Source organism: Streptomyces sp. NPDC002566 (assembly GCF_042889585.1).
Lineage (GTDB): Bacteria > Actinomycetota > Actinomycetes > Streptomycetales > Streptomycetaceae > Streptomyces.
In genome coordinates this window covers 513701-568433 of sequence record NZ_JBIARD010000001.1, presented here as the reverse complement: position 1 = coordinate 568433, position 54733 = coordinate 513701, and the positions used below count along the sequence as shown (strand labels likewise).

At 71.8% G+C, this 54733-nt stretch carries 54 protein-coding genes and 2 pseudogenes (1 of these 56 only partly in view); 23 read left to right on the top strand and 33 right to left on the bottom strand.

The annotated features are described in order from the left end of the window. Positions 1–879: 879 nt before the first annotated feature. A complete protein-coding gene (locus tag ACFYXA_RS02410) occupies positions 880–1227 on the top strand; it encodes an ANTAR domain-containing protein (protein ID WP_389029010.1) in 348 nt (115 codons plus the stop codon). 397 nt (positions 1228–1624) lie between these two features. On the opposite strand, the gene ACFYXA_RS02405 is transcribed toward ACFYXA_RS02410, so the two are convergent. The 3 genes from ACFYXA_RS02405 to ACFYXA_RS02395 form a co-directional block, all read right to left on the bottom strand. Then, a complete protein-coding gene (locus tag ACFYXA_RS02405; RefSeq protein WP_158926425.1) occupies positions 1625–1846 on the bottom strand; it encodes a hypothetical protein in 222 nt (73 codons plus the stop codon). Positions 1847–1944: 98 nt separating this feature from the next. Further along, the gene (locus tag ACFYXA_RS02400; protein WP_389027566.1) at positions 1945–2982 is read right to left on the bottom strand and encodes a hypothetical protein; all 1038 of its coding nucleotides are present in this window, start codon (positions 2980–2982) and stop codon (positions 1945–1947) included. Continuing rightward, a complete protein-coding gene (locus ACFYXA_RS02395) occupies positions 2973–3548 on the bottom strand; it encodes an RNA polymerase sigma factor (RefSeq protein WP_389027564.1) in 576 nt (191 codons plus the stop codon). Before ACFYXA_RS02395 ends, ACFYXA_RS02400 begins: the two co-directional genes overlap by 10 nt. Before the next feature lie 153 nt (positions 3549–3701). Between ACFYXA_RS02395 and ACFYXA_RS02390 the strand changes: the two genes are divergently transcribed. From ACFYXA_RS02390 to ACFYXA_RS02360, 7 genes are all read left to right on the top strand, one after another. Further along, positions 3702–4199, top strand: a complete 498-nt coding sequence (locus ACFYXA_RS02390; protein WP_389027562.1) for an Asp23/Gls24 family envelope stress response protein — start codon at positions 3702–3704, stop codon at positions 4197–4199. Positions 4200–4283: 84 nt separating this feature from the next. Further along, positions 4284–4451, top strand: coding sequence for a hypothetical protein (locus ACFYXA_RS02385; RefSeq protein WP_030645371.1), 168 nt, complete (start codon positions 4284–4286; stop codon positions 4449–4451). Beyond that, positions 4448–4855 (top strand): Asp23/Gls24 family envelope stress response protein, encoded by a 408-nt coding sequence (locus ACFYXA_RS02380; protein ID WP_389027560.1) that lies wholly within the window; start codon positions 4448–4450, stop codon positions 4853–4855. The genes ACFYXA_RS02385 and ACFYXA_RS02380 overlap by 4 nt, the downstream gene beginning before the upstream one ends. A gap of 112 nt (positions 4856–4967) precedes the next feature. After that, the gene (locus ACFYXA_RS02375) at positions 4968–5594 is read left to right on the top strand and encodes a DUF6286 domain-containing protein (RefSeq protein ID WP_389027558.1); all 627 of its coding nucleotides are present in this window, start codon (positions 4968–4970) and stop codon (positions 5592–5594) included. 28 nt (positions 5595–5622) lie between these two features. Then, a complete protein-coding gene (locus ACFYXA_RS02370) occupies positions 5623–6231 on the top strand; it encodes an alkaline shock response membrane anchor protein AmaP (protein ID WP_389027556.1) in 609 nt (202 codons plus the stop codon). Positions 6232–6320: 89 nt separating this feature from the next. Then, positions 6321–6476 (top strand): DUF6131 family protein, encoded by a 156-nt coding sequence (locus ACFYXA_RS02365; protein WP_099054839.1) that lies wholly within the window; start codon positions 6321–6323, stop codon positions 6474–6476. A gap of 351 nt (positions 6477–6827) precedes the next feature. Then, on the top strand, positions 6828–8069 hold the full coding sequence (locus ACFYXA_RS02360; RefSeq protein ID WP_067246279.1) for a PP2C family protein-serine/threonine phosphatase: 1242 nt from the start codon (positions 6828–6830) through the stop codon (positions 8067–8069). Between the two features lie 62 nt (positions 8070–8131). On the opposite strand, the gene ACFYXA_RS02355 is transcribed toward ACFYXA_RS02360, so the two are convergent. Beyond that, the gene (locus ACFYXA_RS02355; RefSeq protein WP_067246282.1) at positions 8132–8737 is read right to left on the bottom strand and encodes a DUF5994 family protein; all 606 of its coding nucleotides are present in this window, start codon (positions 8735–8737) and stop codon (positions 8132–8134) included. Between the two features lie 453 nt (positions 8738–9190). Between ACFYXA_RS02355 and ACFYXA_RS02350 the strand changes: the two genes are divergently transcribed. The 3 genes from ACFYXA_RS02350 to ACFYXA_RS02340 all read left to right on the top strand — a co-directional run bounded on the left by ACFYXA_RS02350 (position 9191) and on the right by ACFYXA_RS02340 (position 12145). Further along, positions 9191–9775, top strand: coding sequence for a DUF5994 family protein (locus tag ACFYXA_RS02350; protein ID WP_234359980.1), 585 nt, complete (start codon positions 9191–9193; stop codon positions 9773–9775). Positions 9776–9898: 123 nt separating this feature from the next. Further along, positions 9899–10762, top strand: coding sequence for a slipin family protein (locus ACFYXA_RS02345; RefSeq protein WP_352089198.1), 864 nt, complete (start codon positions 9899–9901; stop codon positions 10760–10762). A gap of 114 nt (positions 10763–10876) precedes the next feature. Continuing rightward, positions 10877–12145, top strand: a complete 1269-nt coding sequence (locus ACFYXA_RS02340) for a bifunctional GNAT family N-acetyltransferase/ATP-binding protein (protein WP_352249457.1) — start codon at positions 10877–10879, stop codon at positions 12143–12145. A gap of 42 nt (positions 12146–12187) precedes the next feature. Here ACFYXA_RS02340 and ACFYXA_RS02335 read toward each other — a convergent pair whose 3' ends face one another. The 4 genes from ACFYXA_RS02335 to ACFYXA_RS02320 form a co-directional block, all read right to left on the bottom strand. Further along, a complete protein-coding gene (locus ACFYXA_RS02335; protein ID WP_351092548.1) occupies positions 12188–12676 on the bottom strand; it encodes a DUF5994 family protein in 489 nt (162 codons plus the stop codon). Between the two features lie 282 nt (positions 12677–12958). Continuing rightward, positions 12959–13483 carry a hypothetical protein gene (locus ACFYXA_RS02330; RefSeq protein ID WP_389027551.1) on the bottom strand — a complete coding sequence of 175 codons (525 nt, stop codon included), beginning with the start codon at positions 13481–13483 and terminating at the stop codon, positions 12959–12961. A gap of 6 nt (positions 13484–13489) precedes the next feature. Next, positions 13490–14026: a DUF5994 family protein gene (locus ACFYXA_RS02325; protein ID WP_351335994.1), complete on the bottom strand. Its 537-nt coding sequence runs from the start codon at positions 14024–14026 to the stop codon at positions 13490–13492. A gap of 190 nt (positions 14027–14216) precedes the next feature. Beyond that, complete coding sequence (locus ACFYXA_RS02320; protein ID WP_351092544.1) at positions 14217–15194, bottom strand: magnesium transporter CorA family protein; 978 nt, start codon at positions 15192–15194, stop codon at positions 14217–14219. 255 nt (positions 15195–15449) lie between these two features. Between ACFYXA_RS02320 and ACFYXA_RS02315 the strand changes: the two genes are divergently transcribed. Next, on the top strand, positions 15450–16502 hold the full coding sequence (locus tag ACFYXA_RS02315; protein ID WP_389027548.1) for a fatty acid desaturase family protein: 1053 nt from the start codon (positions 15450–15452) through the stop codon (positions 16500–16502). Between the two features lie 631 nt (positions 16503–17133). Here the strand turns inward: ACFYXA_RS02315 and ACFYXA_RS02310 are convergent. From ACFYXA_RS02310 to ACFYXA_RS02300, 3 genes are all read right to left on the bottom strand, one after another. Next, positions 17134–18024, bottom strand: a complete 891-nt coding sequence (locus tag ACFYXA_RS02310; protein ID WP_389027546.1) for an alpha/beta fold hydrolase — start codon at positions 18022–18024, stop codon at positions 17134–17136. Positions 18025–18116: 92 nt separating this feature from the next. After that, positions 18117–19121: an NADP-dependent oxidoreductase gene (locus tag ACFYXA_RS02305; RefSeq protein ID WP_030645400.1), complete on the bottom strand. Its 1005-nt coding sequence runs from the start codon at positions 19119–19121 to the stop codon at positions 18117–18119. Positions 19122–19248: 127 nt separating this feature from the next. Further along, positions 19249–19935 (bottom strand): SDR family oxidoreductase, encoded by a 687-nt coding sequence (locus ACFYXA_RS02300; protein ID WP_030645402.1) that lies wholly within the window; start codon positions 19933–19935, stop codon positions 19249–19251. 110 nt (positions 19936–20045) lie between these two features. On the opposite strand from ACFYXA_RS02300, the gene ACFYXA_RS02295 reads away from it, so the two are divergent. The 4 genes and pseudogenes from ACFYXA_RS02295 (at position 20046) to ACFYXA_RS02280 (ending at position 23776) form a co-directional block, all read left to right on the top strand. Further along, the gene (locus ACFYXA_RS02295) at positions 20046–20606 is read left to right on the top strand and encodes a TetR/AcrR family transcriptional regulator (protein ID WP_352249449.1); all 561 of its coding nucleotides are present in this window, start codon (positions 20046–20048) and stop codon (positions 20604–20606) included. 154 nt (positions 20607–20760) lie between these two features. Then, positions 20761–21063 (top strand): annotated as a pseudogene (locus tag ACFYXA_RS02290) (helix-turn-helix domain-containing protein); the annotation flags it as partial. A 280-nt stretch (positions 21064–21343) separates the two neighbouring features. After that, positions 21344–21769, top strand: a complete 426-nt coding sequence (locus tag ACFYXA_RS02285; protein ID WP_389027544.1) for a transposase — start codon at positions 21344–21346, stop codon at positions 21767–21769. 288 nt (positions 21770–22057) lie between these two features. Next, complete coding sequence (locus ACFYXA_RS02280; protein WP_389027542.1) at positions 22058–23776, top strand: SpoIIE family protein phosphatase; 1719 nt, start codon at positions 22058–22060, stop codon at positions 23774–23776. A gap of 616 nt (positions 23777–24392) precedes the next feature. Here ACFYXA_RS02280 and ACFYXA_RS02275 read toward each other — a convergent pair. Further along, positions 24393–24491: pseudogene (locus ACFYXA_RS02275) on the bottom strand (3-oxoadipate enol-lactone hydrolase); the annotation flags it as partial. Between the two features lie 149 nt (positions 24492–24640). Here ACFYXA_RS02275 and ACFYXA_RS02270 point away from each other — a divergent pair. Further along, positions 24641–25552, top strand: a complete 912-nt coding sequence (locus ACFYXA_RS02270) for a polysaccharide pyruvyl transferase family protein (RefSeq protein ID WP_389027540.1) — start codon at positions 24641–24643, stop codon at positions 25550–25552. Positions 25553–25637: 85 nt separating this feature from the next. On the opposite strand, the gene ACFYXA_RS02265 is transcribed toward ACFYXA_RS02270, so the two are convergent. From ACFYXA_RS02265 to ACFYXA_RS02245, 5 genes are all read right to left on the bottom strand, one after another. Then, entirely contained in the window at positions 25638–26534 is an 897-nt protein-coding gene (locus ACFYXA_RS02265; protein ID WP_389027538.1) for a glycosyltransferase family 2 protein, read from the bottom strand. Further along, on the bottom strand, positions 26531–27415 hold the full coding sequence (locus ACFYXA_RS02260; protein ID WP_389027536.1) for a glycosyltransferase family 2 protein: 885 nt from the start codon (positions 27413–27415) through the stop codon (positions 26531–26533). The genes ACFYXA_RS02265 and ACFYXA_RS02260 overlap by 4 nt, the downstream gene beginning before the upstream one ends. Continuing rightward, positions 27412–28386: a glycosyltransferase family 9 protein gene (locus ACFYXA_RS02255; RefSeq protein WP_389027534.1), complete on the bottom strand. Its 975-nt coding sequence runs from the start codon at positions 28384–28386 to the stop codon at positions 27412–27414. The genes ACFYXA_RS02260 and ACFYXA_RS02255 overlap by 4 nt, the downstream gene beginning before the upstream one ends. Continuing rightward, a complete protein-coding gene (locus tag ACFYXA_RS02250; RefSeq protein WP_389029125.1) occupies positions 28362–28505 on the bottom strand; it encodes a hypothetical protein in 144 nt (47 codons plus the stop codon). The genes ACFYXA_RS02255 and ACFYXA_RS02250 overlap by 25 nt, the downstream gene beginning before the upstream one ends. Positions 28506–28751: 246 nt before the next feature. After that, positions 28752–28943: a hypothetical protein gene (locus ACFYXA_RS02245; RefSeq protein ID WP_352249437.1), complete on the bottom strand. Its 192-nt coding sequence runs from the start codon at positions 28941–28943 to the stop codon at positions 28752–28754. A gap of 136 nt (positions 28944–29079) precedes the next feature. On the opposite strand from ACFYXA_RS02245, the gene ACFYXA_RS02240 reads away from it, so the two are divergent. Continuing rightward, entirely contained in the window at positions 29080–30765 is a 1686-nt protein-coding gene (locus ACFYXA_RS02240) for a ribonuclease J (protein ID WP_389027532.1), read from the top strand. 45 nt (positions 30766–30810) lie between these two features. Here the strand turns inward: ACFYXA_RS02240 and ACFYXA_RS02235 are convergent, their stop codons facing one another. From ACFYXA_RS02235 to ACFYXA_RS02205, 7 genes are all read right to left on the bottom strand, one after another. Continuing rightward, positions 30811–31149 (bottom strand): helix-turn-helix domain-containing protein, encoded by a 339-nt coding sequence (locus ACFYXA_RS02235; RefSeq protein ID WP_352249433.1) that lies wholly within the window; start codon positions 31147–31149, stop codon positions 30811–30813. A 683-nt stretch (positions 31150–31832) separates the two neighbouring features. Beyond that, a complete protein-coding gene (locus ACFYXA_RS02230) occupies positions 31833–32141 on the bottom strand; it encodes an SCO5918 family protein (RefSeq protein ID WP_389027530.1) in 309 nt (102 codons plus the stop codon). Between the two features lie 48 nt (positions 32142–32189). Continuing rightward, positions 32190–32468 carry a CBS domain-containing protein gene (locus ACFYXA_RS02225; RefSeq protein ID WP_389027528.1) on the bottom strand — a complete coding sequence of 93 codons (279 nt, stop codon included), beginning with the start codon at positions 32466–32468 and terminating at the stop codon, positions 32190–32192. Between the two features lie 46 nt (positions 32469–32514). Continuing rightward, positions 32515–33990: a DEAD/DEAH box helicase gene (locus ACFYXA_RS02220; RefSeq protein WP_389027526.1), complete on the bottom strand. Its 1476-nt coding sequence runs from the start codon at positions 33988–33990 to the stop codon at positions 32515–32517. Between the two features lie 163 nt (positions 33991–34153). After that, on the bottom strand, positions 34154–34357 hold the full coding sequence (locus ACFYXA_RS02215) for a cold-shock protein (protein ID WP_037861485.1): 204 nt from the start codon (positions 34355–34357) through the stop codon (positions 34154–34156). Between the two features lie 292 nt (positions 34358–34649). Next, a complete protein-coding gene (locus ACFYXA_RS02210; protein ID WP_352249425.1) occupies positions 34650–35138 on the bottom strand; it encodes a GNAT family N-acetyltransferase in 489 nt (162 codons plus the stop codon). Between the two features lie 95 nt (positions 35139–35233). Continuing rightward, entirely contained in the window at positions 35234–36439 is a 1206-nt protein-coding gene (locus ACFYXA_RS02205) for a serine hydrolase domain-containing protein (protein WP_389027524.1), read from the bottom strand. A 730-nt stretch (positions 36440–37169) separates the two neighbouring features. Between ACFYXA_RS02205 and ACFYXA_RS02200 the strand changes: the two genes are divergently transcribed. The 3 genes from ACFYXA_RS02200 to ACFYXA_RS02190 are packed head-to-tail and all read left to right on the top strand — an operon-like array spanning position 37170 to position 40731. Then, the gene (locus tag ACFYXA_RS02200; RefSeq protein ID WP_351092514.1) at positions 37170–37694 is read left to right on the top strand and encodes a PadR family transcriptional regulator; all 525 of its coding nucleotides are present in this window, start codon (positions 37170–37172) and stop codon (positions 37692–37694) included. Continuing rightward, positions 37691–38383 (top strand): ABC transporter ATP-binding protein, encoded by a 693-nt coding sequence (locus ACFYXA_RS02195; protein ID WP_352249420.1) that lies wholly within the window; start codon positions 37691–37693, stop codon positions 38381–38383. Before ACFYXA_RS02200 ends, ACFYXA_RS02195 begins: the two co-directional genes overlap by 4 nt. Further along, entirely contained in the window at positions 38380–40731 is a 2352-nt protein-coding gene (locus ACFYXA_RS02190) for an ABC transporter permease (protein ID WP_389027521.1), read from the top strand. Before ACFYXA_RS02195 ends, ACFYXA_RS02190 begins: the two co-directional genes overlap by 4 nt. Positions 40732–40807: 76 nt before the next feature. Here the strand turns inward: ACFYXA_RS02190 and ACFYXA_RS02185 are convergent, their stop codons facing one another. The 5 genes from ACFYXA_RS02185 to ACFYXA_RS02165 form a co-directional block, all read right to left on the bottom strand. After that, the gene (locus tag ACFYXA_RS02185; protein WP_389029005.1) at positions 40808–42610 is read right to left on the bottom strand and encodes an SWIM zinc finger family protein; all 1803 of its coding nucleotides are present in this window, start codon (positions 42608–42610) and stop codon (positions 40808–40810) included. A 950-nt stretch (positions 42611–43560) separates the two neighbouring features. Further along, positions 43561–46389, bottom strand: coding sequence for an SNF2-related protein (locus ACFYXA_RS02180; protein WP_389029002.1), 2829 nt, complete (start codon positions 46387–46389; stop codon positions 43561–43563). A 271-nt stretch (positions 46390–46660) separates the two neighbouring features. Beyond that, positions 46661–47263, bottom strand: a complete 603-nt coding sequence (locus tag ACFYXA_RS02175; RefSeq protein ID WP_352249416.1) for a sugar kinase — start codon at positions 47261–47263, stop codon at positions 46661–46663. Beyond that, the gene (locus ACFYXA_RS02170) at positions 47260–48411 is read right to left on the bottom strand and encodes an ROK family glucokinase (protein ID WP_352249414.1); all 1152 of its coding nucleotides are present in this window, start codon (positions 48409–48411) and stop codon (positions 47260–47262) included. The genes ACFYXA_RS02175 and ACFYXA_RS02170 overlap by 4 nt, the downstream gene beginning before the upstream one ends. 253 nt (positions 48412–48664) lie before the next feature. Then, the gene (locus ACFYXA_RS02165; protein WP_389028999.1) at positions 48665–49402 is read right to left on the bottom strand and encodes a GntR family transcriptional regulator; all 738 of its coding nucleotides are present in this window, start codon (positions 49400–49402) and stop codon (positions 48665–48667) included. 129 nt (positions 49403–49531) lie between these two features. Here ACFYXA_RS02165 and ACFYXA_RS02160 point away from each other — a divergent pair, with 129 nt between their 5' ends. Then, positions 49532–50644 carry a Gfo/Idh/MocA family oxidoreductase gene (locus ACFYXA_RS02160; RefSeq protein ID WP_389027518.1) on the top strand — a complete coding sequence of 371 codons (1113 nt, stop codon included), beginning with the start codon at positions 49532–49534 and terminating at the stop codon, positions 50642–50644. A 152-nt stretch (positions 50645–50796) separates the two neighbouring features. Here ACFYXA_RS02160 and ACFYXA_RS02155 read toward each other — a convergent pair whose 3' ends face one another. Together ACFYXA_RS02155 and ACFYXA_RS02150 are read right to left on the bottom strand one after the other, a co-directional pair. Further along, the gene (locus tag ACFYXA_RS02155; protein ID WP_352249412.1) at positions 50797–51459 is read right to left on the bottom strand and encodes a response regulator transcription factor; all 663 of its coding nucleotides are present in this window, start codon (positions 51457–51459) and stop codon (positions 50797–50799) included. Between the two features lie 13 nt (positions 51460–51472). After that, positions 51473–52867, bottom strand: coding sequence for a sensor histidine kinase (locus ACFYXA_RS02150; RefSeq protein ID WP_389027516.1), 1395 nt, complete (start codon positions 52865–52867; stop codon positions 51473–51475). A 222-nt stretch (positions 52868–53089) separates the two neighbouring features. Here ACFYXA_RS02150 and ACFYXA_RS02145 point away from each other — a divergent pair, with 222 nt between their 5' ends. Next, positions 53090–53290, top strand: coding sequence for a hypothetical protein (locus tag ACFYXA_RS02145; RefSeq protein WP_351340070.1), 201 nt, complete (start codon positions 53090–53092; stop codon positions 53288–53290). 114 nt (positions 53291–53404) lie between these two features. On the opposite strand, the gene alc is transcribed toward ACFYXA_RS02145, so the two are convergent. Both alc and allB read right to left on the bottom strand, forming a co-directional pair. Then, the gene (gene alc, locus ACFYXA_RS02140) at positions 53405–54520 is read right to left on the bottom strand and encodes an allantoicase (protein WP_389027513.1); all 1116 of its coding nucleotides are present in this window, start codon (positions 54518–54520) and stop codon (positions 53405–53407) included. Between the two features lie 53 nt (positions 54521–54573). Further along, positions 54574–54733: the 3' end of an allantoinase AllB gene (allB, locus tag ACFYXA_RS02135; protein ID WP_389028996.1), read on the bottom strand. It continues 1223 nt past the right edge of the window; 160 of the gene's 1383 nt are visible here — the last part of the coding sequence; its start codon lies off the right edge, out of view; the stop codon is at positions 54574–54576.

Below are 54733 nucleotides of genomic sequence, written 5' to 3'. Positions count from 1 at the left end.
GTCCACCTCCAGAGTCTGACCGAGCACGTCGGGACCAGCCGTCCGTCACCACGCAGGCACCTGTCGTCGTCCCCGCGTGCCGCACGCCTCTCGGCCAGCGCCCACAACAGCGGGCAGCGCTCCCGCGGGATGAGGGCACCTCCCGGGTCACGATGGCACAGATCGTGCGTGGAACTCCCCGTCGCCACCCGCCACACCAACGGCGGGGCCATGGGCGCCATCGCGGGGCGCCGTCACTGCGGTCACGTCAGCGGCTCCCCCGGCTCGTTGGCTGAACCGGAGGAGCCTGAGTCGAGCCGGCCCCATGGATGCGCTGCTGAACGCGGCCCACCTCCGGGTCCCCCTCCCGAGTCCCCCGCACCCGAATGCCTGCCGCGATGTCCGACAGGCGCTCAATCGGAGCCGCGACCGGTCGTGCGCAGAACCCCGGGAGGAGGGGATGCTCTGGGACGCCACGATCAGGACGTCTTTTTCCGGCTGCGGTTGATGCACTCCGAACGCACGGCCGTCCGCGTCGGCACCGGGGAGCCTCGAACCGACTCTGAAGACGGTCAGCCGAGCCAGGACGACACCACCCGGCCTCGTGATCCTGCCCCGGCGTCTGGTGGTCGAGCAGTCCTTCGCCCGATCAGGCGCGCCCGCAGGCACCGCGACCATGGACGGAACACCCCTCGATCCGAGCGGTACTGATCGTCGCAGGGCAGGGCCCACCGTCATGGCCGAGTTGAAACCTGAGTGAGCTCCGCTCCAACGGCCGCTGCGCGCCGTGGAACGGGATGCACGAAAACGGCAACCTGGGGTAATAGTCTAACTGTCGTCCTCGCAATTCCGTACGGCACCGGCGACCCGGACGGGAAACCCGAGGTCTGGGATGTGACCATGATGGAAGACTCTTCGAACGGCACCCCGATGCGGCTCGAGGGGCACTTGGTTCCGGCACGGACACCGCTCCTGAACAAGATCAGCGAGTTGCAGACGGAAATCGGTCAGCTGCAGGAGGCCGTCGTCTCCCACACCGTGGTGGACCAAGCGATCGGTGTGGTCATCACCCTCGGTGGCCTGCGTCCCGAGCAGGGCTTCCAACTGCTACGAGAGGTCTCACAGCACACCAATACAAAACTGCGGCAGGTCTCCGAACTGATCGTGGAGTGGGTACACAGCGAACAGCTGCCCGATGAGATCCGCACCTCCGTGGACAAGGCACTGGCCACCGCACGGTCCATCTGAACGCAGCACAGCTCTGCCGCCCGCGTTCCGAGCCGGACGGCAGGGCGGGCGGACGGTTGAATGCCAGCTCACTTCCGAACCCGCACGCGACGCGACCTCCGCTCAACGCGTCCCCGAACCCATCTGACCAAAACGTCGCACGCCAGACTTACCGGCGGTCGCTGATGACGCACGCTCCGGAGCACTCGCCGGCGTGCCCGCAAGGGCCCCACGATCACGGAGTCTCCCCCGAGTCGCGCGAACGGTTGCGTGGTTGCCGTGTGCAGCGGATCGGACGCCTCCTGCGCGGCCGGCAGCCGCCCGGCCGACAACAGGAGCGGGCCGGCGCCGCGAAGCACCCGGGACAGCGGGCCCGTCGCCGTCTCCGGCACCGGCGGCAACGGTCCCGTCAGGCCGGTCAGGGCCGCGTCGGGGTCAAACAGACCCGCTCGGCGGCGCCGTCCTCGTCCACCAGACCGGCCGCGGACCAGTCGGCCAGTCCCGGCACCAGCACGCGGCACACCCGTCTGAGCCCCTCGACCGCGTCCAGCGTGCTCGACAGCGCCGCCGCGCTCCGGGTGGCGAACGCCAGCTGGTCGAGCGCCGCTCGCAGCGCCGCGTCCGCGTCATCCTCGTCCATGGCGACCACCTGCCCGCCTGGTGGCCCCGCGGCCGCTTCCGCCCTGGGAAACCAGCTTGCCGAACGACGGTTCGTGGGGCCTGTGCCCGCGCCGCCGCTCATGCCGCGTCGCGCCAGGCGGCGATACCGGTCACCGTGACCACGACGGTGACCGGCTCCGCGGCACCGTGGGTGGCGAGGTGGGTGACGAGGGCGGCTGTCACCCGGTCGTGGACGATTCGGGCGATGTCCAGCGCCCGCCGACCCTCCGTCATGACGCAGCGCACCTCGATGTGCCATCCGGAACCGTCCGGCGCCCGGTCGGCGCGTACGCCGGCCTCGGGCGGCGTGGTGTCCGCCCGGGTGAGCGCGGCGGCTGCCGCGAGGCGCCGGGCGAGGCGGGGCTGCAGGGCGGCCACGCCAGGAACCGCGAGGGCTGCCTCGGCCGCGACGCCGGGGAGCGCGGTGGTCCCGGTGGCGGTCATCATGCGCCACCGCCCGTCGGGAGGCGGGGACCGAGGGTCGGTCCCGGGTTCCAGTACGTCGGCCACGGTGATGTCGACGGCTGTCACCGTGAGCCCCAGGTCCTGTCCGGCCGAGTGGAGGACCGATCGGCGTACCTGGTGGACCCGGTCGGGCAGCGGGCGGTCGAGGGCGGCGGCCAGGGTCATGGTCACCCGCACGTCGGTGCCGTTGCCCTCGGGTACGAGCCGGCAGGTCGCGGCCCTGGCACCGGGGACCGTGTCCGCGGCCCGCCTCAGCACCTTCGCCGCGGCGCTCTCGGCGATCCGCAGGTCCCGGTCGGGGTCGGCCAGGGGCAGCAGCCGCCCGAACCGGACCTCTGCCCTGACGACGTCCATGACCCGGTCGGCGAGTGCGTGCAGGCCCGGAGGGTCCTCGTCGCGCAGCGTCCGGGCGGCCGCGTTCACCGTGGCCAGTCCCTCGACCGCCTCTCGGCAGTATGGACAGGACACCGGGTGCGGGTCCGCGGCCGGTGGTGCGTCCCGCGCCTGTTCCCAGACCCGGCTGAGCAGGCGGCCGCAGGGCAGTACCTCATCGCCTGCGATCGGGGGCACGTCGGCGGCGGCCCAGCCGTTGCGGGGCCCGTCGGCTCCGGGCGGTTCGGGAGGCCGCGTGTGCGGGTCGTCTAGCGCCATGAGCCCATCGCCTCCTGCAGGGATCGGCGTGCCCTGAACAGTCTGCCGCGTACCGTCTGCTCGTCGGTACGCGTCACGTGCGCTATCTCCTTGTAGGGCAGGCCCTGCACCTCCCTCAGGATCCAGCAGACCCGCTGTCCGGTGTCCAGCTCGGCGAGCGCGCGGAACAGGGCGGCCATGGCCGCGTCCTGCTCGGCGGTCCGGGCGGGCTGGCTCCACGCGTCACCCGCCGCGGGTTCGGCGACGGTGTCCAGGGAAAGAGGCGGCGGCCGTCGGTGGCACATGGTCTGGCAGCGGTTGACGGTGATCCGGTACATCCAGGTGTGGAACTCCGCCCTGTGGCGGTATTCCGGCAGGTGGCGCCAGGCGCTGACGAAGGCGTCCTGAACGGCCTCCTCGGCGTCCTGGGGGTTGCCCAGAATGCAACGGGCCAGGGTCAGCAGGGACCGGCTGTGCCGCTGGACGAGGACGGCGTAGGAGTCCTCGTCTCCCTCGGCCGCCCGTACCGCCAGCAGGCGGTCGGGCAGGTCGCACCCCAGTCGTGGGCAAGCAGTGCGTTCGATCATGACGCTCCCACGCAGGCTCGGAACGTTCGTGTACCCCCGATACGAGTTGTGACGCACATCACATGCCAGACGCGTGAGGATTGTGCCGCCCGGTATGTCCAACGTTCGACGGACACCATTCCGGTGTCCGGCCGACCGATCGAGGCGACCGCCATGACGGACAACATCACCAGCGTCGGCGGGGGCAGCCGACCCGAAACAGGCACGAGCGCGCTCAGGGGCCGCACAGGGGCCGGGGCTCCGGCCGAGACACGGGGCAGGACCACCATCGCGGACGGTGTGGTGGCCAAGATCGCGGGCATGGCCGCCCGCGAGGTACCGGGCATCCACAGCCTGGGCGCCGGCATGGCCCGCGCCTTCGGAGCCATGCGGGAACGCGTCCCCGGCGCAGGCGGAGGCGGAGGCGGAGCGGTCACCCGCGGCGTCAAGGTCGAGGTCGGGGAACGGCAGGCCGCGGTGGACCTGGACGTCGTCGTCGAGTACGGCGTCTCCATCGTCGACGTCGCGGGCGGCGTACGCACCAATGTCATCAGCGCCGTGGAGCGGATGACGGGCCTGGAGGTCGTCGAGGTGAACATCGCCGTCGACGACGTCCACCTGCCCGACGACGAGGAGCAGCAGACCGAACCGGACGAGGGCCGCGTGAGATGACCGCTGCCGGGACCACCGCCGTGTCCTCGGGCCCGAGCGGATGATCACGGCGAGAGGGACGCTCGCGAGACGGGTGAGTGCGAGATGAACACAGCAACGACGGGACTCGCGGCCGGCATGGCCCTCGGCTTCGCCGGCTACTTCGGCGGCTTCTGGGCGTTTTTGCTGGTCCTGGTCCTGGGTGCGGCGGGGCTGATCGTCGGCCTCGTCGTACAGGGCGACCTGGACCTCCGGACACGGAGGCAGCGGTGAAGACCCAGCCCGGTTCCCCCGGTGAGGGGTCGGGCCCGCCGGCGCCGGCCGCCGGGCTGCCGCCCCCGGCCGAGCGGGGCGCAACCGTCATCCCGGACAGGGTGGTCGCCCGCATCGCCGCGCAGGCCGCGCGCGCGGCGCAGGCGCGGCGCGCCGCCGTACCGCCCGATCGGCGCGGACCCGCGGCACCCCACGCCTCCGCCGCCGTCCGTACCGGATCGGTGCGCCTGCATCTGACCATGGACCTGCCCTACCCCACCGACATCCCCCGTGTCTGCGAGCGGATCCAGCGGGACGTCGCCGAACGGGTCGCCCAGCTGACCGGGCTGCGAGTGGGAGAGGTCCTCCTCACCGTCCGGCGGCTGGTGACCGCCACCGACTCGAGCCGGGGGCGGGTCCGGTGAGCGGCCGGGCGGCCCGGGTCACCGGGCACGCCGTGCAGGAAGGGCGATCGTGATGACATCCGGTCCACGTCCCCCGGGCCGCGGCCCCGCGTCGTCCACGCACCGTGCCGCAGTGCCGCTGACGAAGGAGCCCGACCCTCCCGAACGCGACGTGTCCACCTCGGACCTCACAGCCGGTGAGCGCGAAGGAGGGCACCGAACCCGTCGCAAGTGGTCCGCGCGCCTCATCACGGCAGCGCTGGTCGCCACCGTGATCCTCGTGGCCGCGGTCGCGACGCTGGTCGACGTCATCGCCGTACGGGCGGGACATCCGGCGGCGGCCTGGCGACGGCATCTGGCCGACGAACTGGCGACCCGCCCGGTGGACGACGTGTGGATGCTGACGGGGGCCGCTGTGGCCGCCGCCGTCGGCGTCTGGCTGATCGTCCTGGCCCTCACCCCCGGTCAACGCCGCTGGCTGCCCCTGCGGTCACCCGCCGGCTGCCCGCGAGTGCGGGCCTTCGTGGACCGCGGCGGAGCCGCCGTCCTGCTGCGCGACGCCGCCATGCGGGTCCCCGGAGTCGGCGCGGCGCACGTCCTGGTGGGCCGCCACCGCATCAAAGCCCGCGCGGACGTCCGCTTCCGAGACCCCCGACAGGTGAAGGACGACCTCACCGCCGTCCTCGACGAGGAGCGCGACCGGCTCGCCCTCGCCCGTCCTCCCCGCATCGCCGTACGGGCGCGGCGACGCACCCGCTGACACAAGACCCGCAGCACCGGAGCCCGCCATGACGCCGCGATCCGCCCTCAACCGCACCCTGCTGGCCCTCGCCGGACTGGTCCTCCTCGGCGGCGGACTGCTCATCCTCTTCGCCGGGCTCGACCTCTACCGGCGACACGATCTGGCCCCACCCGCCGGCTGGCCCCTGACCACCCCGGCCGACGTCCTGCTCGGCTCCGCCGACCGGGCACGCTGGAGCAGCCAGGGCTGGTGGTGGTGGCCCGCGGTCATCGCCACCCTCGCCGTCGCCGCCCTGCTCGCCCTGTGGTGGCTGCTCGCCCAGCTGAGCCGACACCGCCCCGGCTCACTGCCCGTCGGCGGCACACCCCCGCAGGAAGGCGTCGAACTACGCGACCGCGCACTCAGCGAAGCGATCGCGAACGAAGCCGGTGCCCTGCCAGGGGTAGGCCATGCGGCCGTACTCATCACCGGCCGACCGGCCCGCCACCGCACCCGCATCGACCTCACCCTCACCCCCGAGGGCACGCCCGGCGCCACTCTCGGTGCGCTGTGCGAAGGCCCGCTCGGCACCGCGCGTCGGTCCACCGGCCTCATCGACATGCCCGCCGAGGTCCGCCTACAGGTCAGCCGCCACGGACCACACCGCGTGGAGTAAGGGGGAGAGAGATCGGCCGTTCCCGCCGACGCCCTTGCGGCCCACCGCGGTTCGCGGGCGCGCCGACACCACTCCCCGAAGGAGAGATCATGATCATCCTGGGCGTCATACTGCTCGTCGTCGGCTTCCTCACCGGCCTGTCCATCCTGTGGACCATCGGGATCATCCTGCTGGTCGTCGGAGCCATCCTGTGGATCCTCGGCGCGATGGGACACGCCGTCGCCGGTCGACGCCACTACTGGTAGGCGGGGTCGGTTGCCCTGCAGGGTAGTGATCCATGCTGCGGGCAGGCCGGCAGACGGCGCGGACCCCACCAAGATGTTCGCGGCGGCGGACGACGACGGCGGAGAGGTCGATCCGCCTGAGGCCGCCGCCGGTGCCGGCCAGCCGCCGCCGTTCGGACGCGGGCCGACCGGTGGCCGTTGTGTCGGTCCTCGCCGCACGAGCACACGGCCGACTCGTTGGGGAGTCGGTGGATCGGCCCCCACGGTCCGGGCGGAAGTTCCCCACCGCGTCGGCCCGTGAGTCTCCGTCGGGAGTTCGTATGCACAGCACCTTCGTGAGGATCCGCCCGAACGTCCCCCGGGGCCACGGCGATGACGGGCGGTGAGCGGCAAGGACCCGCGGAAGGCTCCACCCGGTCGGAGCACTTCGGGGAGGAGTTTCTGGGAGTCCTGCTGGACCAGGGGCACGAGTTGCCGCCGCACGAGCTCGGTCCGCTCGTCGCACGGCAGATCGGCAGGCTCGACGGCCGCGAGACCTCTTTCTTCCTGCAGGACTACGGCCAGGTGTGGCTCGTCCCCCTGCCGGGCGACGGGCTGGCGGCCGGGGAACCGCAGCCGATCGACGGCTCCGACGCCGGACGCGCCTTCCGGGAAGCGCGTCCCGTCGAGGTTTCGCAGGCCGACGGTGTACGGGTCTATATGCCCCTGCTGGACGGAGGCGACCAGGTGGGCGTCCTGGCCGTCACCCTGGACCGCGTCCACGACGACGAGCGACGGCTGCTGCGCAGGCTCGCCTCGCTCGTGGCCGACATGCTGGTGACCAAGCACGGTTACACCGATCTGTTCTTCCGGCTGCGCCGCAGAGAACCGATGAGTGTGGCGGCGGAGATCCAGTGGTCGCTGCTGCCACCGCTGGCGATGTCCACGCCCCGGGTCGAGCTGGCCGGGATGCTGGAACCCGCCTACGACGTGGCCGGCGACAGCTTCGACTACGCCCTCAACGGCGATGTCCTGCATGTGGCCATGGTCGACGCGATGGGCCACGGACTGGACGCCGCCACGATGGCCACGGTGGTCATCGGAGCCTACCGGCATGCCCGGCGCATCAGCGTCGGCCTGTCGGAGATCTATACGTTCATGGACCGGGCCGTCGCCGATCAGTTCGGCCCCGACCACTTCGTGACCGCTCAGATGATGCGGCTCAACACGGCAACGGGCAGGCTTCAGTGGGTCAACGCCGGACATCCCGCTCCTCTGTTGATCCGTGGACACCGTGTCGTACGACGGCTGCAGGGCCCGACGACGCTGCCCGTCGGCTTCGGCGGTCACGAGCCCCGGATCAGTGAAGTGGCTCTCATCCCCGGCGACCGGATCCTGTGCTTCACCGACGGACTGATAGAGGAGCGCGATGTCGGCGGTGAGGAATTCAGTGAGGAGCAGCTCATCGGGTGGGTGAACCGCCTTGAGCCCACGGCCCAGCAGATCCGGACGGTGGCGCGCTCCCTCTCCCACACGCTGCAACGGGCGCGGGGCGGGATCACGACGGACGATGCGACGCTCCTGCTGATCGAATGGCGCGGGAGCGCCACCGACGACCTCGCCCTCCCGGAGTGAGCCGGCCTCCCACCCCCAGGGAAAGGCCGACGGCACGCAGCCTTTCCCCCACCGCCGATCTCTCACACTCCTGCTGCCGCGGTGGGCACGTGACGGGTGACCGGTCCGTCAGGAGTGCGTGAGGCGGGGTGGGGGGCGTCGTGTCCGCCTTCGGAGTCCCAGACCGCCTCCCGGAGCGAGTCCGAGTCGGCCGCTGCCTCTGCCGCGGCCCGGAAACGTTCGGCCTCATGGATCAGGCCGGTCGCCGTGAGGCTCCGCGACGGGTCGGTGGCCGTGGCCATGAGCCGGGCTGCGGTGGCCGGGACGGTCTCCGGTGGGATCACCAGCAGGTCCCAGCGGCCGAAGGTGTGGGACAGCAGCAACAGCTTGTGCGGGTCCTGCCCGGCGTTGGACCAGCCGACGCGCACCATGTGGCCGTGCGCGGGCACTTCACCCGGGATGACCGGCCACAACGTGCGGCTCACCGCTATCCGGGTGATCCGCCCCCACAGCGGGTCGAGACATTCGACGAGCGCCGGGAGCTCCTCCGTCAGGTTGCGCGAACGGGGCCACCAGGCACCGTCGATCAGGGCCGGAGGGGCGCCGGCCCGCGCCAGCGTGAGTCGGAGCGGTGACGAAGAAGGGGCCCGGTCTCCGACTGCGGGTGTGAACGGAATGGTCGCGGTCATGACGCGGACCCAACCCCGGGCCGGTCACGGCCGGCCCGGTTGCCATGAATCGCCGAGAACGACCCGGCGTGGAAGCCGGTGTACGAGATGCTCTCGGTAATCACCAGGATACTCCTCGCCGAGGCCCGGCGGACTGGCGGGGAGTGACGGGCTGAACGGAACAACACACGTCACAGAGCCAGGGGAGTGCTGGGCCGGGGCATGCGGGCCGTCGGGCGTGAGACCGGTCCGGGAGCCGGCATACGAAGGGCCCCGGCGCCCTCGGCCCACTGCCGCCGGTATATCGACAGCCGCTTCACCGAATGCGGCGGCGCCTCCACAACCGCCCCGGCGTGTGCGGAGTACCGTGGACAGCACCGAGGGCATTTCGCACACCGGCTTCCACGCCGGGTCGTTCTCGGCGAGAGACGAAACCCGGGTCGCCGCCAAGGCGGCCCGGAGACGGGTCCGCTCATGTCGGCGACCTTGCACCAAGCCCTGCCACACCACGAGCCCGTCGCAGCCCCGGCCGCGCGTCTCGCGCTGAAGACCGACGGCCCGTCGCGCGGCCTCCTGGACGGTGCCTGGTGGCCCCGCTCCCGGGACCTGCTGAGCGAGCTGCCCGCGCTGACCGATGCGCTGGACCCTCTGTGGGGCCGCATCACCCGCATCGCCGTCAACCCGACGTACTGGCCGGTCATCCCGCACAAGATCCCCGTGGGCGGTCATGTCGTCAAGGCCGGATGGTTCACCCCGGAGATCGACCCGCACAAGCTGCTGCTGCTCTCCTACGGCACCGGCCGCTGGGACCTGCTGGTCATCCCACCCGAGACCGAGACGAAGTCGGCGGCCCGCCTGATGGCGGCCGCGTCCGACTACGACGGCCCACCGCTGACCGCAAGCGCTCTCATGGCCGCGGACGAGACCCGGCACGCCGTCTCCGCCGCCGACCGGCCACTCGAACCCGACGAGGCAGGGAAGTACGGGGAGGACGGCCCCGCCTCAGCGGCCGTTCCGGCAGGGACGGATCGCGCCAGTCGCCTGGTCATCGGCATGTGAGACGGCCGCCCCGACCGGTGCCTTCCCGGGTTTCGGCCCTGCCTCGCGAACCGGCGCAGGCACATGCAGGGGTCTCGACCGGCGGATCCCCGCCCCCGTGGTCCTCGTCCCGAGGAGCAGTACGTGCAAGCCCTGATCGTTCTCATCGTCGTGATCGGCCTTCTGGCCGTCCTGGCCCTCGCCCTGTCCGTGAAGGTCGTCAAGCAGTACGAGAAGGGAGTGCTGTTCCGCTTCGGCCGACTCGTCGGAACACGCTCCCCGGGGCTGCGGTTCATCATCCCGTTCGTCGACACCCTGCACCGGGTGTCGCTGCGGGTCGTCACCATGCCGATCCAGTCCCAGGGCATCATCACCCGGGACAACGTGAGCGTGGACGTGTCGGCGGTCGCCTACTTCCGGGTCGTCGACGCCGTGAAGTCGGTCGTCGCCGTGGAGAACGTCAACGCGGCGATCAACCAGATCGCCCAGACCACCCTGCGGAAGGTCGTCGGCCGGCACACGCTCGACGAGACGCTGTCGGAGACGGACCGTATCAACCTGGACATCCGCCAGATCCTGGACGTCACCACCGTCGACTGGGGTGTGCAGGTCACCCTGGTCGAGCTCAAGGACATCCAGCTGCCCGACACCATGAAACGCGCCATGGCCCGCCAGGCCGAGGCCGAGCGGGAGAAGCGAGCGAAGATCATCAACGCGGAGGGCGAGTCGCTGGCCGCGGCCGCGCTCGGCGACGCCTCGGACACCATGATGGCCCACCCCCTGGCGCTTCAACTGCGCAATCTGCAGAGCCTGGTGGAGATCGGAGTCGACCAGAACACCACCGTCGTCTTCCCGGCCCCCCTCATGAGCACGATCGGCGAGCTCGGCTCCTTCCTCGCCCGGGAAACCGCTGCCGCCGCACCCGCCGCGGCAGCGCCACCGGACGGCACCGGCCGCACCCACACGTCCCTCAGCCCGGCAGGCAGCGCGCCCGGCACCGCGGCGTGAAGCCGACTACGGCCCGAGCGATGCACCAGGGAGGATCCGTGACCGTCGCCTGTCGCGCGCGTCCTCCGGGCACCGGCTGATGATGGGGGTACGGCCGAACACGCGGAGCTGATCATGACGGGTTGGCGGGTCAGGGACTACACCCAGGACGATCTCGAAGCGGTGATCCGTGTCGACATGCAGAGCGGCACGACCGAGGAGCCGCCGCTCTTCCCGCTCTCGGACGCCGTGACGGCCCTCCAGACCCGCCACCCGGCCGTGGTGGCCACGGCCGACGACGTGCTGATCGGCGCCGCGGTGAGCAGGGTGGAGGGCGAACGGGCATGGATCCTGCGCATCTGCATGGCGCCCGGCTGGCGGCAGCGCGGGCTGGGGAGTGCCCTGATCACCGCCCTTGAGCAACGGCTCTTCGCCGCCGGCGTCCGCGCGGTGCACGCCGCCCTGCCCGAGGGCGAGACCGGTGCCACCGCCCTGCGCAACTGCGACTTCGGCGCCCGCCCCGGGCTGGTCTTCTTCGAGAAACGCGGACCGGTGACCCCGCAGTCGGCCGGCACGCTGTCCTCGCTCGGAGCGGAGCTGCCGCCAGGGGGGCTGTGGCAGAAGGTCGCGGGCATGCAACGGGAGAAGCAGCTCATCGAGCGGCGCCTGGTCCTGCCGCTGGCCCATCCCGAACTGGCCGCCCAGCACGGAGTGGAACTGCCACGGGCGGTGATGCTGTTCGGCCCGCCCGGGACCGGCAAGAGCACGTTCGCGCACGCGATCGCCAGCCGCCTGGGATGGCCCTTCCTCGAACTGTTCCCCGCCCGTCTGGCCGCCGAGTACGGCCTGGCTACCGGGCTGAACCGGCGCTTCGACGAGATCGCCCGGCTCGACCACGTCCTCGTCTTCATCGACGAGGTCGAGGAGGTCGCCGGCGAACGCGGCGGCGCGGACGCGACCGCTGTCGGCGTCGTCAACGAACTGCTCAAGGCGATCGTCCGGTTCCGAAGCCAGGACGGACGGCTGCTCGTCTGCGCCACGAACAACGTGACCACGCTCGACTCCGCGTTCCTGCGGCACGGCCGCTTCGACTACGTGCTGCCGATCGGCCCTCCCGACCACACCGCCAGGACCGCGCTGTGGGAGAGCTACCTGGCCCGAGCAGGCGCACGGGCCGACAGCGCGGTACTCGCGTCCGCCAGCGAGGGGTTCACCCCCGCCGACATCGCCCACGCGGCGCGCACCGTCTCCCAGGCCCAGTTCGAGCGCACCTTCGACACCGGAACCCGGACCACCCCCACCACCGACGACTACCTGGACACGATCCGCGACACCAAGCCCACGGTCAGCGCCGCCACGGCCCAGGAATTCGCCCAGCAGACCGAGAAGTTCGCCCGCATTTAGGGTCCATGCCGACGGGGAGTGAGTCGATCCGCGACGAACGTGTCAGAGCGGCGTAGGAGGCGTGTCGCCGCCCGTATCGATGAGGATCTGTCCGGCCTCGGTGACGTTGTCGGCCCGTACGGCCCTGGCCATCGCGGCGCGTGCCGCGTCGGGCGACGTGCCCGGAGGGACCAGCATCAGGGAGAAATGGTCCCGGTCGCCCCGGGTGACGAGGACGGTGTCGTCACCGACCGGGAAGGAGTCGATGTGGACGACTCGGCCGTCCACCATCACCCGGGTCGGCAGTCCGTCCCAGGCGCTCCCGTCCAGACCGACCCGGGTGATGGGCCCGAGATGCTCGGTCAACGCGGAGATCAGCGAGGGGAGCTCGGCACCTATGTCCCGGGACCGCGGCCACCATGCGCCGTCCAGTATTCCCTCGCGCGCGTGCGTCGTCTCCAACCGCAGCAGGGCCGTCCCCGGTCTCACGGACCGGTGAACGGCGTCCGGCAGGAGCCGGGGGAGATGATCGGAGGTGTCCGAGTCGGCCATGAGGTCCGCCCGTCGTAAAGGTCAGTGCGACCGCAGAGCATACGACCGCGTACGGCCCTGCTCGCTCACCGTACTCCGCACGACACTCGCGCGCGCACCTCACCGAACGGCGCGGTTACGGAAACGGGCAACGGCTCCGGCGTATACCCGCCGGAGCCGCCCTTCCGGGTCATTGCACGTGAGCGTGCGCCGACCCGCCTTCCACGTTACGCCAAAGGGACTAAGCCGACATGAAGAATCCTTGTGAAGGTTCGCTTCGGTCCGAGAAAGCGACGCGGCGGCTCAGCCACGCCCTTCCTCTTCCGTCTCCATCTGCCGGATCCCCTGGTGCGTCAGCGTGATCATCGCGGGCGTGTTGCCCCTCCCCCAGTCCACGACGACCCAGCCTTCGCCCGCCAGGTACATGCAGGCAGCGGCCATGTCCTGCTCAGGGATACCGAGTTCCGTGCGGAGCTTCGCCCCATCGACGCCCAGGAGGCGATTGCCCTCGGCGGCTTGGTACAGAGCCTGCATGATCCTCTCGCGGTACGTCTTCCGGTCTCGCAATATCGCCATGACGCGCCTTCCTCTGCCGTCCGTCGGGCCGAAGTCGATGTCATCCGCGGCAGCCGTCGCGGTGGGGCGCATCGGAACGCTCGCGTCCACCGTCGACCGACGGCGCCTCCGGGGCCGACGCCCGACCCCCGGCAGAACATCGCCGTAGTGGAAGGCAGCGATCCGTTCGTCGTGCTGACCGTTGAGCTGGTGGATCAGAACGACTCCGACGGCGATCAGGACGACCAGCACGGCCACGGCGATGACGAGCACGGGATCTCACCTCCGCCGACCGGCGGGCGAAGGCCCCGCCGAGCCGATGGGCCGGGGCAGGGACGACGGGCGACCTGCTCCGCCGTCGGTCTCCCAGGCTTCCTCCCTGTTTCGTGCATCGATCCTGTCTGCCGCTTGCTCCCGGGCCGGGACATCGATGCCGTCGCCGGCCATCAGCTGCGCGGCGGCGTCAGCACCGGTTTCCGGCGGAATCACCAGCATGTCCCGGTGGCCGTCAGCGGAGAAGAGAGTGAGTCTGTGCGGATCCTGCTCCTCGGTGGACCAGTCCACCCGCACGGTGCGCCCGGCGTCGGACACCCAGTGCGGCAGGACGGGCCAGTAGGCCGGGTGCACGGTGACACCCGTGATACGACCCCAGAGATCGCCCAGTGCGGCCGTCAGGGTGGGCAGCTCACGGGTGAGGGCACGGGAGCGAGGCCACCACATGCCGTCCAGCCCGCCCGGCGCGGGTCTCAGGGACAGCCGGGCCGCCGGCGGCGGCGTGCGCCTGCTCGATGTCGTACGGTCAATGGTCACGGCCATGGCGCGGACCTGTCCCCCGGGCTCGTGGGTGCGGCCCGGTGCTGTCGATCACCGGAAACGGCACCCGCAGCGGAGCCGGTGCGCGAAAAACTCCCGGTGTCTTCACACTACTCCGCTCACCGGCCCGAAAAGCCCGCCATGACCAGGTAGTTTCCTGCCTTCGGGACCTGGTCGCCGGTGCCGATGCCGGTCAGAGCCAGTCCTTGCGCTTGAACGTCAGATACAGCAATGCGGACAGGAGCACGATGACGACGGCGGAGGTGATGAAGCCCGACTCGTGGCCGAAACCGGGATAGGGGAGGTTCTGGCCGTAGTAGCCGGTGATCGCGGTGGGAACGGCGATGATCGCGGCCCAGCTCGTCACCTTCTTCATGATCAGATTCATGCTGTTGGCCTGGACCGAGAGGTTCGTCTCCATGACCGAGGCCACCAGGTCCCGCAGTGATTCCGTCCACTCGGTCGCACGCAGCACGTGGTCGTAGACGTCCTGGTAGTACGGGACGAGAGGGTCGGTGATCAGGTGCAGGCCGGGGCGCATGAGCCCGTTGACCACCTCGCGCATCGGAAGCACGACGCGGCGCAGCCGGACGAGCGATTTGCGCAGTGCGAAGACCCGGCGCTGCACGGCTTCGATCTCACGGCGCCCGGCCGCGAAGAGCAGGCCCTCCAGCTCCTCGATGCTGTCGTCCAGTTGCTGGACGGCGGCGAAGTGTCCGTCCACGAGATGGTCGAGCAGGCCGTGCAGCAGGAATCCGACGCCGTGGCCGGCCAGGTCCGGGCTCTCGTCCCAGCGGGCGACGACGTCCTCGATGTCGAGGCCGTCGTCCTTGCGGACGGTGATCATGGCCTGGCCGGTGAGGAATACGGCGATCTCGCTGTACGTCAGCTGCGCACCGTCCGGGCTGACGGCCACGGCATAGGCGCTGAGGAACTCGTGGGTGCGATAGCGGTCGAGTTTCGGCCGCTGTCCACGCTGGGCGGCATCCTCCAGAGCCAGTTCGTGGATGCCGAACTCCTGACCGAGCATGGTGAGTTCAGCGGCTCCGGGCCGGTGCAGGTCCAGCCACAGGACCGACCCCGGATCAGCGAGATGCGCAGGGACGTCACTGACGGGAAAGTCCTCCAGGACCAGAGTGCCGTCGTGATACAGCCGGGTACGCGTCACCATGGCCCGAGGCTAGTGTCTTATACCCCTTTCATGCCGCTTCGCCCCGGTTGCCAGCGCGGCAGGTTCATCGACAGCGGCCACCCTCCGGGGAGGATCTCACGACGTCAAAGCCCGGCGACATCCGCAGGCTCCGACCGACGAGCACCAGGGTGCCGGTCCGAAGGCAGGAATGCGGGTACCCGGCGACGGCATCGCATCCGGCGTACACCGCCCGACCGGATGCGGCCCGTCAGCCAGGAAGGACACGTCGACAGCATGACCGCGCACACCCCTCCCCGTCGCCCACCTCCCCCCGCAGGCGGCAGTGATTTCGCCCGCCTGTCCAAGAAGATAGCCGAGGCCGGCCTGATGAACCGGCGCCCCGGCTACTACATGGTCCGGTCCATCGCCGTGGCCGTCGCCTACGCCGGGGGCTGGGGGGCGTTCGTCGTCATCGGCGCCGGCTGGTGGACCCTGGCGGTCGCCGCGTTCCTCGCCATGATGTTCGGCCAGGTGGCTCTGCTCGCCCACGACATCGCGCACCGCCAGGTCTTCCGCCGGCGCCGGCCCAGCGAGACGGCCGGCCGCATCGCCGGGGCCGCGATCGGGATGGGCTACGGATGGTGGCAGGACAAACACACCCGCCACCACGCCAACCCCAACCACGAGGACCTCGACCCCGACATCGCCCCGGACCTGCTGGTGTGGTCCCAGGACCAGGCCCGCGCCGCGACCGGACTACCGAGGCTCCTCGGCCGCTGGCAGGCGTTCCTCTTCTTCCCCCTGCTCCTGCTCGAAGGGGCCAACCTGCACGTCTCCAGCGCGCGGGCACTGTCCAACCGCGCCCTGAAGAACCGCGCCCTGGACGGCACGCTGCTCTACGGGCACACCGCCGCCTACCTGACCGCAGTGTTCCTCGTCCTCCCGCCCGGCATGGCGATCGCGTTCCTGGCCGTCAACCAGGGCCTGTTCGGCCTCTACCTCGGCTGCCTCTTCGCCCCCAACCACAAAGGCATGCCGATCCTCACCGGCAACGACCGCCCCGACTTCCTGCGCCGACAAGTCCTCACCGCACGCAACGTACGCGGCAGCTGGTTCACCGACCTCGCCCTGGGCGGCCTGAACCACCAGATCGAACACCACCTGTTCCCCAGCATGCCCAGCCCCAACCTGCGCAAGGCCCGGCCCGTCGTCCGCCACTACTGCCAGGACCTGGGAGTCGACTACCTGGAAACCGGACTGATCGCCTCCTACCGGCAAGCACTCGCCAGTCTCCACCGAGCAGGAGCGCCACTGCGGCGAGCCCGTATCGGCAGCGCCCCAGCATGACGCACCGGCGCCGGCGGCGTACTCCAGAGCCCTGTCCCGGTGCCCGGCTGCAGTGGTCCGGTGAAACGCAATTGCCGGAACAGCCCCGTCGGCTTCCCGGCGGGGCTGCGCCGCCTCACGGCTCCCCTTGAGGTGGCTGCTAACGCCGTCGCGCGAGCGCGGCCACCAGACGGTCCAGCAGGGCCGGTGCGGAACCGGTGGGAGCGAGCGTGAGGCGAAGGACGGGGCGAGCCCGCCTTCGGGTGAAGCCGGGCGGGAGATGGTCGCAGTCATGACGCGAACCCTGCCTCGGGCCGACCGGAAGCGGCCCGGCGTATTGGATCACCGAGAACTACACAGACATGAAGGCCGGTGTTCGAAGGGTCCTCGGTAACTCCAGCGTACTTCTGGGCAGTACGACTCAGTGGTCTGCGTCGTAAGTCTTTCGGGGGTTGACTTCGCGGCTGGGCGTCGGCGGGCTTATGGCCAGGTGACGGGGCGGATCTGGCATGCGATGCCGAGGGCATTCTCGGGTGCCGATGGGAATGCCGGCGTACAGGAGGCGTCTGATCGGGGGAGGCTGGCTCGCCCGGGCCCGCCTTGTCCCGGGCGCGCCTGGGGCCGAGGCGGCGGAGGGATGTGGCGTCAGGAGTCAGGCGACGGGCTGTGCTTCGAGGAATGCGAGGGCTCTGGCCACGAACTCGTTGTGGAACTGGAAGATCCCGCCGTGTCCGGCGTCCGGGTAGAGGGGGACGAGTTCGCTCCGGGGCAGGCGTGCGGCGAGGTCGAGGGTGTTCTCGCTCGGCACCATCCGGTCGCTCTCGCCGTTGGCCACCAGGACTGGCTGGTGGATGCGCGACAGGTCCGCGGGCGCCTGCAGGCCCCATCGGTGGATGGCCTTGAGCTGGGCGCGGAACGACGTCAGCGAGATGGCCCTGTCGCGGTCGCTGGTGCGTTCCTTCAGCCGTTTGAGGAAGGCGCGTGCTTCGCGTCGGCCGTGTTCGGTGTCGGTGAAGAAGAGGAACTGCTTGGGGTCCTTGCGGGTCAGGAAGCCCTTCAGGATGTCCCGGAGGGTCAGTGCGGTGACCTTGTCGATGCCCGGGCCTCCGGCGGGGCCGGTGCCCGCGAGGACGACCCTGCGCACCAGCTGCGGTTCCTCGGCTGCGATGACCTGGGCGATGAAGCCGCCCATCGACAGGCCGAGCAGGTCGACCTGCTCGAAGCCCAGGGCTCGGATGAACAGCACTGCGTCGCGGGCCATCGCTTCGATGGTGTCGGGGGTGGAGCCGCCCGACGCGCCGACTCCGCGGTTGTCGAAGACGATCACCTGGCGCCGGGCGGCGAGTCCGTCGACGACGCGGGGGTCCCAGTTGTCCAGGACAGCGGTCAGGTGGTGGAGCAGGATCAGTGGTACGCCGTCTCCTTCCGAGCCGAGCTGGCGGTAGACGAAGTCGACGCCGCGCACGGACACCGAACGGGTCGGTGCATCTTTGTACGTCGACGGGGCGGGCCTGGGGGTGGGGGACCTGCGCGGTGCGCTCATGATCGGTTCCTGGGGTGTGGAGGGTAGGGGTGGTGGGGTGTGGGATCCTCTCGCCGCCCGGGGCCTGGCGGTGGAGCGGCGGGGGCTGGTGCTCACACCGTCGCGATGACGACCTTGCCGGCCTTGGCGCGTCCCTTCTCGGCGTACTCCATGGCTTCGCGGCCCTGCTCGAAGGGGAAGACACAGTCGACGACGGGGCGGATCTTCCCGGCGTCGACGAGCCGGGTGATCTCGCGCAGCTGCTCGCCGTCGGCCTTCATGAACAGGAAGGAGTACGTCACGCCCTGGCGCTTGGCGTGGCGCCGGGTCGTGAAGCTCAGCGCGTTCATCGCCTGGCGCAGGACCGGGTTCGCGCCCAGCTCGCGGGCGAAGTCCGCGTCGGGGGGCCCGGCGATGCTGATGACCTTCCCACCGGGCTTGAGGATGCGCAGGGACTTCTCCAGGGTCTTGCCGCCGAGGGTGTCCAGAACGACGTCGTAGCCGTCCAGGACGTCCTCGAAGTCCTGGGTGCGGTAGTCGATGACGACGTCCGCGCCGAGCTCCTTGGACAGGGCGGTATTGGCCGCGCTCGCGGTAGTGGCCACGTGTGCGCCCAGGTGCCTGGCCAGTTGGAGGGCGATGGTGCCCACCCCGCCGGAGCCCGCGTGGATGAGGACCTTCTGGCCCGGCCGGACCCGTGCCTTCTCGACCAGCGCCTGCCATGAGGTGAGGGCGACCAGGGGAAGGGAGGCGGCCTCCGCCATGGTGAGGGTGGCCGGCTTGTGGGCCAGGTCGTCCTGGTGGACGGCGATGAGTTCGGCGAAGGTGCCGATGCGGTCCTTGTCGGGCCGCGCGTAGACCTCGTCGCCCACCGCGAAGCGGGTGACGGCCGAGCCGACCTTGACCACCACTCCAGCGAGATCGTTGCCCAGGATGAGAGGCAGGCGGTACGGGAGGATCCGCTTGAAGGCACCGTCGCGGATCTTGAAGTCCAGCGGGTTGACGCTCGCCGCGTGGATCTTGACCAGCACGTCGTCGGCGCCCGGCTTCGGATCGGGCAGCTCGGCGGCGCGCACCGCGGACTGGTCACCGTACTTCTCGATCAGGTACGCCTTCATCATCATCTCCGTTTTCCGCCCGCAGGGGGACGGGGTCTCCGCTCGCTCCAGGCTTGCCCCGGTACGAGGTACTTTCTTGTCTGCACTGCTGGTTCAGAGGGCTCCGCGCCGATGCGGCGGGGGCGCCTCACCCCGCATTCGGCGCGGCGGCCAGGCCCTGCTTCACGTGCCGGGTGACGTCGTCGGCGAGGACCTCGGGCAGGCCCGTCTCGATGCCTGACAGAGCCTGGGCGGCGACCTCGGCCGGGTCGGCCTTCTGCTCGGCGGGAACGCTGGCGGCCATGTCGGTGTCCATGTATCCGACGTGCAGCGCCGTCACGGCGATGCCGCGGGGCACCAGCTCCTCCCGGACCGCACCGGTCAGCGCCCAGGCGGCGGCCTTCGCCGCGGCGTAGGAGCCGAGGCCGGCCGGGTGCAGCCAGGACAGGACGGACAGCACGTTGAGCACGGCGCCGCCACCGTTGGACTCGATGACCGGGGCGAAGGCCCGGGTCACGGCGAGCGGGCCGAAGAAGTTCACCTCCATCTCCAGGCGCACCGCTTCCAAGCCGCCCGCGATCAGCGGCGTGCCGGTGGAGATGCCGGCGTTGTTCACCAGCAGCGTCGCGTCAGAGGCGGTGCGGGCCGCCTCCCGGATCGACTCCGCGTCCGTCAGGTCGAGCCGCAGCGGGACGGCCCCGGGCAGGTCCACCGTCTCGGGGCGGCGGGCCGCCGCGTACACCTTGGCCCCGCGCGCCATGAGCTGGGCGGCCAGATGCCGCCCGAGCCCCCGGTTGGCGCCGGTGACCACCGCGACCGCGTCCTTCAGTTCCATGAGCACTCCCAGCGTTGAGCACGGCGACGACCGCACGATAGATTGCATCCGTCATCTAAATCTCAGCCTAGAATAGATTTCGCTCGACATCCAACTGGGAGGGGTGACCGATGGGCCGCGTATCGCAGGCACAGGCACAGGAGAACCGCCGACGGGTCGTGGAGACCGCCTCTCGGCTGCTTCGGGAAGAGGGCACCCGCCTGAGCGTCGCCGACCTCATGAAGTCGGCCGGCCTGACCCACGGCGGCTTCTACAAGCAGTTCGCCTCCAAGGAGGCCCTCATCGACGAAGCCACCGCCCACGCGTTCGCCGAACTCGCCCAGCACCACAAGGACGGGCTCGATCAGTACGCCGGGCAGCGCGACGCCGCCCAGCGGGCGCTGATCGACGCCTACCTCTCCGTCGAACACCGCGACAGCCCGGCTGACGGCTGCCCCGCCGCCGCACTCGCCACCGACATGGCCCGCGACGGCGGAGAGACCGAGGCCCACCGCGTCTACAGCCAGGGGGTGGGCGACTTCGCCGACTTCCTCGCCACCGAGGACCAGGACGGCATCACCCGGCTGTGCACCATGCTCGGCGCACTCGTCCTGTCCCGAGCCACCCACGGCACCCCGCTCTCCGACGAGATCCTCACCGCCGCACGCACGGCACTGATCGGCACCAACTGACCACAGAGACGGTGCAGGGCGGCACGCCGCAGGAAGGGCGCGCTTCTTTGCACCCCGTCGCCATCCACTTCTCGTGCACGGCTCTCACGCGTTGCATCGCACCGCCGCATGCCCGATCGTCCTGACGGCCTCCGAGCGTGAGCGGCTGAAGAAGATGGCCTACGGCCACAAGACAGAGCACCGGCTGCGCCAGCGCGCCCAGGTCGTCTTGTACGCGGCTCGGGGCCGCTCCAACGCGCGCATCGCCCGCGAGACCGGGCTGCAGGTGGAGACCGTCCGCACCTGGCGCGACCGTTTCGCCGGGAACCGGCTGCCCGCCCTGTCCGACCGCAAGCGTTCCGGGCGTCCCGCTTCCTTCGCCCCGTTACAGAGGGCCAAGGTCAAGGCGCTGGCCTGTCAACTGCCCGCGGAGAGCGGCACGCCACTGTCCCGCCGGTCGGCCTCGGAGCTGGCCCGCGAGGTCATCGCCCGCGCCATCGTCGACACAATCTCCGCTTCCACAGTGCGACGCTGGCTCGTCCAGGACGCGATCAAACCCTGGCAACACCGGTCCTGGATCTTCATCAGCGACCCCGGCTTCCGGCTCAAGGCAGCCCGTGTCCTTGCCCTGTACACCCGCGCCTGGGACGGCGAGCCGCTCGGCGCGGACGAGTATGTGATCAGCACGGACGAGAAGACCTCCATCCAGGCCCGCTGCCGCTGTCACCCCACCCCTCGCCCCCGGGCAGGCCAGGGCGGTGCGGGTCAACCACACCTACGGGCGCGGCGGAGCACTGGCCTACCTGGCCGCCTACGACGTCCACCAGGCGAAGGTGTTCGGCCGCTGCGAGCCGACCACCGGCATCGGCCCGTTCATGAACCTGGTCACCCAGGTCATGAGCCGAGAACCCTACGCCAGCGCGAAACGCGTGTTCTGGATCGTCGACAACGGCTCCTCCCACCGCGGCAAGGCCGCAACAGCCCGGCTGACCACTGGGTTCTCGAACGCGGTACTGGTCCACACCCCCGTGCGCGCCTCTTGGCTGAACCAAGTCGAGGTCTATTTCTCCGCCGTACAGCGCAAGGCCTTCTCGCCCAACGACTTCACCGACCTTTGCCAAGTCGGGAACCGGCTCCGAGCCTTCGAAGACCGCTACAACGCCACGGCGCAGCCGTTCCAGTGAAAGTTCACCACCTCCGACCTGGACGATCTGCTGGCCAGGCTCGACCGACACGCCGCCGATCGCCCAGAAGAATGCTTGCCCCGACTCGCCGCATGATCAACCCCCGAAGGACTTACGACGAAGACTACTCAGACCGGTCGAGACGAGCCCGTTCCCTGCCGCTCGGGCATAGCGTTGATGCAGGTCGTACCGATCGTTGTCAACTCCGCAGTCGTCGATCCGCTGGTGTGTCGGCCTGCCAACGCGTCCGCGGTTTCCGGCGAGGGTTTGCATGGCTGGAAAGGCGGCATGGTGGAGGACATGGGAGATGAGGGGCGGTGCCGGTCGGTGGCCGAGCCGGATTTCTGGCGGCGAGTCGTCCGACGGCTGGGCACAGCTCTCATCGTGGTGGACCCCACTGGACGGATTCTCGCGGCCAACCCGGCTGCCGAGCGCCTGCTGGGCCGTGCCGCCGCCGCCATGCGGGGCGAGGACGCACACGACCTGCTGCACCGGGACGCGGCCGGCGGCCCGGTGCCCCGGGAGCAGTGCCCGCTACTGCGGTCCCTGGCCGAGAGAGCCGAGGCACGGGGGGAGGGTGAGATCTGTCTGCGCGGTGACGGCCGTCTGACCGCGATCTCCTGGTCCGCTTCCCCTCTGAGGGACGACAGCGCCTTCCAGGGCATGGCCGTGCTGTTGACCGACGCCGCCGGCGACCGCAGCACGCGCCGGGAGCGTGCGGCCTACACGCGGGCTCTGGAGGACCGCACCGAGCGGCTGACGCTGGTGGCGGAGATCACCGACGTGCTGGGTCAGACACTCGAGATCGACGAGGCCCTCGCCCGGCTGGGCCGCCTGCTGGTTCCCCGCCTGGCCGACTGGGCGGCGGTGGACCTGCGGGTCGGTACCGGACAGGTCCACCGTGTGGCGGTGACGGGCCCGGGGGGCCGACACGCCGCGCAGGAGGACTGGCGCGAGCGCCTGCCCCAGACGGAGGTGGGAAGAGCCCACTCTCCGCTCGTCCAGGTGTTGAACGGCGGTGATCCCGTCCTGCAGCGCGAAGCAGACGTCGCCGAGCCGGCCGGCTCTGCCCTGGCCGCCGTCCACAGCGGCTTCCTGCGGGCGGTGGGCGCGACATCCGCCATCACCGTGCCGCTGGGCTCCGCCCGTCAGGTCGCCGGCGCCCTGACGCTGGTGCGCACCGACCCGGAGTCCCCCTTCGACACCGACGATCTGAAAGTGGTGGGCGACATCGGCCGCCGGGTCGGCCTGGTCATCGACAACGCCCGCCGGTTCGGCCGCCAGCGCGCCGTCGCCGAGGCCATGCAGCGCAACCTGCTCGCCCCGCTGCCCCGGCTCGGCCGCCTGCAACTGGCCGCCCGCTACCAGCCCGCCCCGGCCGGCTCCCAGGTCGGTGGCGACTGGTACGACGCCTTCGAGCTGAAGAACGGCACGCTCGCGCTGGTCATCGGCGACGTCGTGGGTCACGATCTCACCGCCGCGGCCGGCATGGCACAACTGCACGGCATCCTGCGGTCACTGGCCTGGGACCGCCCCGGCCCACCCGGTGCTGTCGTGGACCGCCTCGACGACGCCCTGCCCGCCATCACCACCGTCCCCATGGCCACCCTCGTCCTCGCCCTGCTCGAAGGCAGCCCGCACACCGGCCCATGGACGCTGCGGTGGACCAGCGCCGGGCATCCGCCGCCCCTCCTGCTGGCCCAGGACGGACAGGCGCAGTACCTCGAAGCCGGGCAGGGGCTCCTCCTTGGCGCCGGTTCGAGCACCGTCGGCAGCCGACCGAACGCCGCGCAGTCGCTGCCGCCGGGTTCCACCCTGCTGCTCTACACCGACGGCCTGATCGAAATCCCCGGCAGCGACCTCGACACCGGCCTCACCCGTCTGCGCCACCACGCCCTCGCCCTCGCCCACGAACCGCTCGACACCCTGTGCGATCAGCTACTCGGCCGCATGCCACCCGGCAACACCGACGACGTGGCCCTGCTCGCCCTGCGGATGCCGTCCTGAACCATGACGTGTGTGCAACTGCAGGCGTGGACATCATCTTGCGGAGCGGTCGCGGAGCGTTACCCCCCTGGTCGATGACGAGGAGACGGGTTCGCGTGAGACCCGCACGCCTGCCCCTCTTGGTGGAAGGGATCTGGTGTGACGTGGACGCGACCGCTTCCAGAACGTCGGCCGCACGACCACGCACCGAGTTCACCGACGCTCGGTTGGTCGCGTGGGCGCGGTTCGCGATCCGCCCGGCCTCGGAGAGACATGCCGTGCCGTAGACACTCCTCAAAGGTCGATGAGTTTGCAGAAGCGAAGAGTGCCTCCCGCTTGGGCGCGGAGAGTCCCTGGGTGACAGGCTGTGCCTCGGCCGTCAGAGCGGCGGCGTCGCCCCCTCCTTGCTTCGGGTGCTCAGGAGGGGAGAAGCCGGGCACAACGGTGACCTCGACGGACGTTGCACGCACCTGTTTGAGAAACCCCGTCGGACCGCACCGGCGAGGCTTCTCGTCGAACACCGCTATCACACACCTGTCACCGACTGCGTCGACTCACGCGGACCAAAACGCTCTGACCTGGAATTGTGCGGTCACCTTGGACTGACCTGGACGCCGACAGACGGTCTCTACAACCTGTGCCATGTGGTGCCCAGTGAGGGACCCAGGATCAGGACGGGAGCCTCTTCTGGCCCGTCAAAGCGGTATTGCAGGGTGTTCGACGGTGTCTCACTCACGCCCCAGACCTTCTCACGTCTCGCAAAATCTCACACAGCCGGGGGAAGCCGACGGCTCGATGCATCCGTGGCTCGACTCGTCGGGCACTGCGGAGGTCCTCGTCGACCGACGGTGATTGTCCGTACGACGGCAGGGAACCCGGGGCCCCGTGGCGGAGCGACCGCGGATCCTGCTGACGGGGTGGTTCGGCTTCCTGGACGGGGAGGCCACCGCCGGCGACGTACTGGCGCTGAACCGGGTGCAGGAGGCTCTGCGACGGGCCGGACTGGACCACGACGTGGCCTGGAGCCCCGGCTTCCGGCCCCGCGGACCGCATCTGGCGAAGATCCGCCCCGAGGACTACTCCCACCTGGTGTTCGTCTGCGGTCCCCTGCACGGTCCGCAGGTCGAGGAACTGCACCGGCGGTTCGCGCACTGCGTGCGGATCGCCGTGGGCACCTCCGTCGTCGACCCCGGCAGCCCCGCCGTCACCGGGTTCCACCGTGTGCTGGCGCGGGACGCTCCCGGTGCGGAGCCGACGCCTGACCTGGCGGCCGGCGCGCCCGCACTCCCCGCCTGTCCCGTGGTCGGGGTCATCCTCACCCACGGCCAGCAGGAGTACGGGGCACGTCGGCGCCATGCGCGGGTCGCCGACGAGGTGACACGCTGGCTGTCCGGCCTGGACTGTGCGCGTCTGGAGCTGGAGACCCGGCTCGACGTGCGCGACTGGCGGATGTGTGCGACGCCCGCCCAGTTGGAGTCGGTGCTCTCGCGGCTCGACCTGGTCGTCACCGACCGGCTGCACGGGATGGTGCTCGCCCTGCGTGCCGGGGTTCCCGCGCTGGCCGTCGACCCGGTCGAGGGCGGCGCGAAGGTGACAGCGCAGGCACGCGCCTGCGGCTGGCCCGCACTGGTCCCCGCCGAGCGGCTCGAGGCATCCGTGCTGGACCAGTGGTGGCAATGGTGTGCGGCCGCGGGCCGCGGGCGCGCCCGGGAGATCGGTGCCCGGTTCCGCCGAGGTGTGACCGTGGACGGCGCGGAGGATCTTGTCCAGGCCCTTCGGCCGGGCCCCACCGGTTAGCCGGTGACCGAAAGCGCCCTGCGCCGCGAGCGTGCCGTCTGAAGCCGCCCGTTGCATTCCCCTGAGCGCGGCCGCCCAGACCCGCTCAGCCTATGTACCGGCGGGCGGTCGACCGGCGCTGGGCGGCCTCCAGGAGTCGCAGCCGGGACTCGACCTCCGCGGGCAGCACCCGCCGTTCGCGCAGTACCCACGGCAGTGCGGCCGCGGCCTCTGCGAAGGCGTGCAGGGATGCGGTGTCCCGCGGGACGGTGCGGGCCAGGTGCAGTGTGCGACGCAAGGCCCGGCCGACCGGGCGGCGGAGCCAGGTGAACCACAGCGTGTTGCGGATGCCGTGGGCGCGGCGCAGCCTGGCGTCCCGGGCCACCGAGGGCTGGTGGTGGACCGTCAGGTGGTCGGCGTATGTCAGCCACCAGCCGTCGGCGGCGAGGTCCGCGGCGAGCAGCTCCTCCTCGCCGCCGAGCCACAGCCTGGGATTGAAGCCGCCGGCGGCACGGAAGGCGTCGGCGCGCAGTACGGTCGCGGCGGCGAGGAAGGATCCGAGAGCCGGTCCTGGAAGCCACGCCGGCCCCGGGATGGGCGAGTTGCGCAGTTCGGTGACGATCGGGTCTTCCATGCCGCCGGGTTCGACGACGATGCGTACCGTGACGGCGCCGACCGCGGGGTGCCCGTCGAGCAGGTCGGCGGCCCCGGGCAGGGAGCCGGGAGCCCACCAGGAGTCGTCGTCGCAGAAGGCCGCGTAGGGCGTGCGCACATGACGCATGGCCAGGTTGCGGCCGACGGCGCCGAGGTTGCGGCCGGGGCGGAGCAGCAGTACCTCGGGGTGGTGGCGGGTGACGGCTTCGGCGGTGCCGTCGGTGGAGCCGTTGTCGGTGACGATCACCCGGGGTCGCTCCGGCAGTTCGGCCAGGTGACCGAGGGTGCGCAGCAGTTCGCGGCGGCGGTTGTGGGTGATGACGAGGACGGTCGTGCGGGGATCGGTCATGCCGTTGCTCCGATGGCCGCGGCCGCGGAGTCCAGCTTGCAGGCGGCATGTTCGACATCCGGGGGCAGCGGCCGACGCGCGCCCAGCGCGGCGGGCAGGCGGGCGAGGGCCTCGCGCAGGGACTGGCGGGCGTCGGGATCGCTCCGGGCGTCGGTGGCCAGTTCCACGGTACGGGCGAGCGCGTGGGGAAGGGGGCGGCGCAGCCATGCGGTGAGCAGGGCGTTGCGGCGGACGGTGGCCGAGCGGCCGTTGCGGGGCGACGGTGCCGGGTGGTGGTGGGCGACCACGTCGGGGCAGTGGGTGACGCCCCAGCCGCGGGCGGCGAGGTCGTAGGCGAGCAGGGTCTCCTCGCCGCCGAAGAACAGCACCGGGTGGAAGCCGCCCACGTCCAGGTAGGCGCTGCGGCGGACGACGGAGGCGCAGGCGAGGAAGCCGAGGACCTGGACGCCGGGCAGGTCGGGCGCCGGGCCCAGCGGTGACGCGGCGAGCACGTCGTTGAGCGGGTCGGGCTCGGCGGCCGGGCCGACCAGCGTGCGCGCGGAGATCAGGCCGAGTCGCGGGTGGGCGTCGAGCAGGTCGGCCGCGCGGCTCAGGGCGCCCGGCGCCCACCAGGAGTCGTCGTCGCTGAAAGCCACGTACGGGGTGTCCAGGGCGCGCACGCCGTCCGTGCGCGCGAGGGCCCCTCGGTTGGCCGGCAGGCTCACCACGCGGACCTGCGGGAAGTCGCGGGCGAGCATGTCGCGGGTGCCGTCGGTGGAGGCGTTGTCGGCGACCACGACGGGGGGCTGCTCGGGTAGGTCGAGCAGACGCCGGAGGGTGCGGGCGAGGGTGGGCGCGCGGTCGCGGGTGGCGATGACGACACCGACGGAGGCTTGTTTCATGACGCCTCGGGGAGTCGGTCGAGGGCGTCCAGGACGTCCTCGGGGCGGATGCGGAGGAGGACCGGGTCGGTGCGGCGCCCGTGCGGGTCGCCGGCCGGCCCCCGGCGCCACAGGACCTGGTGGCGCGGATGCGCGGGCGGGCCCCAGCGGCTGGGCGGCACCGGGCCGAACAGGGTGACGGAAGGGGTGGCGTGGGCGACGGCGAGGTGGGCGATGCCGGTGTCGCCGCTGACGACGGCGCGGGCGTCGGCGACGAGGGCGGAGAGCCGTCCGAAGGGGAGGCCGCCGCCGAACACGTCGGTGTCGGGCAGACGGGCCTCCTTGACCAGCCGCGCCACGAGGTCCTCCTCGGCCGGTCCTCCGGTGACCACGACCCGGTGGCCGCGCTCGCGGAGGGCGGTGGCCACGGTGGCGTACCGGTCGACGGGCCAGCAGCGTGAGGGCGCTCCGGCGCCGGGGTGCAGGACGATCGCGCCGAGGGCCGGGGACGGGTCCGCCGGGCGCGGCAGCCGCAGGTCGCTCGCGTCGGCGCGGATGCCGTACGCCTCCAGGAAGCGGCACCAGCGGTCCCGTTCGTGTTCCTCGGCGTACCAGGGCGGTCCGTCGATCTCGGGTGTGCCGGGGTGCGCGAAGGCCAGGAGCCGGCGCGGGTGCAGGGACTGCAGGAGCCGGTGGCTGGGCGGGCCGTTGCCGTGCAGGTCGACGGCGACGTCGGGCGGCGGGCCGGTCCAGTCCAGGCGGCGCGGTACGGCCCGGCCGGGAGCGGAGGCGGTCAGCAGCCGGTCGACCGCTCCCGTGGCCGCGGCCACCGGGGCGAGTTCCTCCGGCGCGGCGAGCACCAGTTCGTGGTCCGGGAAGCCCCGGCGCAGCGCGCGCAGGGCGGGTACTCCGGCCAGGAAGTCGCCCAGGCCCAGGGCACGCAGGACCAGCAGACGCGGACGTGTCGTCATCGGGCACCTTCCCCCACCCATGCCATGCCGTGCTTGCGGCGGCTCAAGCGCTCCTCTTCGGCCGCCGCTGCCGTGCGGCCGTCGACGACGAGGGCGGCGGCCGGGTCGTGGAACAGGGCATTGAGGCCAGGGATGCGCATGGAAGGTCGCTCCGTCCCACAGGCTGCTGTCGTTCCTGCCTGGCTCTGCGAGTGCCAGTACTGCGGTTGTCTCAAACGCTTGGAGACAGCTCAGCCCGATCGCCGGCCGCCTTCACCCTGAGCGCCTTGACCATCACTGTCGGCCACCTGCGCTCCGTACTGACCGGCGGCTCGCTTGATCAGCCCCGGATACACCGAACGGCCCACAACGGGGCCGTTCGGCAGGTGTCGCGTGTCGTGTGGTGCTCAGGGGTGATCGGGCTGCTGCGCCGGAGGCACTCCGCCGCCTTCTCCGCCACCCTTGTCACCTTTGTCCGTGCCGTGCGGGTGACCGCTCGCCCCGCCGCCTGCCTGGCCTGCCTTCAGCCGGCGGCTGTCTTCGGGGGTGGCGGCGCCCTTGTCGTCGCGCCGTATTTCAGGCTGCTGCGGGTTGGGCATGCGCCGTGCCTCCTCCTGCTGGTGGTTCTTGCTCCGGGCGCCACCCGGGTTCCCAGGCGATCCCGGGTGATGCGTGGCGCCGGCGGACGTGGTACGTGGTAGCCGCGGGACGGGCGTCGGCGGGTACCGTCAGGGCATGAGTCATCCGCACCCCGCGCTGAAAGCCGCCCCGCCTCTTCCCGAAGGAGGCCTGCGGGTCACCGCCCTGGGCGGCCTGGGCGAGATCGGCCGCAACATGACCGTCTTCGAGCACGCCGGCAAGCTGCTCATCGTCGACTGCGGCGTGCTGTTCCCCGAGGAGACCCAGCCCGGCGTGGACGTGATCCTGCCGGACTTCACCTCGATCCGGGACCGGCTGGACGACATCGTGGCCGTGGTGCTCACCCACGGCCACGAGGACCACATCGGCGGTGTGCCCTACCTGCTGCGCGAGCGGTCCGACATTCCCGTCGTCGGCTCCAAGCTGACGCTGGCGTTCCTGGAGGCCAAGCTCAAGGAGCACGGCATTCGGCCTCGCACGGTGCGGGTGCGGGAGGGCGACCGGCGTGGCTTCGGGCCCTTCGACTGCGAGTTCGTGGCGGTCAACCACTCCATCCCCGACAGCCTCGCGGTCGCGATCCGCACCCGGGCCGGGATGGTGCTGCACACCGGCGACTTCAAGATGGACCAGTTCCCTCTCGACGACCGCATCACCGATCTGCGTGCCTTCGCCCGCCTCGGCGAGGAGGGCGTGGACCTGTTCCTCACCGACTCCACCAACGCCGAAGTGCCCGGGTTCACCACCTCCGAGCTGGAGCTGAACCCGGCCATCGAGCAGGTGATGCGCACCGCGCCGCGCCGGGTCATCGTCTCCAGCTTCGCCAGCCACGTGCACCGCATCCAGCAGGTCCTGGACGCCGCCCACCAGCACGGCCGCAAGGTCGCCTTCGTCGGCCGGTCGATGGTGCGCAACATGGGCATCGCCCGTGACCTTGGCTATCTAAAGGTGCCCTCCGGTCTGGTCGTGAGCACGAAGGAACTGGAGAAACTCCCGGACCACAAGATCACCCTGGTGTGCACCGGCTCCCAGGGCGAACCGATGGCCGCGCTGTCCCGGATGGCCAACCGGGACCACGTGATCCGCATCGGCAAGGGGGACACCGTACTGCTCGCCAGCTCCCTCATCCCCGGCAACGAGAACGCCATCTACCGGGTGATCAACGGACTCACGCGGTGGGGCGCCCACGTGGTCCACAAGGGCAACGCCAAGGTGCACGTCTCCGGGCATGCGAGCGCCGGCGAACTCGTGTACTGCTACAACATCGTCAAACCCCGCAACGTCATGCCCGTGCACGGGGAATGGCGCCACCTGCGGGCCAACGCCGACCTCGCCATCCGTACCGGTGTCGACCCCGAGCGGGTCGTGATCGCCGAGGACGGCGTCGTCGTCGACCTCGTCGACGGGCGCGCGTCCATCACGGGCAAGGTCCCCGCCGGCAACGTCTATGTGGACGGCATGGAAGTCGGCGGCGCCACCGAGGCGTCACTCAAGGACCGCCTCACCCTCGCGGCCGAAGGCGTGGTCACGGTGGTGGCGATCGTCGACGCGGACACCGGCGCGCTCGCCGAGGCCCCCGACTTCCTGGCTCGGGGCTTCGTCCACGACGACACCACCTTCGAGGCGGTCGTCCCCGTCATCGAGAAGACCTTGGCGACCGCGGCCGAGGAAGGCGTCGGAGACGCGCGCCAGCTCGAACAGCTCATCGCCCGGGCCGTGGCGAACTGGGCGTTCCGCACCCACCGCCGCAAGCCCCTCATCATCCCCGTCATCATCGACGCCTGAGCCGCGGTCGCGCCGCGCCGCAACGGCAGGGCCGCGCAGCGATGGTCACCCTGCTGCCGTGGGGTTCGCTGATTCGGCGGCGCGGCGGTATTCGGCGTTGATGCGCTGGGCTTCCTCGAGCTGGTCTTCGAGGATGACGATCCGGCAGGCAGCCTCGATGGGGGTGCCCCGATCGACGAGTTCCCGGGCACGGGCGGCGATCCGCAGTTGGTAGCGGGAGTAGCGGCGGTGGCCGCCTTCGGAGCGCAGGGGGGTGATCAGGCGGGCTTCGCCGAGGGCGCGGAGGAAGGCAGGGGTGGTGCCGAGCATCTCGGCGGCCCGGCCCATCGTGTAGGCGGGGTAATCGTCGTCGTCGAGACGGCCGAACGTGTCGTCTGCTGTCATTGCACCTCTCTGTGGCACGCGTCGAGGGGCCCTGGCGCCGTCCCGGCACCAGGGCCCCGAAGGAACTACTACACCATCTGCCGGCCCTGACACTGCACCGGCCCTCTGTTTCCGCAGGCCCGACCGACACGCTGTCGGGGGCGCGGGGATCGCGGTTGCTTGACCGGAGACCACCTCACTATCGATGTCCTACGGTACCCAGGCCTCATGCGTCCGCCCGGGCGATCCTGATGGCGTTGGGCTCCTCCGTTCTTCCCTCTTGATCAACTACTCACTGGCGGAAACTGCGAACTGTCGGCGGCCCCTGATCACCGCGGGCCGCCCGGTGCGGCCGTCAGTCCCGTCGCCGTCCTGCAACCGCCTTGGCTTCGGAACTCCACCGCCGCACCGTCCTGCGAACTTCGTTACTGCTACCCGGCAGTTCACCTCTGCCGGGCCTCTCTCGATCTCGGCTACGAGAGAAACCATAACCACGTCACGACCCAAAGTCTACTGTTGCCGGTACAGATTTTCGCGTGACCGAAGATGAGGTAATCCGCCTCGACCGGTCCACAGGTGGTCACGGCCGTCCCGGCCACCGAGCGACGGTGACGGGAACCCGCTGCACGCGCTTGTGGGCCCGACCGGCGTACCGGTCGGGCCCACAACGCGTGTCAGATGCCGGTTCGTGCCTGTTCGCCCGATCAGACCGTCACGGGGGTGCCGAGCATCGCGGAGGCGTACTCCAGTGAGCCGGGGGTGCCCGAAGGCGCGGCTTCGGGGAGGACGCGGCAGGTGAACCCGAGCCGGGTCATGGCCCGGAGGACTTCGGTGGCGCTGAAGTCTCGGCGGTCCTGGCGGGTGACGACTTGGCCGACTTGCTTGACGGGGTAGTGGCGGCGGCCGATGATCACCGATTCTCCGGTGACGGGTTCGGGCTTGACGCCCTTCATCGATTCCAGCACTCCGTCCTTGGTGAGCTCGAAGGGGAAGCGGGCGATGACGCAGCGCATGTGGCCTCACAGGGAGAGGGAAGAACGGTCCGACCAGGGGCAGGCGATTCAGCGGGTGGCGAGGATGTCGCGCAGGCGGACGCGGTCCGTGCAGGCGCCGCTGTCGCGGACGGCGGTGAGCGCGGTGCGGGTCACCAGGCCGATCCGCTGCTCGTCCTGGTCGCAGACGACCAGTCGGCCCGTGCGTGCAGCGGCCATGACGGCCAGCGCCACCTCGACGCTCATGTCGTCACAGACCTGCGGTCCGGTCGCGTCCATGACCTCCACCGCCGTCCTGTGTACGGGGCAGGCGTCCGCCGGGCGGGGCTGCGTCTGAATCAGCGTCAAAATATGCCTCCTGAGGGATGGGTCGACTTTGTCGACCACGAAGGTTCTAGGCCACCGGATCAAGGGCGGGCCGGCCTGTGGGGGCGTGTCGGGTCGCTGAGGAAGGGCGGCGTCGGCCTCGGGAGGAGGCGCCGCGCTTGGGGCGTTCGGCCACCGGTGCGGTGATGACGACCGGGATGCCGGACGGGGCCTGAGCGCCGGTGATCCGGCTCAGTGCCTCGTCCCCCGAGCGGACCTGGGTGGTCTGCGGCCGGATTCCGGCGTCCGACATGAGGCGGACCATGCCGCGGCGCTGGTTCGGTGTGACGAGCGTGACGACACTGCCGGACTCGCCGGCGCGGGCGGTACGGCCGCTGCGGTGGAGGTAGTCCTTGTGGTCGGTCGGCGGATCGACGTTGACGACCAGGTCGAGGTTGTCGACGTGGATGCCGCGCGCCGCGACATTGGTCGCCACCAGCACGGTGACGTGCCCCGTCTTGAACTGCGCCAGCGTACGGGTGCGTTGCGGCTGCGACTTGCCGCCGTGCAGCGCGGCGGCGCGTACCCCGCTTTCGAGCAGGTCCCGGGTCAGCCGGTCGACGGCGTGCTTGGTGTCCAGGAACATGATCACGCGGCCGTCGCGGGCGGCGATCTCGGTAGTGGCGGCGTGCTTGTCGGCGCCATGGACGTGCAGGACGTGGTGCTCCATCGTCGTGACCGTGCCGGCCGACGGGTCGACCGAGTGCACGACGGGGTCGGTCAGGTAGCGGCGGACCAGCAGGTCGACGTTGCGGTCCAAGGTGGCGGAGAACAGCATCCGCTGCCCCTCCGGACGCACCTGGTCGAGCAGCGCGGTGACCTGCGGCATGAAACCCATGTCGGCCATCTGGTCGGCCTCGTCCAGTACCGTGATGCCCACGTGGTTCAGCCTGCAGTCTCCACGGTCGATGAGGTCCTTGAGCCGTCCGGGCGTCGCGACGACGACCTCGGCCCCGCCGCGCAGCGCGCCGGCCTGCCGGCCGATCGACATCCCGCCCACCACGGTGGCCAGCCGCAGCCGGACGGAACGGGCGTACGGCGTGAGCGCGTCGGTCACCTGCTGCGCCAGCTCACGCGTCGGCACGAGGATCAGCCCGAGGGGCCGGCGGGGTTCAGCACGCTGTCCGGCGGTACGGGCGAGCAGGGCGAGGCCGAAGGCGAGGGTCTTGCCGGAACCGGTGCGCCCGCGGCCCAGTACGTCACGGCCCGCCAGGGAGTTCGGCAGCGTCGCCCCCTGGATGGGGAAAGGCGCCGTCATACCTTGCTTGCCGAGTTCGGTCAGCAGGGGCTCGGGCATGTCGAGTTCGGCGAAGCCCTCGACGGGGGGCAGCGCGGGGGTGATCGTCCTGGGCAGCGCGAACTCACCCTGCACTGTGGCCGGCCGGCGGCCGGGGCCGCCGGAACGGCGCGGTGCCTGCGAGCCCGTGCGACTGCCGCCCTTTCCGGCGGCGGCTCCGCCGTGACGGGAGCGGTCGAAGCGATCGTTCGTACGTGTGCGGTTCATGCGGAACCTTCCTCGATGTGGCGCATATCAAGGAATTCCCGCAGCAATGAACAGCACGGAGAATCACGAGTATGGACCGTCGGCAAAAACAGAAAGGAGATGTGCGCAGCTGGGGCCCGCACCCCGAAGGATGCGGGCCCCAGCTGCAGAATGTGGGTCAGCGTCAGGCCGGAACGATGTTCTCGGCCGTCGGGCCCTTCTGGCCCTGCGCGATGTCGAAGTTCACCTTCTGGCCTTCGAGGAGCTCACGGAAGCCCTGCGCGGCGATGTTCGAGTAGTGGGCGAACACGTCGGCGCCGCCGCCCTCCTGCTCGATGAAGCCGAAGCCCTTTTCCGCGTTGAACCACTTGACGGTACCAGTAGCCATGTCATATCTCCTTCGGGGCAGTACATCGGGCTCCGCACAGCGCGGACGCCCTGTCGCCGCAATGATCACCCCGCCCGGAAACGACCGGAAATACAAAAGCGCCCCCAACGGACAGAACCGGGTGGGGCACTCGAAGTTTCGGGAACCACGACTGCAACCGAGATCGACGGTAGCACGCTGGAACGGCCTGTGCGCAGTACGAAATTCCGCTCCGCTCGGCGCGGCAAAAACTCTCACCGCGCGGTCCGCAAAAGCCTCACTTCGCAAGCACAGATTTCAACGGCGCACCGCGTCATTCCGGAGGAACGCGAAACTCGAATTCGGGACGGTCCCACAGCACGGCGGGCGGGTTCGCGAGCGCGGTCCCGGTCCGCACCGCACCGGCGCGGTGGTAGAAGCCCTCGGCGGGAGGGTGCGACACGACCTTGACACTGTCGAGCCCGGCGGCACGGGCCTCGGACTGCATGTGCGCGACGAGCAGCCGACCGACACCCCGTCCTTGCGCTTCGTCAGCGACGAACAGCAGGTCGAGCTCCGGTGGGGAGAGGACCAGCGAGTAGAACCCGAGGACCCGGCCTCCCTGCTCGTCGGCGGCGACGGCCACGAAGGCGCGGTGGGCCTCGATGTAATCAGGGCCGACCCGGTAGCCCGCGACTGCGGCCGCGTACTTGCCCTCGTAGGCGCTTGAACCACGCACGAGCCGCGTGAGCCGTTTGGCGTCCCGCGCGACGGCCCTCCGTATCGTGATCGAAGGGCCGATCGGGGAAGTGCGTGAACTCATCGAAAAAGTATCCCGCACCGGGGAGTGTCCTGGTCCCGACCTGGTCGGGGACGCGGAGGCGCTCCCGGCGGCCGGCCCGGCAGCGCCTGACCGCTCTACCGCGAGGCGGCCGGCTTCGTGATCGCATCCGCTATCCGCAGCGCCATCTGCACCTGGCTGGCGTCGCGGTGCGTCGGCGTCCACGAGTACACCGCGCTGCGCCTGAGGTCCCGCGTCGCCATCACGGCCGAGTTGTAGCCGTACCGCTCCCCTGTCTTACCCCACAGGGGCACGCCGTTGACCGTGACCGTCTGGAGGCCCACGCTGTAGCGGGCCGGGGAGCCGTCCACCATCCGCACTTCCGGCGCCGGCAACTCGAACATCCTGTCCAGCGTCGTCCTCGGCAGCACCTTGCCCGGTGTGAACAGGGCTGTGATGAAGCGGTTCAGATCGCGTGTCGTGGAGATGATCTCGCCCTCGCCCCACGCCTCGGACTGGTTGTACTCCGTCACGTCCTCCAGGGTGCCGTCCGACATCGCCAGGTAGCCGTGGACGTGCCGGCCGTGGATCTTCGGGTCGTTGCCCGGGAAGGACGTGTGACACAGGCCCAGTGGGCGCAGGATGCGGTCGCCGATCACCTTGCCGTACGGCTTGCCCGTCACCTTTTCGAGCAGCAGGGCCGCCAGGACGTAGTTCATGCCCCGGTACTCCTGCTTCGCGCCCGGCGTGAACTTCATCGGGGCGTCCTGGGGCAGAGTGGCCACCAGTTGCATCGGTGTCCACTGGTCGTAGCGGTGCGCGAGGATCTGCTCCGGGGTGTCGGTCCGCTGGGAGTCCGGGATGTGCTCGTCCGGCAACCCGCTGGTGTGGTTGAGGAGTTGGGAGACCTTGATCGGGGCGTAGCCTTCGGGAAGCAGGCCGGGCAGGTAGTCCTGAACCGGCTTGTCCAGGTCCAACCGGCCCTCCGCCGAGAGCTGCAGCACGGCCGTCGCCACGAAGACCTTCGTGATGCTGCCCGCCCGGAACGTGTCGTCCCCTCGGAGCGGTGCGTGCGTCCTTGAGTCCGCCACGCCTGCCGTGCCGTACCAATGTCCCGCCTTGCCGCTGACCAGCAGCTGAGCGGCCGTCGCCTGCGGGTGGTCCAGATCGGAGATGGCGGCGCGGAGTGCCGCCGTGTCGAGCGGCGGGAGCGTGGTGGACGCGGGCGAAGCCGCAGGCGACGGTGTGGCAGCCGTCGCGGCAGGGGTCGCGGCGGCCGTGAGGAGGGTGGCGGTCAGAGCCGCGCCCACGAGGGCCCGACGGGAGAGGAAGGTCGAAGTCATGACGATCATGATTTCGTCACGCCCTCGCCGTGCCATCCGGGAACACCCCCACACCTCCCCCTAAGCGTCCCTGACGGCTGATCAGGGTAGGCATTTGTTGCCCGGCGGGCGCGGCTCGGGGTCGATCACCACCGGTTGCAGCACTGGCGGCCATGTCCCTTTGTGTCCCAGGAAACCATGGGCCACAGGGCCGTCTTGACGCCTGTTCTGCCGTGCGGTGCCATGACCTTGTCGAAGGAGGGGCCATGGCGCCCGATGGGCACAGTGACGCCGGAGACCGTGCTGGTGAGGGTGTCGGTGACCGACCGGGCAACTCGCCGGATCCGCACCGTCCGGCACCTGCGGACAGTTTCTGGGTGGGGGTGCTCGTCCTGATCGGGGTGGCACTCCTCCTGATCGCCCTCGTGAGCCACTTGGACTGGAGTCCCGGAGACCCGACCGACAACATGCCGCCTTACAAGTGACATTCCCACCGCCGGCGTGAGCCGACGGCCCGACAGGGTGCGCGCCTTCCATCGGTGGATGCACCGCCGACGGCGGTAGATCCCTCTTCTGAGCGGCGGGTTGGCCGGTTGGCACCTGACGAAGCGGGACAGCACGCGGCTCGGGCCGTTGCGGAATCGTGACAAGTGGCGGCTCCGCGTCCCTCACCTGCGCGGACGCGTCCAACGCCGTGAGCTACACACCACGTGTATACATGCCGCGTATACACGATGCGTATAGTGGACCCATGTCCATCGGTCATACCCTTCTGGGGCTCCTGGAGTCCGGTCCGCGGCACGGTTACGAGCTGAAACGGGCCTTCGACGAGACGTTCGGTCACGATCGGCCGCTGCACTACGGCCAGGTCTACTCGACGATGTCCCGGCTGCTGAGGAACGGTCTCGTCGAGGTCGACGGGATCGAGGCCGGCGGCGGCCCGGAGCGCAAACGGTACGCGATCACCCACGCCGGCGTCACCGATGTGGAGCAGTGGCTCGGGACCCCGGAGAAGCCGGAGGAGTACCTCCAGTCGGCCCTCTACACCAAGGTCGTCCTCGCGCTGCTCACCCACCGGAACGCCGCCGACGTCCTGGACACCCAGCGCTCCGAGCATCTGCGCAGCATGCGCATCCTGACCGACCGCAAGCGCAAGGGCGACCTCGCGGACCAGCTGATCTGCGACCACGCCCTGTACCACCTGGAGGCGGACCTGCGCTGGCTGGAGCTGACCGCCGCCCGACTCGACAAACTCCGTGAGGTCATAGCCCGATGACGACTCCTCCCCCCGGTTCCCTGCTCACCGCGCGGGACCTGCGCAAGACGTACGGGCAGACCCACGCCCTCGACGGCGCCGAATTCTCCATCCACCCCGGCGAGGTAGTCGCCATCATGGGCCCCTCCGGGTCCGGCAAGTCGACGCTGCTGCACTGCCTCGCGGGCATCCTGCCGCCCGACTCCGGATCGATCACCTACAACGGGCGTGAGATGACGACGATGAGCGACGGCCGGCGCAGCGCCCTCAGACGCTCGGAGTTCGGGTTCGTGTTCCAGTTCGGACAGCTGGTGCCGGAGCTGACCTGCGTGGAGAACGTCGCCCTGCCGCTCAGGCTCAACGGCTCCTCCCGCAAGGACGCCGAGCGGGCGGCGCTCGGCTGGATGGAACGCCTGGAGGTCGACGACCTCAGCGGCAAGCGGCCCGGCGAGGTATCCGGCGGTCAGGGCCAGCGCGTCGCCGTGGCCCGCGCGCTGGTCACGAACCCCCGGGTGGTGTTCGCCGACGAACCGACCGGCGCACTCGACTCCTACAACGGCGAGCGCGTGATGGAACTGCTCACCCAGGCGGCCCGCTCCACCAGCGCCGCCGTCGTCCTCGTCACCCACGAGGCACGGGTGGCCGCGTTCTCCGACCGCGAGGTCGTCGTGCGCGACGGCAAGTCCCGGGACATGGAGCGCGCCGTATGAGTCCGCGACAGTGGGCCGTGGACCTGGCCATGGGAGCCCGGTTCGCCGTCACCGGCGGCCGGGAGGGCTGGGTCCGCACTTCGCTGACGGCGGTCGGCGTCGGCCTCGGCGTGGCCCTGCTCCTGTTGTGCAGCGCGGTGCCCAACGTCCTCGCCGCCCGCGACAAGGTGAACGACGCCCGCTACGTCAACGTTTTCGCCCAGAAGATCCCGCCCAAGGGCGACGACACCCTCCTGGTCGCGACCGCCGACACCACCTGGCGCGACGACGACGTCCTGGGCCGGCTGATCGAACCCGAGGGCGGGCGGGCGCCGCTGCCCCCGGGCGTCGACCGCTTCCCGGGCAAGGGCGAGATGCTGGTCTCCCCCGCGCTCAAGGACCTGCTGGAGTCGGACGACGCGAAACTGCTGCGGGAGCGGCTGCCCTACAAGATCACCGGCACGATCGGCGAGAGCGGGCTGGTCGGCTCGCACGAACTGGTCTACTACGCGGGCGGCTCGGGGCTGAAGCTCACGGATTCAACCCAGGTGACGCGGCTCGACCGGTTCGGCAAACCGGAGGATCTGACAGCGCCCGAGAAGACCGACCCGGTGCTGCTGCTCATGGTCCTCGTCGTGTTCGTGGCGCTGCTGACACCGGTCGCCGTGTTCATCGCCGCCGCCGTCCGCTTCGGCGGCGAACGCCGCGACCGCCGGCTCGCAGCGCTGCGCCTGGTCGGCTCCGACCGGGGGATGACCCGGCGGATCGCGGCGGGCGAAGCGCTCGCCGGAGCGCTGCTCGGTCTGGTCGTGGGCACCGGCTTCTTCCTGCTCACCCGTCAGAAGCTCGGCTCCGGCGAGTTGCTGGGCGTGAGCGTCTGGCCCAGCTACCTCGACCCCGCTCCCGCGCTCGCCGCGCTGGTCGCGGTGGCGGTGCCGGTCGCCGCCGTGCTCGTCACACTGCTCGCGATGCGCGGCGTGGTCGTCGAACCCCTCGGTGTCGTGCGCGCGGCCAAACAGCGCCGCCGCCGGCTGTGGTGGCGGCTGCTGCCGCCGCTGGCCGGCCTCGGGATGCTCTACCCGATGATCGGCCAGGGCCACGAGAACGGGGAGTTCAACCAGTACCTCGTCATCGGCGGCGTCCTGATGCTGCTCATCGGCATCACCGCGCTGCTGCCCTGGGTGGTGGAGGCGGTCGTCGTCCGGCTCGGGAAGGGCTCGCTGTCCTGGCAGCTGGCGGTGCGAAGGCTGCAGTTGAGCAGTGGCACCGCCGCCCGCATGGTCAACGGCATCGCCGTGGCGGTGGCAGGGGCGATCGCGCTGCAGATGCTCTTCACGGGGACGCAGAGCCAGTACACCGAGAGCACCGGTCAGGACCCGAACCGGGTCCAGATGCAGGTCGAGTTCAGCGGACCCAAGCGACTGTCCGGCGTCGAGAGCGAGTTCGCCGGCGCCAAGGGCGTACGGGCGGCGGTGGCCCTGGCCCGCGCCGAGTACGGGGACGCACGTCGCGACCCCGAGCACGGCAACAGCATGACCGTGGCAACCTGCGCCGCACTGCGCGAGCTCGCCACCCTGCCCTCCTGCGAGGACGGCGACGTGTTCATCACGCGAACGCGCAGCGGCTACGCGGACCCCGACAACTCCTCCGAACTCGCCCTGCTGAAGCCCGGCCGGCAGCTCTGGATCGACCCGTCGTACGACGGCGGCGACCACGGCATCGAGCTGCCCTGGACCGTTCCGGCGAACGTTCGGGCGGTGGACGCGCGCAAGGACTCACTGCAGGACTACAACAGCATGCTGGTCACCCCCGCCGCCCTGCCCCGCGCGGCCGCCCCCGTGGTGATCTCGGACGGCGTCTACCTGCGGCTGGACCCCTCGGTGCCGGACGCACGCGAGTACGTCCGCAACGTCGCCGCCCGCCTCGACCCCCTGGCGCAGACCTACGGCTGGTCGGCGTCCCAGGAGAACGCCAGGTACACCGCCATCCGCACAGGCCTGTTCGTCGGCTCCGCCTTCGTGCTGGCGCTGATCGGGGCGAGCCTGCTGGTCTCCCAGCTGGAACAGCTGCGCGAACGCAAGAAGCTGCTCTCCGCGCTGGTCGCCTTCGGCACCCGGCGCCGCACGCTGAGCCTTTCGGTGCTGTGGCAGACGGCGCTGCCGGTCGGACTCGGCCTCGCACTGGCCACCTCCGTGGGCGTCACCCTCGGCGCGTTGCTGCTGAAGATGACCGACACCCCGGTGACCATGGACTGGGCGAGCGTGCTCACCATGGCCGGCGTGGGCGCGGCCGTGGTCGGCGTGGTCACGCTGCTCAGCCTGCCGCCGCTGCTGCGCATGATGCGTCCGACGGGCCTGCGCACGGAGTAGCTCCGCGCTCGCTGCCTGAAGTGGGCTCCTCCGGCCAGGGGGAGCCCACTTCTTTGCGCGGTCGTGCTGTTCCTTCTCAGAAGTCGTCGGCGCCGTCCAGGCCGGTCAGGGCGCCGACCGGGTCGGGGTCGGGGGTACCGCGCGGCCACCAGTCGTCGTGGCCCGGCTCGGACTCGTAGGCGTACCACAGGCCTTCGCGGCCGAAGCGGAGCTGTACATGGCCGCGGGGATGGGTGAGGCGGTTGCGCCAGGGCCGGAAGGCGGGGAGGTCCGCGGCGAGGAGGAGAGGGCGGGCCCGGTCGAAGCGGCCGGCCGGCGGGTCCCAGGGCTCCTCCAGGACGGCGAGGCCGTCGATGCCGCCCTGGCGCCAGGCGGCGACCGCGCGGGCCAGTTCGGCCGGGGTGCGGCCGGCGGCGGCCGCCAGGGCGGAGTACAGGGAGCGGGTGGTGGCGGTGAGGCCGGAGCCGGGGCGGGCGGCGGCGAGCCGTACGGCGTCCTGCCAGAGCGTCAGTTCACCGACCTCGTCGCGGCCGGTGGCGAGCAGGGCGTGCGCGCGGGTGGCGGCGTCGGTGGCGAGCTGGTCCAGCGCGAAGGAGTCGGGGCCGCCGTCGGGGAGGGAAGGGTATGCCGGGGGCTGCCCGGGGTGCGGTGGAACGGGCAACGGGGGCGGGATCGGCGGTAGTCGGCGTGCGGCCAGGGCGTCCGTGGCCCGGATGCCGGGCAGAGGTTCCGGTTCGCGCTCCTGGGCGGCGCGGGCCGCGCGGGTGGCGTTGCGGCGGGACAGCGCGTCGAGCAGCTCGCGTTCACCCCGGCCGCGCAGGAGGAGCAGGACGAAGGGGTCGGCGTCCAGCAGGCGTGCCGTCTGGTAGCAGAGGGCGGCGGCGTGCTTGCAGGGGTGGCCGTGGTCGGGGCAACTGCACTGCGGGGCGAGGTCACCGGGCTCGGGCAGCAACGGCACGCCGCAGTCGGCGAGGGACTCGGGCATCTCCTTGTCCAGCAGCGCCGCGATGTGCGCGGGGCTCTCCACGGCGGCGTCCAGGAACCGCTCCCAGTCCTCGTCGCCGAGGGTGCGCAGTCTGACCTGCACGCGGTAGGGACGGGGGCGGCTGCCCTGCACATAGGCGAGGACGAGACCGGGGGTGACCGTGATGGCGTCCACATGCCCCTGCTCGGCGTAACCCCGCCCGCGCGCCAGCCGGTTGACGTCCAGCGCACCTTCTTCGAGCGCGCTCACCCAGGCGTTCCCCCACCAGCTCGCGGCGAACTCGTCGGCTGCGGCGGCGGGTTCCCCGCGATCGAGCCTCGGCGGCAAGGCGGGAAAGGTACGGCGATGCTCACTGTCCCGGTTCGGGGCGGCCATGGATCGGGGCGGGGAGGGGGGCCGGGGGTTGCTCGGGGTGGCGTGCGGGGCGGGGACAGCGGGGTGGGCGCGAAGTTCCCGCACGGCGGGACGGGTGGCTCGGGGAGCGGACGCGTCGCCGGATTCCCGCGCGACGGGACGACCGGCTCCGGAAGCGGTCCCGGCGCCGGCTTTCCCCGCTTCGGGGCGGCTGACTCCTGGAGCGGGCGCGTCGCCGGCAGCGGGCGAGTTGCCGGGTTCACGCGTCTCGGGACGATCGACTCCGGGAGCGGGCGCGTCGCCGGCTTTCCTCACGTCGGGGGTGCTGACACGAGGGGCGGACGCGTCGTCGGCAGCGGGCTTGCCGCCGGCTTCCCGCGCGGTGGAGCGGCTGACTCCGGGGGCGGGCGCGTCGCCACGTTCCCGCGTGTCGGGGTGACTTTCGGCTTCGAGACCCGGCTCGCCGGCAACTTTCCTGACGTCTGCGCTAGCGGCCCGGCGGAGGGAGGCATCGGCGAACGGGTCGATGTCCTCGTGCACACCCCGGGGAGCGGGCTCACTGCCCGGCGTCCCCGTTTCGGCGGTGGGCGAAAGCCTGCGCGCGGGCTCGTCGCCCGGCGTCCCGGCGGCGGTACGAAGCCTGCCGACGGGGTCGTCGCCCGGTCCCCCGGCGGCGGTACGAAGCCTGCCGACGGGGTCGTCGCCCGGTCCCCCGGCGGCGGTACGAAGCCTGCCGGCGAGGTCGCCACCCGGTCCCCCAGCGTCCGGACGCACGACCCCAGGACCCGGCTCACCAGCCGATTCCTCGACCTCGGCGTGGGCGCCCCGGCCCGGGGAGGCACCGGCGAAGGGTTCGGCACCCCCGCGAGCACCCCGTGGAGCGGCCTCGCGGCTCGGTGACCCCGCGACGGGGGGCGGGAGCCTGCGGGCGGGCGCGCCGGTCTCGTCGGCCGCGTCGGCCGCCTCCTGCCGCGACTTCGCCCGTGCCGCGCGGAGGGCCTCACGCGCGATGTCCCCGGGCCGTGCGCCGGCCGCGCCGTGCGCCTCACGGCGTGCCTCGGCTGTATGTGCCGCAGCAGAGGGTGCCGTCGTCGGGGCATCGGCCTCCGTCGGGGCCTGCCCCGCACGGGTCGAGTCGGCCGGGGCAGCCGGGGACGGACCCGGTGGCTGAGCGGCCCCCGGGCGGCGCAGCGCCGCGCGGGCGGCGTCGGCCGGACGCTCGCCGGACGACGTGCCCTGAGCCCTCCGCGGCCCCTCGGCCGGCGCAGACCGTGCCGCCTCGCCCTCGACAGGCGTCACCCGTGCCCGGGCGGCACGCAGGGCGCGGCGGGCCTCGTCGGCGGGACGGGGTCCGGTCTGATCAGGCGGGGGCGTCGGCTCAGCCGGTGGCCGGGCGGCGCTGTCCGGCGGCTCGGGAGCCTCGCTCTCCGCCGCCCCGGGCGGGGCGTCGTCCGGCGAAGGGGTGGGCTCGGAGAACGGGTGGTGTCGCATCACGCCTCCCTTCGGAGGCTGACCAGGTCGGCGAGTTCGGTGTTGGTCAGTTCGGTGAGGGACGATTCGCCGGAGCCCAGGATGGCTTCGGCGAGGGCTCGTTTGCTCTGGAGCATCTCGGCGATGCGGTCCTCGACCGTGCCCTCCGTGATGAGGCGGTGGACCTGCACCGGCTGGGTCTGGCCGATGCGGTAGGCGCGGTCGGTGGCCTGCTCCTCGACGGCCGGGTTCCACCAGCGGTCGAAGTGGACGACGTGGCCCGCGCGGGTGAGGTTAAGGCCGGTGCCGGCGGCCTTGAGGGAGAGGACGAGGACAGGTGTCGCCCCGCTCTGGAAGCGGTCGACCATGCGCTCGCGCTCGGGCACCGGGGTCCCGCCGTGCAGGAGGTCGACGGGGACCGCCCGGTCGGCGAGGTGGGCGGTGATCAGGCGGGCCATGCCGACGTACTGGGTGAAGACGAGGGCGGAGCCGTCCTCGGCGAGCAGGGTGTCGAGCAGTTCGTCCAGGAGGGCGAGTTTGCCGGAGCGGGCGGCGAGGCCGTCACCGGCGCCGGGGGCCGCCTCCTTGAGGTACAGCGCGGGGTGGTCGCAGATCTGCTTGAGCGCGCCCAGGAGCTTGAGGACCAGCCCGCGGCGTGCGATGCCCTGCGAGGTCTCGATGGCGAGCATCGACTCGCGCACCACCGCCTCGTACAGGGCGGCCTGTTCACGGGTGAGGGGCACGGGGTGGTCGGTCTCGGTCTTGGGCGGCAGTTCGGGCACGATGCCGGGGTCGGACTTCTTGCGGCGCAGGAGGAACGGGCGGACCAGGCGGGCCAGCCGCTCCACGGCCTCCTCGTCCTCGCCGTTCTCCACCGCGCGCGCGTGCCGGGCGCGGAAGGCCTTCAGCGGGCCGAGGAGGCCGGGGGTGGTCCAGTCGAGCAGGGCCCACAGCTCGGAGAGGTTGTTCTCGACGGGTGTGCCGGTGAGGGCCACGCGCGCGGGGGTGGGGATGGTGCGCAGGGCCTTCGCGGTGGCCGAGAAGGGGTTCTTCACGTGCTGGGCCTCGTCAGCGACGACCATGCCCCAGGTCTGCCGGGCCAGGTCGGCGGCGGCCGAGCGCATCGTGCCGTACGTGGTGAGGACGAAGCCGCCGGCCAGGTCGTCCAGGGTGCGGTCGGGGCCGTGGAAGCGGCGGACGGGGACGCCGGGGGCGAAGCGGGTGATCTCGCGCTGCCAGTTGCCCAGGAGGGAGGCCGGGCAGACCACCAGCGTGGGTTCGCTGCGGGCACGCTTCAGGTGCAGGGCGATGACGGTGATCGTCTTGCCGAGGCCCATGTCGTCGGCGAGGCAGCCGCCGAGGCCGAGCGAGGTCATGAGGTCGAGCCAGGCCAGGCCGCGCAGCTGGTAGTCGCGGAGGGTGGCGCGCAGGCCGGGGGGCGGATCGGCGGGCCGTACGCCCGTGGTGAGACGGTCGCGCAGGGCGGCCAGGGCGCCGACGGGGACGGCTTCGACGGTCTCGCCGTCGACGTCCGCGGTGCCGGTGAGGGCGACGGACAGGGCGTCCACCGGGTCCAGCAGTCCCAGTTCGCGTTTGCGGGCCTTGCGGACGAGGGCGGGGTCGACGAGCACCCACTGGTCGCGCAGGCGGACGACGGGCCGGTGGGCCTCGGCCAGCGTGTCCATCTCGGCCTCGCTGAGCGGATCGCCGCCGAGCGCCAACTGCCAGCGGAAGCTGAGCAGTTGCTCGCTCTCGAAGAAGCCGGTGCCGTCGGTCGCGGAGCCCGGCGCGGGCCGGACGACGGCGGTGGCGCTGAGGTCCAGAGCGAGGTCGCGGGGCCAGTGGACGGCGACCCCGGCCGCGGCGAGGCGGGTCGCGGCCACGCCGAGCAGGTCGTTCACCTCGTCCTCGGACAGGGCAAGGACGTCGGGCGTCTCCTGCTCGGCGAGCCGGGCGAGCGGCGGCCAGACGCGGGCCGCGCGGCGTACGGCGAGGGCCGCGTCCACGCGGGCGCGGGCGCCGAAGGCGGTGTCCGCCTCGCCCGCCCACAGGACCGCCGCGTCCGTCACCAGGGTCGGGTCGGCGAGGCTGTGCACCTGCACGACGGCGGCGCCGGCGCGGCGCGCGTCCCCGCCGTCGTCGAACAGATCGGACGCCGACAGGTCGAGCCGGAGCGAGATCCGCACGCCCGCGTCCATGCCGGCGGCGACCTCGGCGGCCCAGTCGTGGGCGTCGGGGAGCCGCTGCGGCCGGCGGTCGGCGAAGGGCTTCCCGCAGGCGTGGGGCGCGGCGGGCGTGCGGGGCAGGGTGTCCGCGACGGCGTCCAGGAAGGACCGCATCAGGGCCTCGGGGCGGGGCAGCCGGATCGGGCCGGAGCCGGGGAGCGGGACGGCGTGGCCCTCGTACGGCAGGGCGGCGGCGACGGCGCGCAGGTGGGCGATGTCCTCCGGGTCGAGCGGCCCGGCACGCCAGGCGTCGTGGCCGTCGGGGGTGAGGCCGGGCAGCAGGCGGCCGCGGGCGGCGAGCCGCAGCGCGTGCAGTGCGGCCGCGCCCCAGCAGGCCGTCGCGAGGTGGGCGGCGGGGTCACGGCGGGCGCGCACCAGGAGCGGGAGCGCGGTGTCCAGGGGCAGCGTCAGCGCGGGGACCTGCCGTCGGCGGACGGAGGACCCGTGCCGGCGTACGACGGTCAGGTCGGTGAGGTCGGCGTGCGGCGGGGCGGGCAGCGGGCCGTCGTCCGGGTCCCAAAAGGCGACGCGGCCATCGCGCGGGAGGGGCGCGGGCAGGAAGACGGCGGCGAGGCGCACACCCAGCGGCTCCGAGGACAGCCCTGCGGGCATCCCCGAGGTCATCTGTCCCGCGCGCCCCGCGGCAGCCCCGGCCGACGGCGCCCCCGCCGTCCGCCACGCGAAAGCCCCCGTCGAGGTCGCCTCCGCCGCGGCCCCTGTCACCGAGGTCGCCCCCGTCGTGGCCATGTCGTTCATCCCGCCTGTTCACCTCCCGCCCGTGTGCGGACCCGGTCGTCGATCAGTCGTCTTCGACTCTACGGGCGGGGTCTGACAATCGGCTCCGGCAGCCGTCGGGACGGCCCGGGAGCGGGGCGGGACGGTGCGGGCGCGGTCGCTAGGGAACCGTGCGGGAGACGACGTACACCAGGGGGTAGTCGGGGTTCCCGGTGTTGACCACGACGTCCAGGGTGGGCCGCGGGTTCTCCTGCTCGTGGACGAAGCCGAAGTAGTTCCCGGGGCGGGAGCCCGGCCCGGAGAACTTCCAGCCGCTGACGCCCTGGTCCCGCTCGCTGATCGTGATGTCGCCCTTCGCCAGGACGGACCGGTTCACGCCCAGGTCCTTCAGGAAGGTGTCCAGACCTGCCTGCGTGGTCTGGAACTGCACGTAGAGGCGGCTGGTCTTCCAGTTGTTCGTCTCGTAGTACGCGACGTTGTTCGAGGGGTCCGGCACCGGCACCTGGTAGAGGCGGAGCTGGATGCCGGACGGCCAGCCCTTGGTCAGGCCGGTGGCCGAGTACTTGGCCTCCTTGTCCTTGCCGCTGTCGCGGCTCTGGTTCGCGGAGATCACCAGGTAGCCGGCCGGGACTCCGATGAGGAGCACGATGATCAGCAGGGTGAGCGCCCTGCGCCGGATCATGTGCCCCCTGGGCTCCGGCGGGCGGGAGGACGGGGCGGGCTCGTCGGCCGGCGGGGCCTGGTGGGGCAGGGAGGCCGTCATGCGGTGTCCCGGGTCGCCCTGCGGGCCGCCTCAGCGAACCGCTCGATGCGCTCGTACCGCTCCACCCGGCGGCGCTTGGCGCGGCGGAAGCGGCGGGCGACCAGCCGGGCGAGGTCGGCCGCGCCGACCATGCCGGCCTCGGGGCCGAGCTGGGCGCGCACGATCCGGGCCTCGGGGCGGTAGCCGCGGCCGGTGAGGTGCCGTTTGAAGGCGTCGCGCGCGGGGCCGATCAGGAGGTCGTCGGCGGCCGAGACGCCCCCGCCGATCACGAAGCAGGACGGGTCGAGGGCGGCGGCGAGGTTGGCGATGCCGACGCCGAGCCATTGGCCGATGTCCTGGAGCAGCTCGATGCACATCGCGTCGCCCTCGCGGGCCAGCTCGGTGATCATCGGGCCGGTGATGTCGCCGATGCTGCCCTTGACGTGCTCGATGATCCCGTACGCCACCGGGGAGTCCGCCGCGGCCAGCTCGCGGGCCTCCCTGACCAGCGCGTTGCCCGAGCTGTACTGCTCCCAGCAGCCGCGGTTGCCGCACGGGCAGCGGTGGCCGCCGGGGACGACCTGCATATGGCCGAACTCGCCGGCGACGCCGTACTTGCCGCGCTTGACCTGGCCGTCCTCCAGGATCGCGCCGCCGATGCCGGTGCCCAGCGTGATCATGACGAGGTGGTCCTCGCCGCGCCCCGCGCCGAAGCGCCACTCGGCCCAGGCGGCGGTGTTGGCGTCGTTGTCGACGAGGACGGGGACCGACAGCCGGCCGGAGAGGCGGTCCCGCAGCGGCTCGTTGCGCCAGGACAGGTGGGGCGCGAACAGGACGCGGTTGCGGTCGGCGTCGACCCAGCCGGCCGCGCCGATGCCGACGGCGTGCACGTCGTGCCGGTCGGACAGGTCCAGGACCAGCTCGGCGATCGTGTCCTCGACGACCTTCGGGCTCTTGGACTTGTCCGGGGTCTCCGTGCGGACCTTCTCCAGGATGTTGCCGTCGGCGTCCACGACGCCCGCCATGACCTTGGTGCCGCCGATGTCGATGCCCACGGTGGGCACACGGGGCGCGGTCAGGTGTGAGCGGCGCTCGCGGGTGCCCACGGTGCGCAGGGCGGGGGCGCGACGGGAGCCGATGGGGGCGGTGAAGGTGCCGTAGGTGCTCATCGGCCCCGATTCTGCCTCACCCACGGGGCGGGTGCCGTGCTGGGGACCGAAGGGGCGCGCGGAGTGCGCCGGGCGCACGGGCGTCGTGGCTCGTCGCGCCCCCTCACGCGGCCGGGGCCGGCTTTCGGACCGTGACGGGAATCGCACCCGACTTTGTCAGGACAATATCACCGGGCGGCATCGGTGAACGAGTGCCCGCACCGGGCGTCGGCAGCCCGGCGGCATCGCCGCGCGGCCCGCGGCACGGCGGCGCTCAGGGCCGTACGAGCAGCTGGAACTCGAAGGCGTAGCGGCTCGGCCGGTAGATGTGGTCGCCGAACTCGACCGCGCGGCCGGTGTCGTCGAAGGTCGTGCGCTGCATGGTGAGCAGCGGGGCGCCCTCCGCCTCGGCGAGCCGCTCGGCCTCGGCGGAGGTGGCGGCGCGGGCGCCGATGGACTGGCGGGCGCTGTGCAGGGTGATCCCGGCGGCCCGCATCAGCCGGTACAGGCCCGTGGCCTCCAGCTGCCGCGTGTCCGGGTCGAGCAGGCCGGCGGGCAGATGGTTGCACAGGTACGCCATCGGCTCCCCGTGCGCCAGCCGCAGCCGCTCCACCCGCTGGACGTCGCCGCCCTCCGGGACGCCGAGCGCGGCCGCCACCTCGGCGGACGCGGGGACGACGGTGTTGACGAGGACCGTGGTCGCGGGGCGCTGCCCGGCCGCCTCCAGGTCGTCGTAGAGGCTGCTCAGCTCCAGTGGGCGTTTGACCTGGCTGTGCACGACCTGGGTGCCGACGCCCCGCCGGCGCACCAGCAGGCCCTTGTCCACGAGGGACTGGATCGCCTGCCGCACGGTGGGCCGGGACAGACCGAGCCGGGCGGCGAGCTCGATCTCGTTGCCGAGCAGGCTGCCGGGAGTGAGCGATCCGTGCTCGATGGCGGCTTCGAGCTGCTGCGACAGCTGGAAGTACAAGGGCACCGGAGAGCTGCGGTCCACTCGGAGTTCGAGCTGCACGGTCGGGTCCACTTCAGGTTTCGGCACGGGCCGAGCGTAGCTCCGCGGCCGGTTGACGGGAAGTAGTGTAGTTCGGTTGTCCGGACATACGCATTGACAGGGCGCCGACTCCGACGTCACCTTGAACACATGCGCATCGGGGTCATCGGGACGGGCCGCATCGGCACCATTCATGCGAGGACGCTCAGCCGTCACCGGGAGGTCGGATCCCTCATCCTGACGGACGCGGAGCCCGCGCGGGCCCAGGAGCTGGCGTACCGGCTGGGCGAGACGGCCGCGCCGGGCGTGGACGAGATCTTCCGGTGGGGCGTGGACGCCGTGGTCATCACGACGGCGACCTCCGCGCACGCCGAGCTGATCGGCCGGGCCGCCCGCTCGGGGCTGCCGGTCTTCTGCGAGAAGCCCATCGCCCTGGACCTGGCGGGCACCGCGGCGGCGATCGCCGAGGTGGAGGCCGCCGGGACCGTCCTGCAGATGGGCTTCCAGCGCCGCTTCGACGCGGGGTACACGGGGGCGCGGGACGCCGTGCGCTCGGGACGGCTCGGGCGGCTGCACACCGTGCGCGCGGTGACGTCGGACCAGTCGCCGCCCCCGCCCGCCTGGCTGCCGCTGTCCGGAGGGCTGTTCCGGGACGCGCTGATCCACGACTTCGACGTGCTGCGCTGGGTGACCGGGCGCGAGGTGACCGACGTGTACGCCACCGGGTCCGACGCCGGCCCCGCGATGTTCCGCGCCGCCGGTGACGTGGACACGGCCGCCGCGATCCTCACCCTGGACGACGGCACCCTCGCCACGGCGACGGCGACCCGCATGAACGGGGCGGGCTACGACGTGCGCATGGAGCTGGCCGGCGAGCTCGACCAGATCGTCGTGGGCCTGGACGACCGCACGCCGATCGCCTCCACCGAGCCGACCGGCCCTCCGGCGGCGGACAAGCCGTGGACCGGCTTCCTGGAGCGCTTCGGCCCCGCCTACGAGGCCGAGCTGACGGCGTTCGTGGACGTCCTGCGGGGTGTGCGCCCCAACCCATGCGACGGCCGGGAGGCGCTCCAGGCACTCCGTGTCGCCGAGGCGTGCGAGGTGTCCCGCCGCGAGCGAAGAGCGGTGTCGCTCACCGAGATCCCGGGGGCGGGCCCGGCACAGGGCGGCCCCGCCGCCCCACGGGAGCCGGAGGACGCACCACCGGCACGCCCCTGGCGAAGGCACGGGATTACGGCCGCGGGCCGCTCCCGGGGCGGATGAGGTTCCTGGCGTGCACGACGCCTACGCGGCCCCCTGGGCGTACGAGACGCCCGGCCTGACCGGGGCCTGGCACGGCGGCCCGGAGACGTACGGCGGCCCGCCGGCTCACACCTACGGATGACCCCGCGCGGAGGCCCTGTGGGAATGCGGCCTCAGTCGTCCAGCAGTCCCGCGTCGTGCGCGAGCAGCGCGATCTGCACCCGGTTGTTGAGGTCGAGTTTGGCCAGGATGCGGGAGACGTGCGTCTTGACGGTGGCGACGCTCATGAACAGGCCTGCGGCGATCTCGGCGTTCGACTGACCGCGCCCGACGGCGACGGCCACCTCGCGTTCGCGTTCCCCGAGGGCCGCGACGCGCTCACGCGCGCGGGAGCGCCGGGTGTCGGCGGCGGCGTCGGCCGCGTGGTCCATCAGCTGGCGGGTGACCGTGGGCGACAGCACGGGGTCGCCGGCCGCGACCCGGCGTACGGCGTCGAGGATCTCGGCGGGCGGGGTGTCCTTGAGGACGAAACCGGCGGCACCCGCGCGCAGGGCGCGCAGGACCTGCTCGTCGGCGTGGAAGGTGGTCAGGACGACGACCTGGGGGGCGTCTTCGCGGGAGCGCAGCCGCTCGGTGGCGGTCAGACCGTCCACGGACGGCATGCGGATGTCCATGAGGACCACGTGCGGACGGGTGCGGTCGACGAGCGCCTCGACCTCGCCCCCGTCGCCGGCCTCCCCGACGATCTCTATGTCGTCGGCCCCGCCCATCATGAAGGACAGCCCGGCGCGCACCAGGGGGTCGTCGTCTACGAGGAGGACTTTGATCGCAGTCATGGTGCGTACGTAATCATGCCTGCGGCAGGCGAGTTGACCCTCCGGAGGGCGCACCCACGCGCGCGTGGGCGGGCTGCTGCTCCGTCGCCGGCCAGGGCAGCCATGCGCGCACCTCGAAGCCGCCGTCGCCGCGCGGTCCGTGTTCCAGGCGGCCGCCGGTGAGGGTGGCTCGTTCGGCGAGGCCGATCAGCCCCTGGCCGGAGCCGGGGACGGGGGGCACCTCGCCGTCGGGGGCGGGGTTGCGGACGGTGACGGCGAGGCCCTCGCCGGGGGCGCCCGCGACGGTGACCTCGGCCTCCGTGCCGGGGGCGTGCTTGCGGGCGTTGGTGAGGCACTCCTGGGTGATCCGGTACGCGGTGCGGCCGACGGAGGCGGGGACCGCGCCGGGGTCGGTGACGCGTTGTTCCAGGGTGACCTTCATGCCCGCCTCGCGGGACTCCGCGACCAGCGCGTCCAGGGCCGCCAGCGTCGGCTGGGGGCGGCCGGTGTCGTCGGGCGCGTCGGCCCGCAGCACGCCGATGATCTCCCGCAGGTCCTGGAGGGCCTCGTGCGCGCTCTCACGGATCACGCCGGCGGCTCTGACGATCTCCTCGCGGGGCGCGTCCGGCCGGAACTCCAACGCGCCCGCGTGCACGCTGAGCAGGGTCAGCCGGTGGGCGAGCACGTCGTGCATCTCGCGGGCGATGGCCTCGCGGGCCAGCCGCTGCGCCTGCTCGGCGCGAAGCCGCGCCTCGGTCTCGGCGCGCCGGGCCCGGTCGCGCAGGCTCAGCATGAGCTGTCGCTTGGAGCGCACGAACATGCCCCAGCCGATGATCGTGACGCTGAACAGCAGGGTCCACACCACGGCCGGGCCGTAGGCCAGATCCGGGTCCGGGCGGGCCCACAAGACCACCGGGATCAGGGCGAGATGGCCGCCGCCGATCCAGGCCACGTGCCGGAAGGGCCGGTGGACGGCGAGGGTGAAGAGGGCGATCGCGGCGGCGCCGCCCGAGGTGGTCGACAGGAAGCCGACCGGGATCGCCCCGAGCGCGAGAGCGACGGGCCAGCGGCGGCGCAGCCAGGTCGCGGCACAGGCGAGTGCTCCCAGGAGCTGGTCGGCGACGAGGACGGAGTGCGGAAGGCCGGTTTCGCCGGGGAGCGTGTCCGCCACGAGCAGGCCGATGCCGACCGCGACGAGGAAGCAGGTGAAGTCGACCACCCAGTCGCGCACGGTACGGCGCGGCCGGGCCCTGGACCGGCCGTCCCGACCGGACCAGCCGGTCCGCTCAGCCGGCTCACCGCCCGCGCCCCTCTTGTCCCAGTTCTCCGTGTTCTCCGTCTCCAGCTCGGCGGCCACCGCGGACGGCAGCAGCCATCGGCGGCCCCGGAAGGCCGGCGCGGTCGGCGCGGACTGGTCGTCACCCCTCATGGTCGTCGAATCTACGCAGCCGGCGGCACCACCACCGCCCGTCCGGAGGGATCGGCGACCAAAGCGAGCCGATGCGCGACAGAGGGCGGCGGACACTACGACCGAAGGATGACAGGGCGCATGCTTTCGGCGTGGGGGCCTGCCGCCGGCGGCGACTTCCGTCGCAGGCGCACCGCCCACCGGCCGATGCGCCCGCGGGACCGGCGGGGCCAGGGTGAGGGTATGAGGCAGCTCCTGGAGGTAATCGGATTCGTCGCCCTGGTGCAGGGCATAGCCGGCCTGGTGCACGAGTTCACCGACCTGCACTGGGGGCTGGTGCAGCGGCTGGGCTTCCTCGACGGCTACGAGGTCTACGCGAGCGTCGCGCTGCTGGTGCTCTCCTTCGCCCTGTTCGCCATGGCGGAGGCCCAGAAGCCGCGGTGACACCCGTCGACGGGCGTGCACCGCAAGCACCGGGCCGCGACCACGGGGGCCGCGCTCACGGCCGGTCCCCGCGCACCGCCGCCCGTCGCCCTGGGGAGCGGGCGCCGCCGCGGTTCAGCCGCCCAGTTCCTGGCAGCGGGCCGCCAGTCTCGCCGCGCCCTCGGTGGTCAGGGAGCCGAACAGGCGCAGTCGGGAGATGCCGCCGTCGGGATAGACGTCCACGCGCGCGTGCGTTCCGACCGCCGGGGCCGGCAGGACGAAGCGGTGGTCGGTGTCGGGCTGGAGGCGGGTGCGCGGGAGGATCTCCCGCCAGTCGCCGTCCTCACCGTCCCTGACGGAGACCGCCGCCCAGCCGGCGCTGTTGCCCTTCAGGTACGCCGTGTCGATCTCCAGGGCGCGGATGTGGGCCTGGGCGGCCAGCCGGTAGCGGATCCAGTCGTGGCCGTGGTCGCGGCGGCGGCGGGTCTCCCAGCCGTCGTCCATCTTGCGGGAGCGGCCCGGCCGGATGGTGTTGCCGGCCGGTGAGTAGAAGCGGTCGGAGGCGTCCTCGACCTGGCCGCCGTTCTCCAGCGCGACCACGTCGAACGCGCCGAGGGCGGTGAGCCAGGCGGCGTCGGGGACGACCTCGCCGTGGACGCGCAGGCGGGCGATGCCGCCGTCGGGGTGCTGGTTGACCCGGAGATGGGTGAAGCACTGCTCCGCGGCCACCTCGAACCCGTTCGCCGCGTGGCCGCCCACGGGGGTGCGGGGGACGAGCGTCGTCCACTTCACGTCGTCCGCGAGCAGTTCCCGCGGGGACGGGGAGCCGGGCATCGACGTGCCCTCGACGGACACCGCCTGCGGATGGTTGCCGCGGAAGTGGGCCGTGTCCACGACGATGCCCCGGACGACGCCGGGCGCGCCGAGCCGGACCAGCGCCCAGTCGTGGTCGGCCGCCGTGGGCCACGGGTGCTCGGCCGAGGCCCCGCGCCGGCGGCGGGTCTCCCAGCCGTCCATGATCTTGCCCTTGTGGCCGAAGCGTTCCGGGTCGAACACGGCGGGCCCGGGCAGCAGCAGGTTCTCCCGGTCGGCGAAGAACTCGTCGTTGGCGGCGATGACCGAGGCGCCGAGCTCCCGGGCGGCGAGGTCGGCGTGCCGGGTGAAGGGGAAGTCGGCGGTGCGGTAGTCCGCGTACGGGTCGCCGCCGCCGTAGGGGTTCGCGTCGCCGGTGAAACTCGGTATCGCCGTCACGGGGTGCCTTTCGACTGTCGGCCGTGGGATGCGGGTGCGGGGACGGGCCCGGGTCAGGGGGCCCGCGTGAGGAGCCGGCCCTTCGGCGCGGTGAACTCGCCGTCGGCGAGGATGCGTTCGCCGCGCAGCCAGGTGGACTTGACGACGCCGTGCAGGGTCCTGCCGGCGTACGCCGTGACGCGGTTGCGGTGCTGGAGGGCCGCCGGGTCGACG

Bases quoted from the DNA above. Each gene is read 5' to 3' on its own strand.
- ACFYXA_RS02410 (WP_389029010.1), top strand. From the start codon at position 880: ATGATGGAAGACTCTTCGAACGGCACCCCGATGCGGCTCGAGGGGCAC.
- ACFYXA_RS02405 (WP_158926425.1), bottom strand. From the start codon at position 1,846: ATGGACGAGGATGACGCGGACGCGGCGCTGCGAGCGGCGCTCGACCAG.
- ACFYXA_RS02400 (WP_389027566.1), bottom strand. From the start codon at position 2,982: ATGGCGCTAGACGACCCGCACACGCGGCCTCCCGAACCGCCCGGAGCC.
- ACFYXA_RS02395 (WP_389027564.1), bottom strand. From the start codon at position 3,548: ATGATCGAACGCACTGCTTGCCCACGACTGGGGTGCGACCTGCCCGAC.
- ACFYXA_RS02390 (WP_389027562.1), top strand. From the start codon at position 3,702: ATGACGGACAACATCACCAGCGTCGGCGGGGGCAGCCGACCCGAAACA.
- ACFYXA_RS02385 (WP_030645371.1), top strand. From the start codon at position 4,284: ATGAACACAGCAACGACGGGACTCGCGGCCGGCATGGCCCTCGGCTTC.
- ACFYXA_RS02370 (WP_389027556.1), top strand. From the start codon at position 5,623: ATGACGCCGCGATCCGCCCTCAACCGCACCCTGCTGGCCCTCGCCGGA.
- ACFYXA_RS02365 (WP_099054839.1), top strand. From the start codon at position 6,321: ATGATCATCCTGGGCGTCATACTGCTCGTCGTCGGCTTCCTCACCGGC.
- ACFYXA_RS02360 (WP_067246279.1), top strand. From the start codon at position 6,828: ATGACGGGCGGTGAGCGGCAAGGACCCGCGGAAGGCTCCACCCGGTCG.
- ACFYXA_RS02355 (WP_067246282.1), bottom strand. From the start codon at position 8,737: ATGACCGCGACCATTCCGTTCACACCCGCAGTCGGAGACCGGGCCCCT.
- ACFYXA_RS02350 (WP_234359980.1), top strand. From the start codon at position 9,191: ATGTCGGCGACCTTGCACCAAGCCCTGCCACACCACGAGCCCGTCGCA.
- ACFYXA_RS02340 (WP_352249457.1), top strand. From the start codon at position 10,877: ATGACGGGTTGGCGGGTCAGGGACTACACCCAGGACGATCTCGAAGCG.
- ACFYXA_RS02335 (WP_351092548.1), bottom strand. From the start codon at position 12,676: ATGGCCGACTCGGACACCTCCGATCATCTCCCCCGGCTCCTGCCGGAC.
- ACFYXA_RS02325 (WP_351335994.1), bottom strand. From the start codon at position 14,026: ATGGCCGTGACCATTGACCGTACGACATCGAGCAGGCGCACGCCGCCG.
- ACFYXA_RS02320 (WP_351092544.1), bottom strand. From the start codon at position 15,194: ATGGTGACGCGTACCCGGCTGTATCACGACGGCACTCTGGTCCTGGAG.
- ACFYXA_RS02315 (WP_389027548.1), top strand. From the start codon at position 15,450: ATGACCGCGCACACCCCTCCCCGTCGCCCACCTCCCCCCGCAGGCGGC.
- ACFYXA_RS02310 (WP_389027546.1), bottom strand. From the start codon at position 18,024: ATGAGCGCACCGCGCAGGTCCCCCACCCCCAGGCCCGCCCCGTCGACG.
- ACFYXA_RS02305 (WP_030645400.1), bottom strand. From the start codon at position 19,121: ATGAAGGCGTACCTGATCGAGAAGTACGGTGACCAGTCCGCGGTGCGC.
- ACFYXA_RS02300 (WP_030645402.1), bottom strand. From the start codon at position 19,935: ATGGAACTGAAGGACGCGGTCGCGGTGGTCACCGGCGCCAACCGGGGG.
- ACFYXA_RS02295 (WP_352249449.1), top strand. From the start codon at position 20,046: ATGGGCCGCGTATCGCAGGCACAGGCACAGGAGAACCGCCGACGGGTC.
- ACFYXA_RS02280 (WP_389027542.1), top strand. From the start codon at position 22,058: ATGGTGGAGGACATGGGAGATGAGGGGCGGTGCCGGTCGGTGGCCGAG.
- ACFYXA_RS02265 (WP_389027538.1), bottom strand. From the start codon at position 26,534: ATGACCGATCCCCGCACGACCGTCCTCGTCATCACCCACAACCGCCGC.
- ACFYXA_RS02260 (WP_389027536.1), bottom strand. From the start codon at position 27,415: ATGAAACAAGCCTCCGTCGGTGTCGTCATCGCCACCCGCGACCGCGCG.
- ACFYXA_RS02255 (WP_389027534.1), bottom strand. From the start codon at position 28,386: ATGGGTGGGGGAAGGTGCCCGATGACGACACGTCCGCGTCTGCTGGTC.
- ACFYXA_RS02250 (WP_389029125.1), bottom strand. From the start codon at position 28,505: ATGCGCATCCCTGGCCTCAATGCCCTGTTCCACGACCCGGCCGCCGCC.
- ACFYXA_RS02245 (WP_352249437.1), bottom strand. From the start codon at position 28,943: ATGCCCAACCCGCAGCAGCCTGAAATACGGCGCGACGACAAGGGCGCC.
- ACFYXA_RS02240 (WP_389027532.1), top strand. From the start codon at position 29,080: ATGAGTCATCCGCACCCCGCGCTGAAAGCCGCCCCGCCTCTTCCCGAA.
- ACFYXA_RS02235 (WP_352249433.1), bottom strand. From the start codon at position 31,149: ATGACAGCAGACGACACGTTCGGCCGTCTCGACGACGACGATTACCCC.
- ACFYXA_RS02230 (WP_389027530.1), bottom strand. From the start codon at position 32,141: ATGCGCTGCGTCATCGCCCGCTTCCCCTTCGAGCTCACCAAGGACGGA.
- ACFYXA_RS02220 (WP_389027526.1), bottom strand. From the start codon at position 33,990: ATGAACCGCACACGTACGAACGATCGCTTCGACCGCTCCCGTCACGGC.
- ACFYXA_RS02215 (WP_037861485.1), bottom strand. From the start codon at position 34,357: ATGGCTACTGGTACCGTCAAGTGGTTCAACGCGGAAAAGGGCTTCGGC.
- ACFYXA_RS02210 (WP_352249425.1), bottom strand. From the start codon at position 35,138: ATGAGTTCACGCACTTCCCCGATCGGCCCTTCGATCACGATACGGAGG.
- ACFYXA_RS02205 (WP_389027524.1), bottom strand. From the start codon at position 36,439: ATGACTTCGACCTTCCTCTCCCGTCGGGCCCTCGTGGGCGCGGCTCTG.
- ACFYXA_RS02200 (WP_351092514.1), top strand. From the start codon at position 37,170: ATGTCCATCGGTCATACCCTTCTGGGGCTCCTGGAGTCCGGTCCGCGG.
- ACFYXA_RS02195 (WP_352249420.1), top strand. From the start codon at position 37,691: ATGACGACTCCTCCCCCCGGTTCCCTGCTCACCGCGCGGGACCTGCGC.
- ACFYXA_RS02190 (WP_389027521.1), top strand. From the start codon at position 38,380: ATGAGTCCGCGACAGTGGGCCGTGGACCTGGCCATGGGAGCCCGGTTC.
- ACFYXA_RS02180 (WP_389029002.1), bottom strand. From the start codon at position 46,389: ATGACCTCGGGGATGCCCGCAGGGCTGTCCTCGGAGCCGCTGGGTGTG.
- ACFYXA_RS02175 (WP_352249416.1), bottom strand. From the start codon at position 47,263: ATGACGGCCTCCCTGCCCCACCAGGCCCCGCCGGCCGACGAGCCCGCC.
- ACFYXA_RS02170 (WP_352249414.1), bottom strand. From the start codon at position 48,411: ATGAGCACCTACGGCACCTTCACCGCCCCCATCGGCTCCCGTCGCGCC.
- ACFYXA_RS02160 (WP_389027518.1), top strand. From the start codon at position 49,532: ATGCGCATCGGGGTCATCGGGACGGGCCGCATCGGCACCATTCATGCG.
- ACFYXA_RS02155 (WP_352249412.1), bottom strand. From the start codon at position 51,459: ATGACTGCGATCAAAGTCCTCCTCGTAGACGACGACCCCCTGGTGCGC.
- ACFYXA_RS02150 (WP_389027516.1), bottom strand. From the start codon at position 52,867: ATGAGGGGTGACGACCAGTCCGCGCCGACCGCGCCGGCCTTCCGGGGC.
- ACFYXA_RS02145 (WP_351340070.1), top strand. From the start codon at position 53,090: ATGAGGCAGCTCCTGGAGGTAATCGGATTCGTCGCCCTGGTGCAGGGC.